The organism is Thalassotalea marina (assembly GCF_014656435.1).
GTDB lineage: Bacteria > Pseudomonadota > Gammaproteobacteria > Enterobacterales > Alteromonadaceae > Thalassotalea_C > Thalassotalea_C marina.
Genome location: NZ_BNCK01000005.1, coordinates 57,672 through 115,342, shown reverse-complemented (window position 1 = coordinate 115,342; position 57,671 = coordinate 57,672). Strand labels below are relative to the sequence as shown.

Below are 57,671 nucleotides of genomic sequence, written 5' to 3'. Positions count from 1 at the left end.
GTGTCGAAGTTGCTGTGTCATAACATAAAGTAAAAGCTGGGTTTTCAAAAAGTCGTTTTCCACTTAAGTCATAACAACTTACCATCGCTGACGTATAGCGCACAGCTTCGGCAAATAACAAATTTTCAGGTTGTACATTATGGTCTAGTTGCTCGCTGATGAAGGCAATAATGCCGCGATGTTTTTCTTCGCCTAAGAGTACAGCGACATGACGCATGAACATTAACTTGGGTTTGCCATTTGGGTAGGTCGTCCATGGGTCTTGTGTTTGCCCCTCAACGACCGCTTTTACAAACGTTTGTTCCGTGCGCTTGCGAGCCCCTTCAGTATCATCTGACAAGTCTTTATTGATCAGTTGTTCAACATTTTCGAGCCCCCAAAATTCAAGCGCTCGCTGGTTTCCCCACCAAAAACCATGACGGTCCAAATCAAATATCCAAATAATATCTGGAGCGTAATTAAATCCGGTCACTTCTACTGTTGTTGAGATCACCGGTAAATGATCAACATTAATATTTTGATACAAGGTGGTTACTACTTTACATACTACACTGCATTTAAACTATTATATCGTCAAAACACTGACAAACCAGATAAAAACAGTGAATCAATGAATCAATGCGGTCAGAGTCGTTGATTATACAGATAGCTTTCAAACGGCGGTGGTTAACTGAGCACACACGATTAAATAGAACCAGTGTTTAGACAAAGCCAACGATTAAAATCAACATTACCATTCATCATGGCTATAATTAAGTTAGTTTTTCTATGGGCTTTAATACGTGGTGCTACGTTCTATATTTTTTTTAATCATTGTTGTTTGTTTTCCAGCTGTTGGCAACGAATCCGTTGCAGCAAGGCTAAAAGAAGCGCAGGACTATTTAACGGTTAAACCAAGTCACAGCTTTGATTTGCTGCAAGCAATAAAGTCTGAGTTGGTATTAACCGAACAACAATTAATTGAATGGCATATTCTACATATGCGTGCGTCGCTGCCACTTTCTAAACTAGATAATTTGATAGATTCGCTAGACGAGCTATTTAAGTATCAAAAACATGCTTATTTTCAGCAGAATATTACCAGTATCACAAGCGCGTTGGGTATTTGGCTGCGTTTAAATGGGTATATTGAAGACGCAAGATACAGCCTTAATTGTGCTTATCAACATGCACCGAACGACAAACGCAAGTTACTTGTCATTAATAGCCAAGCTTTACTTGCTCGCCAAGCAAATGATTTAGATAAAGCAAAGTCATTGTACGCATCTGTCATTGAGAAAGCGCGCTCGCTCAATGATAAAAATATGTTGGCGAATGCACATCACAATTCGGGCTTGATTGCGTTGCAAGAGAAAAACATTCCGCTGGCTGAGCAATATTTTAAAGGGGCACTTAAACTTTACCAGTCAATCAATAAACGAGTAGGTAAAGTGCGCTCAGGGACTATACTGTTACTTATTTTTGTCTTACAAAAAGATGAGCTTAGTTATACAAGGTTGTATCCAACGACCAAAAGGTTGGCGAGCTCACTCTCGAGTGAAGCATATATGGCATTACTTCAGTGGATAGATGCTGGATATCAGGACTTATTGGGTAATCCCCCCACAATTAATCAAAAACAAATGCTTCTAGCGTTACTAAAACATTTTAATGATGGGGATAGAAGCCTTGTGGTTAAGTATTTAGCCAAACCGTTACAAATATCGGAAGAGCTACCTATACCGAAAGTTAACAATACTAGGTTTAATAGGACTTGGTTTGATGCGGTGAAACAGTGCAAGTTTTAATGATTTTATCAGCGAAATAAGCGTTTTAAACAAAAGGTGAAACGCTAATTTTCAAATGAGGAAATTAAGCGCTACGGTTTTCTTCAAAATGGTTACATTTAAAACTCTTTATCGGTAACTAAGTCTCTGAAAATTATGCTATGTTTAGCGCTGCCCGCTTCAGCAGTTTATTTAATTGATAAACTATTTATGACTCTGCCTAATTAAGTTAACTCATGAAGATGTGGCGGTTGGCATTGTGTAGGAGTCATTATGTATAGCTATTTAACGATATTTTTGAGCAAGGATTACTAAATTTATTTATGAAAAGAGTATTAATGTGTTTATCAATCATGATCCCAAGTGTTGGCTATTGTTGCCCATCATTAGATGGAACATGGACTTCTTCCAAAGAGAAATTTGAGTTGTTCAATAAACAATGGGCAAATATAGAAGACAAAGCTTGGTCTTTTATGATTCAAACGCAAGGAATTGAAGTCATCAAATTTAACGGCAAAAATGAGATGAGCGTTAATTCCCCTGAAATTGAGCTCAAGATGGGCAAGAAAACAATGAAACGCCCAGCTTCAGAAGAACGTATTGCTTTCAACGTGTTAGGATGTACAAGTAACAGTATCGCGATACAGTATGAAAGGTATGGTAAGAAAGAAATATCTCAACTGCACTTTGAAGGTGAAGATACCTATTGGGTATATATGGGGGCTGCTGGAGCAAGTGGTAATAGCCATATAAGAGAATATTACACAAGAAATAAATAAAAGGGGGGGGCCGATTTACCATGCACCACAATTAAAAGTAGTTGAAAGTACAAGGTATTTTCATCGTTCAGTGAATTATCAGGGTTTTATTTCTAAAAGAAAGTATATTGGCCTACATCAAAGTGCCAAACAAGGCTAAGGAAAATGGAATTGTAATTGTTGGCTAAGTTTATCTTCACACTGAAGCCAACAATTACTTGTTCATTACTGTTGATGTTACAAAATAAACGAGAGATTTTGTTATGTAATTCAATTATATGAATTTGGTTTAAGTAGTTAATAATTATAATTATTTAGTAAAGTAAACAAGAAGAAGTAAAGGGAACTATGTCTATCGCTAAACATTCGTTATCGCTGTCATTAGACAATAAAAAATGGTTTAAATATGCAAGTTTTAAGGAGCGCGACAGCCTGACTGAGCAATCTTGTGTTTCTTTAAAAACTTTATGGGGGCTTAGCACGCTATCGTTTGGCATGGAATTGCTGTTTGCCTTGCTTGTTCTTATGTTAGCGGCTTGGGCACTGTATTACCCGTATGAAGTAAAACCATTAATTGCGCTTTTTGGGTTGTTATCTTGTTTTTCAATTATATTTTTTACTAAACGTTTTCTAATATTTGCCAAATATGGCCGCCGAAAATCCAATGAAATTGTCATTTCAAAAGATAGTATAACGATAGCTGGAACTGGGCTTAGGAAAACACAAAAAGGCTCAGTAACGATAATTCGAAACGATATCAAAGAAGTTATTGTTAGTTACACCTACCGAGATAAACGCCATCGACATACGCGTGATCTGATTCATATTAGTAGAAATGGCGCACGGCTCATGTGTATGGAAGTAGTCACTGCCGATGGGCAACACTATGTGTTAGACGGTATGCGCATTGCCTACTATAACCTGCTTTATTTATTGATATTCTTTGACTATCCGCTGCAGTATATTCGCAGTGCTTCTGGTGGTATGCAGGTTATCTTTGTTTTACTTATTCGTGGATTTTCGTTAGCGGCGTTTGGTAACGCTATCATATTTACTTTGTCTAAAATGCCTAACCCGTTTCAATAGTTTGTTTAGTTTTTCATGCTTTATGTATTGAAAACATTGTTTGCTTATGAACCGTTCTTTTTTATTAATAAAGGAGCTTTTTACGGAAAGCTTTCGACGAAATCATAAAATTGACAGCTGCGCTTTGTTCACTTATCGTGGTCAACTGTTGTTCATAATTTATACCGTTTCTCAATAACTAAATGGATTTAAAATGATGACTAAAAAAGAAGCGTTTTGGTCGGTGTGGTTGGCTCTTACCGTTGGAATAGTTTGTTTTTTCTATAACATTGGTGAACTACGACAAGTGGACTTTGTTAAGGCTATTATTCTGACTTTTATTCCATTGCTATGTGCATACCCAATTTATCGATGGGTAAAAAATAATGATGAGTTTAGTCCGTAACCATCGTTTTATTAGGCGTTTTTTGTAAATTCATCTCGTATTTATGGTGATAAGCTGATTCCTTTATAAGGAAATTTCATTATGGATAATGTTCAATCAAATCACTCTTTCTTAAAGTTTTTTGTACCATTTATCGTCGCATACTTTGGATCAAAAGCTATTTTTTATTACTTCTCTTTTGAGTATTCTCTTTTTTCAGATGGCTTTCACATTGAAAAGCTATTGGTCGATTTAGGTGTTTTTGGGGGGCTATTTTATTTGGGTACAATAATGCTTAAATTTACTTTAGCCAGCAAAACAAAGCCCAATAGCGCGAAAATCTAGTCATATTCAATCGTAATTATTTAGAAGCTAGTAGATTAAAACTTACTATTCACGTCATCCTATACAGCGCTTGCTATCGAGTGTATTGTTAAACTTTACATACTGTAACAAATACAAAATTCTATGTTTGCAATGGTGTCATTATGATGAAGCATAATATTCCACAGTTAAATAAAGCTATGACAAAACTCACTTTTTCATTTTTTGCAGTTGCTAGTTTATTTTTAAGTAATTTAGCAATGGCGGAAAAACACGACGGATACAAAGGTTTTGATATTAAAGTCAGTGACCTTGGACAGGGAATTTATGAACTTAGAACAGATCGTTCTGGTAACGTTGCCGTGTTAATTGGTGACGACGGCGTGTTTATGGTTGACACTCAAATGGAACACTTAGTTGATCTGATTGATAGTGCACAAAAAAAACTATCCAATAATAGGGAAGTCAACCTAGTATTAAATACGCATTTGCACCGCGATCACGTTATGGGAAATGCTTACTTTAAAAGTAAAGGCGCAACAATTATGGCGCACCCAAACGTTAGGAAATACCTAGTTTCACCACGCGCTATAAAAGCGCTAGGCCGAGAAGCGCCTTCGGTATCCAAAGAATATCTTCCTACCGTTAATATTACCGATGAAACAACAATAACCATGAATAATCAAAATATTCAGCTGTTTCATACGCCACGTGCGCATACCGATGGTGATCTTTTTGTCTATTTTAAAGACGCAAACGTAATACACGCTGGCGATTTACTGTTTGCCGGGCGTTTCCCGTTTATTGATATCGACAATGGCGGCACAGTTGCAGGCTTTATTGCCGGTGTAGAAAAAATATTGGCAGTGGCTGATGAAAAAACCAAAATCATTGCTGGCCATGGCCCGACATCGACAATTAGTGACTTACAAGCGTCGATTAAAATGCTCAATGAAACGCATGAGATTATTAATAAATTAGTTCAGCAAAACTTATCACTTGCTGAAATTACCCAAATGCAGCCGTTGGCAAAATATCATGATAAATGGAATTGGGCATTTATAACGACCGACAGAATGGTGCAAACACATTACTACGATATTACTGGAAAGTTAGAATAGTGTTTTAAGCATGCCAAAATAACTAAGCCAGTCGGCGGTTAATTACCGTCTGGCTTAGCTTTATTTCCCGAATAAATGTTGTACTAAAACGAGTGTGCTCGCATTCGTATTCCCCGCATTAAACCTCCAACGTATTTGATTTATTGTCATAAATCTTAATTGTTGCTTGCAGATATCTAATAAGTTAGCCAAAATACTGTATATATAAACATGTTTTTAAGTTCGTTCGTGAAGTTATATATTGCAGAGAAACCCAGTTTAGGCCGTGCTATTGCACAGGTGCTTCCCAAACCACATAAAAATGAGCAAGGCTATATTCAGCTTGCTAATGGTGATTGTGTGACTTGGTGTGTCGGGCATTTGCTTGAGCAAGCTGCACCCGATGACTACGACACCAAATACAAAAAATGGCAATTTGAGCATTTACCCATCGTGCCTAAACAATGGCAGTTAAAAGCTAAACCTAAAACTCGCAGTCAATTAACCGTAATTAAAAAACTGGTGAAAAAAGCCAGTGAAATTATTAATGCTGGCGACCCTGATCGAGAAGGGCAAATTCTAGTTGATGAAGTGATCAATCATGCTAAACCGAGTGCCAGCAAAATTAAACATGCCAAGCGTTTGTTAATTAACGACTTAAACCCGCAAGCCGTAAGCAAAGCGCTAGCGAACTTAAAATCCAATAGTGAATTTATTCCGCTTGCTACCTCAGCGTTAGCACGCGCCAGAGCTGACTGGCTTTATGGCATGAATATGACCAGAGCTTATACCTTACAAGGGCAAAAGGCAGGGTATAAAGGTGTTTTATCGGTTGGCCGAGTGCAAACACCTTTATTAGGCTTAGTGGTTGAACGTGACAACACCATTAAAGACTTTATCAGTAAACCTTTTTACCAAGTGTTTGCTAAATTGATGACGGCAAAAAACGAGCACTTTAAAGCTAAGTGGCTACCTAGTGAAGCATGCCAAGATTACCTTGACGAAGACGGGCGACTATTAAACAAAGCATTGGCTGAAAACATTGTTAATCGCATCAGTGGCAAAGCGGCCAAAGTAGAAACGATCGACAACAAACTTAAAAAGCAAAATGCGCCGCTGCCTTTTAACCTGTCGCAACTACAAATGACAGCAAATAAAGCCTTTGGTATTAATGCCAAAGCATGTTTGGATACCTGCCAAGCGTTGTACGAAAAGCATAAGTTAATTACTTATCCACGGTCAGATTGCCAATACCTTCCTGTGGATCATTTTTATCAGGCGAAAGATGTTATTGCCGCTATTGCCAGTACTAATCAAGAGCTTTCAACGTTTTGCCAAAGTGCAGATACCAGCATAAAAAGTAAAGCGTGGAACAATGCAAAAGTAGAAGCCCACCATGCGATTATTCCTACCGTTAAAAAAGCGGATATCAGCAAACTGACGGCATATGAGGCGAAAGTATATAACCTAATTGCCAAACAGTATTTGGCGCAGTTTTATCCTGCACACGAATTTGAAGATATCAAAGCTGAAATTCGAATAGAAACCGGTCTTTTTAGTGCATCGAGCAAACAAACTAAAGCATTGGGCTGGAAGAAGGTTTTGGGCAAGGCAGATCAACAATCCACGCATACTTTACCGCCGTTAAAAGTAGGGCAAGAGCTCACTTGTCTTCAGGGGATTTTGGAAGAGAAACAAACTGAGCCACCTAAACATTTTACCGATGCCAGCTTATTGAGCGCTATGACCGGTATTGCTCGTTATGTAAAAGACCAAGCAATTAAAAAAATACTCAAAGAAACCGACGGATTAGGTACAGAAGCAACACGTGCTGGCATGATAGAGCTGTTAATTAAACGTGGTTTTATTACTCGGCAAAACAAGAATATTTTGGCAACACCAGCTGGCACGCAGTTAATTGCCAGTTTACCTAGCCAGGCAACCACACCAGATATGACAGCATTATGGGAAGCTAATTTGGGGCAAATTAGTCAAAAAGCCATGAGCTACCAAACGTTTATGGCGCCAATGTTAGAAAACTTAAAAGGGCTATTAACAACAGCCGAACAAACACAAATGCCCAACATGGCAAATATGGCTAGCCCTAAAAGCGCCTATTCAAACAAGAGAAAATCGTCAAAACGAAAGTTTTATAAAACTAAAAAGGTAGGGGAATTTAACAGTAAATGATCAGGTTAGGCCTTAGCGGCAATTTGATAGTTCAAATATCAATCTAACGCATGATTTCTAAATAAAAGGGTGATCATTTATATGTTTAGATAGTTGTATCTTTCATTCACTATACATATCGCTGATTTGTTATATTCTTGTTAAATAAAAGTAGACATGAAATACTGCTTTCTTTTTTAATAATAAAAAACAACAACAATTGGCTAAATTTTATGAGCATAGTGAATAAGCAAGGTATCTTTTCTGTATCACTTTTAAGTATCTTTTTATTAGGGTGCGGTGGCGGAGGTGGTGGTAGTACTAAGTCACCAAGTGTTTCTCCCGAGCCAGCAAAGTTTTCGACAACAATTAAGGTTTCAGGCAGTGGAACAGTAACTGCAAATCAACAGAGTTACCTTAATGGTGAGACTGCTACTTTTACCGTTACACCAAATGAAGGGCATATATTGACATCATTAACTGGGTGTGGGGTTACGCTTGATTATGACCATGAATTTTCACCATCAAGCTTTACAATTGATTCATCTCCTTTCGAAAAAAGCTGCGAGTTGTCTGCAACATTTACTGAACGCGTGAAATTGGCGGATATCTTTGTCAGTAACGAACTTAGAGCGTGTGCAATCAACAACAATTTTACTGAGGGTGAAAATGACAAAGTGTATGCCGATGAAGTGGTTATTGTTAGTTGTTACGACAAAGATATTGCTGACACCTCTGGCATTGAGCATTTAGTTAAACTTGAAGTACTAAGGTTGGATCGCACAGGCATCTTACAGCTCAATGTTACTAACAATAAGCGATTATTAAATTTGAGTGTAAGGGAAAACCAGTTAACTCAGTTAGATGTATCGAAAAACCCATGGTTAACAAAGATTGATGCAGACTTTAATGATATTGGTGAGTTAGATATTTCAAACAACCAACATCTTAATTATTTATATTTATACTCTAATCAGTTGAGTTCGATCGACTTAAGTCAAAACTCCAAGTTAATTCAGCTAAATATCGGCGCAAATAGAGAAATTAAAGCCATTGATTTAAGCCAGCAAAGCGATTTAGAAAGTTTGAATGTCAGTGTCATGTTGCTTACTGAACTGGATTTATCTCATAACCCCTTGCTAGAAGATTTAAATGCTGAGTTTAACCAATTAAGCCGTATAGATTTGTCTAATAATTTAGCAATTGATACCTTAACTATCGGTGGGAACCCTGCAATGACTGATCTTGATGTGTCAATGTTAACTCATTTGGAGCAGTTGATGATCAGTTCTAACATAACTAATATAGGAAATATTAGCCATTTAGATTTAAGCCAAAATCTAAAATTATGGCGTATATGGGCGGAACATCAGTCCATCCAGCAACTTGATTTATCTCACAATACCGAGTTGCGGGAATTAGATATGAGAAATAATCAATTAAGTTCGATAGATTTGACCTTCCTACCAAAACTTCGATGGCTAGATTTGCGTATTAACTCGCTAACTACTCTTGATTTAACGGCAAATACTCAGTTAACTGATGTATGGTATGACAATGATGTTGTTTGTGTTGGCAGTAAATGTTGAAATTAGTGAATACATTTATCTTTGATTAAAGGAGTCTTTGACTCCTTTATTGTTTAGCAGGTTATCATAAACCTTAAGCTGCCTATTTGTTTAACTAACCTCAGTTTTGCATAAGAAACAGTGTTAAATCAAAGAAAACAATAAGTTAGCAGTCTCTTATTTTTCTAGTTCGATATTTTTGTCTGAATTCAAGGCATTTTGCAGTAGGAATAGCTAGCTATTTCGCTTCAAAATAACGCAAAAGTCCGTAAAAATAGTACCTAGAAACGCATTGCTTATGCGAAGCTGAGGCTAACTACTAAAGTTTGTGTTAATTACGTCTAAATATCGATTACTTGCTGGTCTTTTTACAACGCCTCGTATTTAACCCATGGTTTAAATGCTAATTTTTGTAGTCGGTAGAGTATCTGTTGGTAATATTATTTATATCAAAATTTAAACTTTAATTTGTTGATATAAATAGATAAAGTGAGTTTGTGTGCAATGTTTACGGAAATGTTTTACCGCAACATTGTAATGTTTATCTGCGCTATTTTCTCGAATGGGGCACTTAAGGCTTTTGTTTTATAAGCTGCTTTTACTATTTTTCTAAAATGGATATATTCGGCAATGTTAAAAAAGCTAAAACGCAAAACAGATAAGCTAGTTAATTCTAAGCATATGCTGAGTGGTGTTACGGTAGCGTCATTTTTAGAATCTACCATTGTGCCCATCCCACTTGAAGCTGTGTTGGTGCCTATGATGCAAGCGCGTCGAGATAAGTTATGGCTTATTGCTTTAATGGCGACACTTGGATGCATGCTAGGTGCACTGGTAGGTTATGCATTGGGCTATTACTTATTTGATGCTGTTGGAGATTGGATGATAACTACATTTTTCAGTCAAGAGCAGTTTGATACTGTTAAACAACAAATGCAAGACCAAGGTTTTTGGTTTGTTCTTACGTTAGGCATAGTGCCTATACCTTTTCAAATTGCAATGCTTGCTGCCGGTGCAACTCAATATTCAATATTGATGTTTATTTTAGCGACTGCTATTGCACGCTCCATTCGATATTTTGGTCTAGCCGTTGTTGTGTACTATGCGGGTAACAAAGCAGAACGCGTTATTAAAAAGCATAAAACCAAAAGTATTATAGTGCTAACAGGTTTTGTCTTGTTGTTGTGGGGAATAACAACACTGTAAGTTTGACGCAATTAGTCCGCAAGAAAGGGGCATAGCCCCTTTTTTCAATACAAGATTATTTAAAACTCAAAGTTTCCCCTTCGTTTAACAACAGTAGTTGAATCGGTTGCGCTTTACTTGCTTGTTGGAGCTTAGTGATAGGTTCAAGGTAAAGTTTGAAGGTACTGTGATGAATAGGCAGTACTTTTTCTATTTTAAGTGTTTTTGCAAGCTTTATAACATCATCTGCACCCATGCTAATTTGCCCTAAAGGACCTGTTGTTCCAACGGCTCCCATATTAGGAATTAACACATCCATTTGACCAAGTTGTTTTACCGCATTAATAACGCGATCCGTTGGCATGCTGTCGCCTGTCCAATACATTGACTGTTGCCAGTTACCTAAGGTAAAGGTTAAAACGTAACCCAATCCTTCACCTAAAAGTGGCGTCAGCGACATATTAGTTGAGTGATCGGCTGGAATCGCCGTAATAAGTATTTTGCCTTTACCCGCTTTAAGTTCAAGCGATTGCCCAGCTTGTAATGGCGTAAGTTGCTGAAAACCTAGTTGACTTACTTTCTCTTTGTCAGCAATTGGTAGAATAGTTTTTAAGTTTTTATCTAATATTTGTTGTGCTTTTTGATCAAAATGATCCTCATGCGCATGGCTTAACAAAACATAATGTGTGTGATTTAAATCATATTTAGGTAACGGCGTTATTCTCGCATGATGTTTTATGTTTGGGCCTTTGTTTAAGTCAAAAACTTCATTTGGATCCCCCATAATAAACGCTTGCTCTCCTTCGCCAAACATAGGATCGGTGATTAAAGTTGTGCCATTAAATGTAATTTGCATTGTAGGGCCGCCAAGCCATTTAATATGCACTGCTGGTGCTGCAGCCGCTATTTTGGTTAATGAAAAGGTGACTATTAAAATGAGTAATTTTTGAATTTGCATTAGGTTTACCTCTAAAAAAAACTTAGTGTAGAGGCTTAATTTCGGCTAATCTAGATCGCCAATATTGCATAGATTGAACGATAAAGTTGTACAATGAGTGACTTGGTACAGATTCAAACCTTTATAGAAGTGGTTAATGGGGGCAGTTTTGCTGAGGCTAGCAGGCGATTATCTTTGCCTCGCTCAACAGTAAGTGCGCGAGTAAAAGGCTTGGAAAAGCGCTTAAATACTCGATTGTTTAATCGCAACACACGTAATGTTAGTTTAACAAGTGAAGGGCAAACGTATTTAAACACCTGCCAACAAGCACTCGCGTTATTAAGCCATGCTGAAGATGAATTGATAAGCCATGATATGTTATCGGGTAAAATTAGGTTGTCTGTACCCGTCGCCACGTCTAAACATGTGTTAGCCCAGATCATTGCTGACTTTAGACTGCTGCATCCCAATATTGAGATTGAAGTAGTGGTGTCAGACGAAAAGCTCAATCTAGTAGCCAATAACATTGATTTAGCGATTAGAGGTAGAGACGCTGGCGATTTAGATTTAATAGCTCGCGAATTTTACCAAACGGAACTTGCTTATTTTGCCTCTCCAAAAGTTGTCAAGGCGCTTGGTCACACAGCTAGTTTAGCCACGTTGGAGCAGCATTTAATTTTTGCCCCGGTAAACGGTGCTAGTCGTTATAAGTTTCTTACCCAAGATTTTGAAATGGCCTTTGAAATGGCTTGTTTTGATCAAGGTGTGGTCTGTTTACCTGTTCCGTTTTGTAAGGATGCTGTGCAGCAAGGTCGTTTAATTAAGTTGCAGATCAAACCTTTAGAAGCAAGCCTTTCGGTTTATTTGGTCTATGCAAATCGCCAATTTATGGCAAAGAGAATTAGGTATTTTATTGATTTCTTAATCAATAATAAAACACGCTACGCTTTAATTTAACGGCAAAGTACATCACTAAAAAGAAGATAACTGCAACCTAATCTATAAAAACCAAGCAAGTGAAAAGAAAACAGGGAACATCAGTATATAAACTAAAGGCCATCTAGCTAGACGATATTGAATAGTAACGCCTCTAGCTTGTAAAAAGGTGATAAGTGAGCCGACGTTGTCCATATTAATGACATGAAGCCCGTTTGAATTATTTTGCTGATCGGTTATACAAATGTGGGTTTTAATTTTAGGGCCGAACTTGAACAGTGGGGTTAACGGTAAATAATAAACTGTTATTTGTTTTAGGTTTTCATAAGCTACAAAGGCGTCTTTTTCAGCTGTTAGATCAGGAAAACTGACGCCTTTACGCGTGATAAAAACATCGGAATTATAACGTACACTGCGTTGAAAGAATGATTGTAATAATACTAGCGGTATAAATACAAATGGTGTGGCAGCTAAGATGACTGCTGTTTGAGAGTCGTGTGTGGTGTAGCGAGGTGCAGTATCAATAAAAAATGCAATAATGAGGGCACTAAGGGTCATGGCAATAAACGCCTTTAAACTGGTGTAAGGTATGCGTCGCACATGTGCCAAACATACTTGGTGTTGAGATTCGAGTAACTGTTTAATATTCATAGTTAAACGCTTATTCCTTTAGTGTCAGTTTAAATGGGTAATAATGATCAATGCTGTCTTTGTATCCACCGACAAGTACCTTGCCATTAGATGAAATATTGTTGACTCTAATTTGTTTTATCGCTTGATTGGGAATATGTTTTTTCACAATGTCATCAAGAAAGTAAATTTGTTCTTGATACCATAATATCGGACGGTAGCTGTAAGTGTAGTTTTCACCTTTATACTTGGCGGTACCAAATAGCTTTTTTCCATCACCTGACATACCTTTTACTATGGCACTGGCGGCACCTTGTGGAATTGGCAAAGTCGTAAAGCCATTACTTTCGTGCCAGATTATAGGCGTATCAACACTGCAGCGCCCACCAATGGTTTTACCATCATGTGATACATCTTCAGGAATAAAGTAGCACCCACTTGGCGAAGTGATGGATGAAATAACATTATTATTCCATCGGTATACATGTTTTTGCGCACTACCAACGATAACGCTGGCATCTGCTGAAACATGGGTTGCATTACGCCATTTTACTTTGTTTAAGCCTGTACCAATTTCTGTAGGTTTGGCGCCAATTTCCCAGCGAAAGGCACTAACATCTGATTGCCACCCTGTGTACCCAACCACGGTTTTACCGTCTGCAGAAATTGAAATAGCAGTAGTAAGGTAGTGACTTTTAAGTTTAGGCACAGTGCGCATTTTATCTTGCTTTGTCCAAATAAAGCTATCTCCTCCGTTATGGCCAACAATAACTTTGCCATCATCAGAAATGTCCATTGGTAACAGGGTGTTGCGGTTATTTAATAATCCAAGGTGAGAGTGTCCATCACGTTCATTCCAGTGAAACACCATGGGTATTTTGTTATTTTTGTTATCTTTATTTACACCATATAAGACAAGGTGCGAGCCGTCTGCGTCGACTAAAATTGCTCTTGTACCTTTGTGAGCCTGATACGGATTAGGGATAATATCCAGTTGAAAATTGAGTGTTGCTAAAACGGGTGATGACAATAAAAGTATTGATAATAAAACGAGCGTTGCAAAAGCTTTATACATTACAAATTTATCCCTAAATTAACGTGTAACTCTCTTTGAAGTGATCCATTGAAAGATAAGTGATTAATAATAAACCGTAATTTTATCAGATGAAATAGCTAGTTTGTTCATTATGTCTTTAATGAGTAACTAAAGTTAATCATTTTTAGTTATGTCTGGTGAGCCTTGCGAAAATCGCTCGGTGTTTGACCTGTCACCTGTTTAAATGCTTTGTAAAATGAAGAGCGGGCATTAAAACCAACGTCTAACGCGATATCAAGTATTGTGGCTTCATTGGCTAAAATTTTGGGCTTGGCCGCTTCAATGCGCCATTGGTTAACAAAGTCAAAAAAGTTAGTCGTCAGGGTTTGGTTTAACGTTTGTGAAATATAGTTTGGCGATATGTCCAAGTGTTGGGCGAGTTTGTGTAACGAAAGACTCGCGTCTAAATAAAGATGTTCACTTTGCATAACGGTATTTATTTTGTCAGCAATACGCTTTGATTGTTCTTTACTGAGGGCTGAGCGTTGATACTTTTTAGTCGGCAATGCTGTTTTGCTAGCTTTGCTTTGCTCGTTTTTATTGTTGTCTAAGGTTTCAATTAGCTCATTTTTAACCTTTGGACTAATTTCATCAGTTACCAGGGCAGGTTGTTGTTGCATGCCAAAGTGAATAAGGCTCCAAATTAGTATCAATGAAAATAACGCTTCTGTAGTGCCATTAAATAAAAACTGGTCAAGTAAGCTTGATGAAAACACCGTAATTAAAGAAATGATCCAGGTACAAACGGCAATAAACAAAAGCCAGTTTATCCATTTCAGCTCTTTGTTTTCATTATTTGAAAACAGATCTTTTAACCTTTTTCTGTAGTGGCTTAATCTGCGAACGATTTTAATTAATGTATATACACATTGGGAAAGCCAAAGCAGCATCATTATTAACATGCTGACGAGTATTAAAGAAACAAACCAACCTGAAACTTCAGTATCATCAATAAATATCGCGGTATGTGTTTCTTTTGGTAGCATTAATATCATGACAGAAATGATAAGAGCCGGTGCAACTAAGATAAAATGCCAAGCTTGTTTTTTCTGCAATTGCCACTTTGTATCAGCTGTTAAACCTTCAACATAAAACCATAACGACGGGCAAAGCATAAATAGGGCGGGAAAAGCTAAAGCGGTATAAAGTGCATACCAATTTGGGGCCATAGATGCAATAATTGGATTTAATGCTAATGCACCAATCGCGACTAAAAAAATGGCCAGAGGCAAATTCAAAGCGCTTTTGTTCGCCTTAGCAAAAAGGATAGGTACACTGACCGCGATTTGCCCCACAATTAACATGGTCACGATCATTACAATTGGGTCTATCAAGTGTCCTTCCTTTTTGACGTTATTTGCTTCATGCGTATAAAAATAGGTGTCCGCGCTTTTAGTCTCGGACGACTTAACTCTTTATAAATTATATTGTTTATCTCCGTCAACCTCTTGCCAAAAAACAGGCTAATTTATCAATTAATGGAGTTTAAATGAGTCTAACTAAACAATTACCCAGTCAATTTATCGAGTTTCAAATTAATGTGAAGCTAAAGCTATCAGCGCTTTGGGCCGCAGTCATGTGTTGTTATATCTATGGCGATTATATTCAAATTTATGTGCCCGAGGTGTTGGCAAAAGCGATGACGGTAACGTCAGCGAAAGAGGGCATTCAAGCGGAGTTTTTTGCCGTGGCATTTTTAATGTCTATTCCTAGTGTAATGATATTTTTTTCTTTAGTGTTAAAGCCAACACTTAATCGATGGTTAAACATCATCATACCTGCGCTATTTATTGTTATGTTGGTTTTGCTGAACTTAAAAACCACCTGGATTTATTATCTTTACTTAACGGCGTTAGAAATTTTACTTTCATTAGCGACTATCTGGTACGCATGGAATTGGCCTAAAAACTATTTGATAGAAAAAGAGCATAGCTAACACGCTAAAAGTGAGCTGCTAAATTGATAAACAAGCCTGACGTAAATTATCAGGCTTTACTTTTAAACCGCCCATTTTTCTGGCTCGTCACCTTTTCATCACCTTTTTTCCTTAAATTATCATTCTTTGTTTTTAAATAAAGGCCACCATGCTGGCCATAGCCAATGATTGTTAAAGATGAAAATAGGATCAACAAACAATGTTAAAACAATTATCTACGTTATTAGTGCTTTTAATAACAATGTCAGTCAATGCCGTGGTGATCAGGCATGATGTTAATGCCGATTTATATCAAGTAAATCAAGTGCCCGAGTTTTATGTTGATATGCCTTTTCAAGGCGGCTCAGTGTTAATTGATGAGCACTGGTTGTTAGCTCCCGCACACGTTATCTATACCTTTATGTATGATTACCAAGATAAACCCATCATGATACATGGTGTAGAAAACAAAATTGCACAGGTGATTATTCACGATGGATTTAAACGGGTAGAAGGTGATTGGAGCCAAGGTGACCCCAAACCGTTAATGCAACAAATGAATCGCTCAAAAGATATCGCATTGATACGTTTAAGCAACCCCGTTACTCATATCAAACCCATAGCACTATATCAGGGCAATGACGAACAGGGACAAGTTATTACTGGTTATGGCCGTGGCGCTATTGGCAATGGTAAAACAGGCGAAATTGAAGATTCACAAGGGCCAAGTTTAATCACCTATGGTTGGTATCAAGTGACAAAATATTTTACCGATTGGGTATTTACCCAAGATAATTATCCCATGCGCAGCTATAACAATGTGATCAGTGAAGCAAATGAGCAATGGCTTAGATTTACCTTTGAGCAAGGCGCTAGTGCTTTACCGTTAGAGGGCATGTTTGGCTCTGGCGACAGTGGAGGCGCAGTCATTATGTATCAAAATGATGTGCCTATATTAGTAGGTTTTGCTGCTTGGACAGAAATACATGGTCCATTAGAGCAACATGTACCGGGCAAATATGGCACAACTGGGGTATTAACGCGAGTATCGTATTTTAATCAATGGATAACACAACACGTGAATAAATAAGTCAGATAACAACACACATTGTCAATCACCATTAAGTAATTGAAATATAGTTATTTAAAGCTACTTAGTGGTGATTTTTAACTTCAAATTATTAACAACATAACTTTGATATTTCCATGATTTTGGAAATGTAATTTAAAAGGTTGTAGTGATGTCGTTTAGTCAAGACGACTCAGGGGATTATTTTAAACAGTTACTTGCTAAAAATGAGCAAACCTCTTAACTGAAATACGACGATAAGCCATACGACATTTCCTGTGGGAGTACCTGTGGTACATCAACTTGTAACGCTGGACAAACTGCCACTAGTTACGTCGCTGAAGTATTTGGTGTAACTTCGCTGTTAATGGAAGCATCGTTTAAGCAGTTAAAAAACAAGCCTACAAATGAGAGTTGGACACATGAGTCTTGCGTCAAATTAGGTTATGGTATCGCCAATAGCTTAAATGAATTTTTTTAAATCAAGATGGAAAACAAAGACATTAAGTAAAAAAATTTCAGCTATTTGTTGATGATTTGCCATGTTTTAAGGTGCATCAAATACAAACCAAAGGTTTAAATAATAAAAAGGACAAGTTATGAAACTAAACCAAATAACATTGCCAGTTAAACATATGCAAGTCGCCGTAGAGTTTTATCAAACGTTAGGTATGACATTAATAGTTGATACACCTCATTACGCGCGCTTTTCATGCCCAGATGGTGATTCCACGTTTTCATTAAGTTTAACCGAGGAAAGTTTTACCAATGGAGCAACTATTTATTTTGAACACGAAGACCTTGATGGCTGGGTTGAGCAGTTAAAATTAAAGGGGATTGAATTTAAACAGGACCCGCAAGATCAGAGATATTTATGGAGAGAAGCGATTTTACTTGATCCGTCAGGTAACAAAATCAAATTATTTTGGGCTGGCGACAATAGATTAAATCCACCATGGAGAGTTAATTAAGTTGATAAAAGCTAAATCCTATTCTGTTGAGGGGCAGCATTTACATCGTTTTATTAATGTTTTAGCATAAGCCGTGATGAACTATGGGAATGTTATGTGTAAATCGCCTGCACAAGTGATGTTAATAACACTGATGCTAATTGCTTTTATCGGGCAAACATTGGCGTTTTCAGCTATGTCTTGTGAAATGTCGATGAAGATGTCGCCAATAGAACAACTAGCACAAACAGATCATATACCCGTTAAACATTATTCCAGTAGCCTTGCAATTGATACCTCAAAGGCTGTGAATAAACATACACAAGATTGTTGTGATAATGATTGTGTATGTCCTACTAATGCTTGTACGACAACAACAGCGTTATTTTCGTCGGTATTAACGACTGCTATTTATTTCGAAAGTGAAACTCCAATATCGTTGCCGACCGAGCAACCCAATACCATTTACTCTTCTTTATTTAGACCACCGATTTTTGCCTAACCTAGGATCAGTGTGCGCAAAATAGCGCAGATTTTTAGTTTTCTTGAATTTGGCGTTTGACGCCAAGCATTAAACCAGCATTGTCTGGAGGCAAAAATGAATAAACAATTTTTAATACTAGCAGTTATGTTGCTGCTAATTCCCGTATTTGTTCAAGCAAATAAAAATGAACCGCAAGCTAAACCGTTAGAGCTTATGGTATTTAAAACGCCAACCTGTGGTTGCTGCAAGGACTGGATAAACCATATCGAAGAGCAAGGTATTATTGCTCATTCAAAAGACTTGTCGAATATTGGTGGTATTAAAGCGAAAATAGGTATTAAACCCAATTACCGCTCTTGTCATACTGCGGTTACCAAAAACGGTTTTGCATTTGAAGGCCATGTGCCTGCTAAATATATTCTGCAGTTTTTATCAGAGCAACACCCAAATGCCATTGGTCTTTCAGTGCCTGCGATGCCAATTGGTTCACCGGGGATGGAAGTAGAAGACCGATTTATGCCTTACAAGGTGTTATTGCTTTTTAAAGATGGCACTAACAAGGTTTATGCAACGGTAACTAGCTACGACCAACAATTTTAGTTACGCCAGCGTTTTGTAACTTTACTGGTTAACAACATTATTTGCTTGACCTGTGTCTTGCTCACAGGTTTATGCTTAATGTAATCAACGAATTGTTAATTATGTTATGGGCGTTATGTCTAGGTTTGGAATAGTAAAAACCTAACTGACCCACATAAGTTATTTCAGGCCATGTTAGCGTTTCGTAACAATATGATGAGTGCATTAGCACAGTGGGAATCTAAAGAAGACAAAGCATTGACATCACTACGCTTTGTCACCTTATCGATAGCATTAAGGCTATCAATATTGAGGAGCAGTTAAGTGACAAGTAAATCATCAACCCAACAACTGATCATCGAAGGCGCTGGCTGTGCTAGTTGTGTGGGAAAAATTGAGTCAGCATTAAAATCGACTCATGGGGTTAGTTCAGCGGAAATGAATTTTGCTGATAGAACCGTCATGGTATCTGGCACTGCGCTAGCTGATGAGCTAATAAAAGCAGTTGAATCAATCGGCTACAATGCCAAGGTGTTAGACAATCAACAAGCCGATGACATCATGGATGAAAAAGAGGCGGCAGACAGGCTTTATTACAAAAAGCTTATTCGAGATACCGTTATTGCCTTAGGATTAGGTGTGCCATTAATGGTTTATGGGCTTTTTATCGGTGAAATGACGGTTGAGACAACCACTGAACGTATTTCTTGGTTAGTGGTTGGTATTTTAACCTTTGGCGTTATGTATTTTTCGGGTAAACATTTTTATGCTGGCGCATGGAAAAGTTTTAAAAATCATTCGGCAAATATGGATACCCTCATCGCTCTAGGTACAGGAACTGCGTGGCTTTATTCGATGGTGGTTGTTTTTGCTCCTGATGTAGTACCGAGCATGGCACGCCATGTTTACTTTGAAGCAACGGCGATGATCATAGGTTTGATTAATTTAGGTTTAGCGTTAGAGCTTAAAGCGCGTGGTAAAACGTCTGAAGCGATTAAACGACTGATTGGTTTACAGGCCAAAACAGCTATCGTAATTAGAGATGAAAAAGAAGTGGAAATTGCCATTGAGCAAGTTTTGAAAAATGATGTCGTTAAAGTAAAACCTGGGCAAAACATCCCTGTAGATGGCATTGTTGTCGAAGGGCGCACTACCATTGATGAGTCAATGTTAACAGGTGAACCTATGCCAGTTGAAAAGGGTGAAAACGATGAAGTGGTTGCCGGTACGTTAAACAAATCGGGCATGTTTTTATTTAAAGCTACCAAAGTTGGCAAAGATACGGCGCTCGCTCACATTATTAATATGGTAAAGCGTGCGCAAAATTCAAAACCGCCAATTGGTCGTTTGGCGGATGTCATTTCTGCTTATTTTGTCCCGGTTATTATGATAATCGCCATTATTAGTGCACTGGCGTGGCTTAACTTTGGTCCACAGCCTGCGCTGGCGCTAGCCATTGTTTCTGCTACCACTGTTCTTATCATAGCCTGTCCATGTGCGCTCGGTTTGGCCACGCCAATGTCAGTGATGGTTGGTGTAGGAAAAGCCGCAGAAGCTGGGGTACTTATTAGAAATGGCGAAGCACTACAAACAGCCTCTAAAATTACCGCTATGATCTTAGATAAAACTGGCACTATTACCGAAGGTGCGCCAAAAGTGACCGATATTATATTAGCGGGCGCTACTAACGAAGCCGAGGTGTTACAACTAGCAGCCAGTTTAGAAAGTGGCTCAGAACATCCTTTAGCAGAAGCTATTGTTGAAAGTGCCAAAGAAAAACAACTCGAACTGCTAAAGATTTCCGCCTTTGAAGCCATCACAGGTTTTGGTGTCCAAGCACAATGTCAGGGTAAAACACTGTTATTTGGTAACGTAAAGCTCATGCAAGATAAAGGCATTGAGGTGACAGGTTTTACTGACCAAGCTCAGGCATTAGCAAAACAAGCTAAAACACCTATGTATTTTGCCGTTGATGGTGAACTCGCGGCGATTATCGCGGTAGCAGATCCGATCAAAGCCGATTCCATCTCAGCAATTAAAAGGTTACAAGCCAACGATATTCGCGTGATTATGTTAACTGGCGACAATAAAGAAACAGCCGCTGCCGTTGCCTTACAAGCGGGTATTTCTGAGTTTTTCGCTGAAGTGCTTCCAGAAGATAAAGCTAATAAGGTAAAGGATCTACAAAACCATGGTGAAATTGTTGGTATGACGGGGGATGGCATTAATGATGCTCCGGCACTTGCTTTAGCCAATGTTGGCTTTGCCATTGGTACAGGTACCGATGTTGCTATAGAAAGTGCAGATATTACGCTAATGCGTGGCTCGCTTCATGGCCTTGCTGATGCCATTGCCATCAGTAAAGCGACATTGCGTAATATCAAACAAAACTTGTTTGGTGCCTTTATATACAATGTTGCCGGTGTGCCAGTGGCTGCAGGGGTGCTTTATCCTATATTTGGCATTTTACTTAGTCCTGTCATTGCCGGTGCTGCTATGGCATTTTCGTCACTGACTGTGGTATCTAATGCCAACAGATTGCGTTTGTTCAAAGCACAAGAGCATTAGGAGTAGATATGTTAATCGCTAATTTATTGGGTTTAGTCGCTATTGGATTAATTATTTGGTGGTTTTGGCTTTACCATCCTAGTGCTAGCGCTGCTTTTGAAAATGAGGTGGTAATTGAAGTAGAAGATGGCGTGTACACACCTTCGGTGATCCAAACATCTGCCAACAAAGCCATTAAACTGACTTTTGTTCGCAAAGACCCGTCACCTTGTGCAGAAATGCTGGTTATTCCAACGCTAGATATTAGCGAACAATTGTTATTAAACACACAAACAACGATAACGTTACCTGCGTTAAAAGCCGGGGAATATGCATTTCACTGTCAAATGAAAATGTACCAGGGCATGCTGAAAGTTGTGTAACTGAATAGTCACCAGCAGGCCAATTTTGCACCTTTGTTGGTAGTTTTGTTTTATAAATGAAGCGAGCTAAGTAGCTCGCTTTTTCTTTATTTTTTCAATTGCTATTGCTATCAGCAGTACAAAATCATTAAAAAGTCATACACACGTCAGGTATTTTTTAACGCGAATACATAGTGTAGAAGCTGGTTTATTTAAAATAAGATAGATTTTATGAAAACGAACTTAACGATTTTTTTATGCGCTATGTTAGCGATTTGCTCAGCAAGTGTTGCTAATGAAAATACTGCTGTTAACGCAGAAATTTATTTAGGGCAAAAACCGCCAGGACTGATACCTGAGCGTTTTGCACACGATATGATTGATAGAGGTTTTAGAGCGGCGAGTACTTCTTTTAGCCCTGATCTAAAAGAGTTTTACTTTAGGCGAAGAGGTGGTGAGTTTGAAAAAAACACATTGTTTGTAATTCAATTCAAAGAGGGTAAGTGGCGAGAGTCTGCCTTACCGCCAAGAGCAGGGCAGCCATTTGTGTCTCCCGATGGCAATATTTTACATTTAGGCAATAAATACAGAGAACGAACACCAATTGGCTGGTCTGAAGTGAAAAGTTTAGCAGCACCGATTGGCGATATGCCCATTATGCGTTTAACTGCATCTGCTAAAGGTACATATGTTTTTGATGAACCAACTGAACGTGGTCATATTCGCTATTCTCAACTTGTTGACGGTAAGCGCCAAGCACCCCAGTCAGTGAGTGAACCGATAAATTCAGGCATGTGGACTGCTCACCCTTTTATTGCTGCAGACGAATCGTACATTATTTGGGATAGTGAAAGAGATGATGGCTATGGTGATAGTGACTTATATGTTTCTTTTAAACAGTCAGACGGTTCATGGGGTAAAGCCATTAATTTAGGCGATAAAATCAATTCAAAATTTTCTGATCAATTTGGCAGTGTGACACCCGATGGAAAGTATTTTTTCTTTCATCGCACTTATACTACTGATGGAAATAAGGCAGAGATTTTTTGGGTCGATGCAAAAGTGATTGAAAACTTGAGACCACAAACGTAATCATCATGCGATACGAATTGGTATCATTGCACGTTATATTTAACGTGCAATGTATCGAAACAATTAATCAGCTAGTGTAATTTCTACTTCAATGTTGCCGCGAGTTGCATTTGAATAAGGACATACCATGTGGGCTTTATCAACCAAGCTTTGTGCGACAGCTTTATCTAAACTTCCTAATGAAACGATTAGTTTGACCGCTATAGCAAAGCCTACCTCAATAGGGCCAATTGCCACTTCAGCAGTAATACTAATGTCATTACCAAGTTTTACTTTTTCTGCCGCCGCAACATGTTTTAGTGCACCGATAAAACACGCTGAATAACCCGCTGCAAATAGCTGTTCTGGGTTTGTGCCTTCACCACCAGTACCGCCGAGCTCTTTCGGTGTAGAAAGCGTTAATTTTAATTTACCATCATTAGATGTCGCTGTACCTTCTCTTCCACCTGTTGATGTGGCAATACCTGTGTAAATAGTTTGCTGTAAAGTGTGCATAGATTCTCTCCTTAACAATGTAGTTTGCATGCAAAGTATATTTAATCGGAAGTTGCCTTGTCAAATACTTTGTGTGCAAAGTAAAGTTATTATGCAGTTGATGGATTAATAATTTGCATGCAAAATAGTGGTTAAATTCTTTGTTAATTGTCTATATGTCTGATTCACTAAAGCTTGAGAACCAGCTGTGTCATCGTTTTTATTTGTTATCTAATGCATTTACTAGAGCATATCGTCCGTTATTGGATGAGCTCGATATTACATATCCACAATATCTTGTGCTTATGGCGCTATGGGAAGTTGGAGAAACAACAATAGCATCGGTAACAGATAAAACAGGCATTGATGCGGGAGCGATGACACAAATTTTAAAAAAGCTTGTGTCCAAAGGTATCGTTGGTATTCGTAAAGATGAACAAGATAAACGTGTTAAAAATGTGTATTTAACGGCTGATGGGCAAGGGTTAAAAAAATCGGCAACCTCTATACCCAGTCAAATGTTATGTAAATTTAATGGATTAGATCCAAGCGAGTTAAAACAACTAGTCAGTTTACTAGATCGACTTAATACCTGTTTTAAAAACGTAGATGACAATAAAAGTTAGTTGTTATGCCTGGCAGCTTTATAAGGTAATGTGCACTGCCAAGCATAATTAGTTTAAGTCGCTTATGACTCTTTTTTATATTTTCCACCAATTAATGCTTGTGGGCGAGTAGGGGGAATTGTTTGATTAGTGCAATCTTTTTCGACAACAGGTGCTAAAAATTGACTTTCGATTGGCATCACACCCGCCCAAACTGGCCAGTTAAGATCTTCTTCATCGTCATTAACGCCTGCATTACGCATTTTTACGGAAAACTCATCAATCGCTATCCAAGCAACCGAAGTTATCATCAACTCTTTATCGTGAATAGGGCGTAAAGTTTCCCAGCGATGTGGGCTGACTTTATCGATAAACTTTTTAAGTTGTATTAACTTTTCTTCGGGGTCTGTCACTAGTTGCACTTTACCAAACAGGGTGACTGAGCGGTAGTTAACCGAGTGATGAAATGCACTGCGTGCCAACACTAAACCATCGAGTTGGCTAATGTTGATACACACTTCTTGCTCATCACTGCCGACAACGTTTCTGGCTTTGATATGGCCATGCCAATACAGGCGATCGCCATCACGCCAATGACAGGTTGGCGTGACTATGGTTTGTCCATTAAGGTGTTGGCCAATGTGGCATAACAAACTATCGTCGATTATGGCTTTGGCAAGTTCAATGTCGTAACTCGCGCGTTTTCTACCCCGTTTAATTTGAGTCTTGTCTGTGGCGTGTTCTGTGGTCATATCGCGTTAAATTCCTTGTTAAATTTGATTGCATGATAGATATCACTGGATACAATGAAAATAACCACAAATGAAAATAAAATAGATACCAGATAATGTCGTCAGCTTCACTTTCTTTAACCATTGATCATCAAAGTCGTGTCCCTATTTATCAGCAATTACAGCAACAAATAGAAAATTTAGTGTCGCAACATCGTTTAAAATCAGGTGACAAGTTGCCGTCTTCGCGTGAATTGGCAATTGCATTGGGCATTTCACGCACCAGCAGTTTAAAAGCCATAGACAATTTAATTGCAGAAGGTGTGTTGATCAGTAGGGTAAAACAGGGCGTGTTTGTTAGTAACACGCCACCAAATTTTGATAAACCAATGCCGGTATCAAAGCAAACAAAAACAAAAGCGCGGGAGTTTGTTACAGGGTTTAACTCTGGTGCTGATACCGCTAAATTCCCACATCGTTTGTGGGCGCAAAGTATGCGAAATGCTTGGTTAAATCCTGATGACGCTGTATTGCAAGGTCGATTTGCTGATGGACTGCCGGCATTGAAACAACAAATTGTTGACTACGTAAAACAGTTACGAGGCTTACAGTGTTGCGCCGAGCAAATTATCGTCACGGCTGGTAATCGTGATGCATTAACAATTTTAAGCCATGCGTTATTACAACAAAAGAGCGACCGAGTTTGGCTTGAAAATCCTTGTTATCCGCAAGTACCGTCACTGTTTCGTTGGTTAGGAAAAGATATTAAGCCACTGGCGTTAGACGAGGAAGGCGCTATTCCTCCCAAACGTGCAACTGGCCTTGCACTGTTAACACCATGTCGACAATACCCACTGGGCTTGGCTATGAGTTCAGAACGTCGTCAACTGTGGTTAAATTTATTAAAACAATCGACAGATGCTGAGCAAAAACTTTGGCTAATTGAAGATGATTACGACAATGAGTTTGTTTATCAAGGGCGTAGTCCTGTGCCATTAATGCAACAAGACAGCACACAATCAACATTTTTTGTTGGTAGTTTTTCTAAGGTAATGTTTCGTGGATTACGGCTGGGTTTTATTGTTAGCCCATTGTCACAAGTTACCCAGTTAATTGATAGCCAGCAACAACTTGGCTTTGCCGGCGCATTGGCTGTTCAACCCGCGTTAGCTGATTTTATGCAGTCAGGAAAATTTGCCACCCATATTCGAAAAATGCGGCGTAATTACCTACAAAAACGCGACGTTATGGCAGAACAGTTGGCAAAACTAAGCCAATTTCTTGATTGGCAACTTCCTCATGGTGGTATGCATTTAGTGGCTTACTTAAAGCTACCATATGAAAAGCTTGAGCACCTTATTTGCACAAAGTTACATGAGCAAGGGGTAAGTATTAATAGTTTGTCGAGCCACTACATCACATCCGATAAGCGTTATGGCTTTATCTTGGGGTTTTCTCAACCAAATGAAACAGAACTAACACGTGCAATTAACATACTGCATCAAGTGTTACGGCAATGTTAGATGCAATGTTATCGCGACATAAACGCAAAGTAACTCTGAAAACCCAACTTGGTAATGCCAATTGTGCTAACAAATAAATCAGGTAAAAATCACTTCCACGTCAGGTATTTCTAAATTTTACCTTGTAATGTCGCCTTACATGTTGAGGCTATCTACGATAAAGGAAAACGATGAAAAGTGTATATGTCGCGTTAACAATACTTAGTGCCAGTGTTGTCATCATTGGTGAAAGTTATGCAAACAGTATTCATGGCAATAATCCACAACGCTATTTTGGTGAGCAACCTCCAGGGTTGAACCCAAAACTTTTTAGCCCCAAAATTTTGTCACCTGACGGGCGCTTTGAAGGTGGCAATTTTAACCCTGATATGAGCGAGTACTACTTCACACGTAAAAATGGTAAATACAAGCAGCGTACTTTTTTTGTTATTCGCTATGAAGATGGTCGTTGGGGAGAAGAGCAAGAAACCAACATAAGATGGCCAATGTTTTCAGTAGATGGAAACACTATGTTTTTAGGCAAACAGTACAGAGAAAAAACCAGCACAGGTTGGTCTGCTATAAAAAACCTCGGTGAGTTTATAGATGAGCAGGCTCATGGTTTGTCAGTAGCTGCTAATGGCACCTTATATTTTCCGTTTTTTAAAAAAGAAGACAACGGACATGGCAACTTAGGTTTTTCTCGCCTAGTGAATGGAAAGTATGAACAACCGGTAAAACTTAATGCCGATATTAACATGGGTCAATACATAGCACATCCTTATATTGCGCCTGACGAGTCTTATTTGATGTGGGATGTCGAGCGAGAGGACGGCTTTGGCCAAGCAGATATTTATCTAAGTTTTAAATTGAAAAATGGTGTTTGGTCGAGTCCTATTAATATGGGCAATAACATAAATACAGCGGCGCAAGAAAGTTCGCCATGGGTCTCATACGACGGAAAATATCTATTTTTTACCCGAGGAAATTGGGAAGTGAATGATGATGGAACAAAAAATTATGTCGGTAAAAGGTATTGGGTCGATGCTAAGGTCATTGAGAGTTTAAGGCCTAGCGAATAAACTATCGGCAATGAAAAACAAGTGCGTACTATGAGGCGCACTTGCTATTTTGAATATGCCCTTAATAACCACAGCTTCGTATAAGTAATGCGTTTCTAGGTGTTATTTTTACTGACTTCTGCGTTATTTTGAAGCGAAATAGCTAGCTATTCATGCTGCAAAATGCCTTGAATTCAGACAAACATATCGACCTAGAAGTTTAAGAGACTGCTAATTTATTGTTTTCTTTGATTTAGCACTATTTCTTTTACAAACATGAGGTTAAATAAGGTTCGTTGTAACAAAAGGCTAAATACGTGGTAGATACCTTAAATAACAAAAATGCAAAAATAATTAGCCAAGTAGCGCAGTACATTTATGAGCACAGCGACAAAGCGATCACATTAGATGAATTAGCACAATATACTGGTTTTTCTAAATTCCACTTTAATCGGTTGTTTTTTGCTGCAACAGGTTATCAGTTGGGGGAGTTTATCCAGCGGCATAAACTTGATAAAGCCATGCACCTTATTAAAGAAGGCAATCATAATATTATCGAAGTGGGGCTAAGTGTTGGCTACGATTCGCCTTCGTCTTTTACACGAGCGTTTAAAAAAAACTTTTCTGTCACGCCAAGTGACGTTGTTCAAGGAAAGTTGCCAATTAATGAGCGAGCGGGCTCGTTAAAACCTAAAAAGCTGCTGAGCGAACATACATTAAACCCGACCTGGCATGTATTACCCGATCAAACTTTGTATGGATTATATGGTGAAGGTTTTAGTGAACAATCTTTTAGTGTTAAGGCGGGACAATTGTTTACACGTCTTAGCGAAATGGCGGAACCTTTAACCTATCAAGCATTGCAGCCTATAGGTGTTTCAGTTGATAACCCATGGGCGCAAGCGCAAGAACAAAGCCGTTTTTTTGCAAGTTTTCTTCATGGCTTGCAAGCCCATCACTCAAAACTAGATACTTTTGTATGGCAAGGTGGGCAATGGGTAAGCTTTACCCACTTTGGCTCACATGATTGTATGTGGCAAACCATAGCATTGGTGTATTCACAATGGGTTCTGCCCAATAACATTAAACTTAAAGATCAACAAATTGTGCAGTTGTACTTAAATAGCCCATTTTCTGCAAAGCCTGAAGAGTTAAAAACAGAATTGTATTTTGCTGTTGAGCAGGGGGAACACTAGGTACAGTATTTGGTTAATAAAACTAGGATAAGATCGCACTTTCTGCACAGCAAATAATGATGAAAGCGATTAAATTAATTAACAGGTTTTATCATCCACAGAATTATCAATTAATTTCAATGGAGATCAGTTAATTGAAAGAGCACATTATGAAGTCAAAATTTGTACTACTTTGCACTATGTTATTTACCTCTTGTACGCTTTTTGCCAATGAGCCAGCTGCGCTTCAAAGTAAAGAAGTAGATTTTTTTAATCAGCAAAATAATCGACCTGTTAAAATTAAATTTTGGTACCAAGGTGATACAAAACCTTGCGATGCAAAAATTTGTTTGTCTGCTAGCCAAAGCCCTAAACGTGTTGCAGTAATTTCTCATGGTGCTTTTGGTTCACCGCGAGAAATGAACTGGTTGGGTTATGCGTTAGCAGCACAAGGATGGGTTGTTGCGGGTGTGGCACACTATGGTGAATCGTGGGTTTATGGCGCAGAAAAAATAGACCCAAGTTCAGTCATGCGTTTTTGGCAGCGACCTCAAGATATTAGCTTTGCCATTAGCAGTTTATCTAGTGAAGGGCTTTTTAATATTGAACTTGAAAACAAGCAAGTATTGATGTTGGGGCACTCTTCGGGTGGTTTTACCTCATTGGCCATGGCTGGAGCAACCTTAGATTTAGCACAATCTAAAAACTATTGTTTATCGGACAAAGCCAAACATGATAAAGGCTGTGATTACGGAAAACAGGCACAAAAACCAACGTATAGTAAAAAAATGCTTCACAACATCGACAATTTACAAAGGCAAATGCATGACGAGCGAATTGCCGCTGTTGTTGCGCTTGATCCGGCTTTGGGCCATGCAGCAAAGCAAAAGAGTTTAGCAGAGGTAAAGATACCAACCTTAATTGTAGGCTCCGTAGAAAATGATTTTTTACCTTACGAATTCCATGCAAAATATTATGCAGAACACATCGAAAGAGCGACACTAGTAGGCATAGAGCAAGGAGCAGGGCACTTTATCTACCTTGATGAATGTAAACGCGCGACAAAAGTAAAAGGCGTCGCATTGTGTATCGATAGGCCAGGTGTTGAACGAAAGGTTATACAGCAACAAATCCTCAAACAAATTTTTACCTTTATCAATCGTCAATCTTTGAGTTAGGTAATCATATGGTTGTAAATCAGGCCAGCTCAAACGCTGGCCTTTTCGTTATTAGAGCACTCAAAACCTTTGCTCTATTGCTTCGCTTACCGAATAACAAAGTGGCAAAAACGCAGATAATGAACTAGTTTGCTTGTTAAACTTATGTAAAAATTTTGTGAGAAAAATTTATATTAATAAGGAATGATTTAGCGATGGAAATGATTAAACTTGTATTGTTTTTGGTATTTGCGATAGCAACTATTGTTGGCTACAAGAAAAATAACCGTGGCTTGATGTTATTGGGTGCAGTTGCCGTAACTATTGGTTTTATCGGCTTAGATTTTATATATGGCTTTGTCGCAGAATTAGAATGTGCCTAGCTGTTGGCGGTAATTTGGTAAATAAGATTTTACTTATCACTAGTAATCAAATTGCTGAAGTTAAAAAACGTAACATTTTAAAATTGCATTAAAGCCATGCCTGTTTTATAACCAGAATGGGCAATACGTTTTTACATAAAGGATGAAGGATGAAAAGTGTATATCGATGGCTGATTTTAATAGCGCTGATTTGTGCAGCAATAAGCTGTTACAGCTATGGCAGCGCGTCAGGTTTTTTTGTGTTTATTGTATTAGGTTTAGTATTTGAAGGTGCATTTTGGTTTAAGTTATTTGAATCAAAACCCAAATCAAACTGATTAACCCCATCTTTAGATGATCAAAATAACTTCGCCAAATAAACACGTCTAAGCCCGTGTATTTAATTTATTACGTGTATTTAATTTATCAAGAAACCGCTAACAACGCTTATGTAGCTCCAATTAATCCAATTAATGTAACTACTGGGGGGTCATGTGCATTTGCAATTCAACCACCTCTTTTTTACCTGAGGCGTGAATAGTAAACAGTAGTTGTTGATCGTCGATATCACTAAGTTGAACAAGTGTTTTAGGTAGTTCCGCCAAAATGTTAAATGACTGGTTGCTTAAATTAAACGACCATAATTGAAATTGTTTGTTTACCCCATAAATTACATTGTCTTTTATCAGAAAGCCTTGGTTGTCGCCACCTTGCTCAACAAGGGCTTCGATTAATTGGGCTTCAATTACATCTTGTTGCCAAAAACGATCTAATTGATCGGTAAAAATTAACTGGCCATTGTCGCTGTACTTAGCCCATTTTACTTGTTGCTCACTAATGATGTGACTGCTTGCTTTGGCTAAATCAAATTCAACCAACTTATTTATACCTTTTATACGTGATAACAACAGCGCTTTGTTTTGAGTACTGTCCCATTGCAGTAGCTCTGTAATAGGGTTATTGGTTGTTATGAGGTGACTTTTACCATTGAGCTCTATTTGATACAGCTCATCATTAGCACTGAACAACAAACTTTCGCCACTTGACGACCACTGCATACCTGCTATGTATGAATCAATAGGCAACTGGCTAAGCTGTCGGGCTTTTTGACCATCGGTCAACCAAATTTGCTCTTCACCTGAACGTTCGGAAACAAAAGCAATTAAATTGCCATTGGGCTGGATAACAGCGTTGTCGTCAGCAACCGTTGAACGCTCAAGCACGCTAGCATTTGCGGTAACGGCCATTTGGCTGTCGCTCTCGTTAAAATCGGTAACAGCTATCGACAATATATCACTGTCATAATTTCCCTTAATCACTAGGGCACGAGTATCTTTAGGATGAAAATTTGGTGAACCCACTGGTTGGTCAAGCACAATACCTAGCGGGCTAACTGAACCATCAAAGTGCAACGTATAAAGCTGTCTGCCGGTACTAAAAATAAGCTGATCATCTATTGGAGAAAAATTAGCGGCAATATACCTAAAGCGAACGATGTCGTCAGGCAGCCTTATTTGTTTTTTTGATATAACCGCACCTTGTGGTGTTAGTATTTCAATATAGTAATTGTTATCACCTTGTATGCTGGTTACGGCAATTAGGTTTCTTTTGGCTGAATAATCATAATAGATAATGTTACCATCTTTGACTTCGTGCAATAACTCGCTGGAATCGTCATGACTTGAATAGCTGATCAACTGCCAACGTTCTGTCTGTTTTTGCAGTAGGGTAATACGCTGATTAGTTAGCCAGTGAGGTCGGCGAATTTCTGAATTTTTGCACTCTAACATTAACTTGGTTGGCTGTGGCGCATGAAGCGCTTTATCAAAGTCTAAACTAAGTAATTGATAACATTGTTTTTGCGTAATAGGTGTTTCGCAATTGAGGGTTCGAATAAATACTAACTGTTTACCATCAGGTGAAAAACTGTGCCTGCCATAAGCATCAATTTTTTCGGTTAGTTTGTGCTCTTCTTGTGTCGCAAGGTTTTTAGCCCAAATATCATTCACACATTCTTTTTCGGAAAAACGATGAAAAATAACGTACTTTCCATCGGGTGAATAAATACTAGCAAGCTCTTTACCATCGGTTGCTGTTAATGCACGAATATTACCAAGGGTTAAGTTATCTGAGTGAGTGTCATTCAAATAAAACTTAGCGGCAACAGTTAACAGCACAACAATAAAAAATGAAATTACTATTGTTATGAAGTGCTTTTTACTTTGAGGTTTTACTTGCTCTTCTTTGGGTGAGGCGTGAGCCTCATTGGTTATAACGTCTGATACGGGGGCGTTATTTTCTGCTATTTCAATGGTACGGTTGGTACTTGCAATATTGTCATTGCTCCATGTGACCTGACATTCAAGGCTGTATCCTTGTTTTGCATGCGTTTTAATAAAATCTTGTGTTTTACCATCATCACCTAGAGCTTTGCGCAATTGGGCAATGCTACGTTGCAAGGTATTGGGTGACACTACGATATTGGGCCAGACAGCATCTAACAATTGTTGTTGACTAACCACTTTCCCTTGATTTTTAGCCAAAAACGTTAACACGGCTAACGCCTTAGGCGCTATCACTTGTGGTTGTTGATTTTGGGTGATTTGATTTCTTGTTAAGTCGACAAAAAAATCACCAATCCAATATTGCTGTGCCATAAAACTCTAAAATAAATGTGTCGCATTAACAATAAATATGCGCTTGAAGTTTGCTAAGCATACCGTTGCAATCGGTTAAATTCAAATAAGTAAGTTGATGAAAATAAGCGTTTTTTAATCATCAGCAAAACGTCATTGTTAAATCATGTTAACGTCAGAAGATTAGCATCGGGAAGGGCATTTTGTTGGTAAATTGTAAGCATTTTTGTTGGTAAATTGTAAGCGTTATTGTTGTTGAGTTGACTTATTAACCACTTTGTAATCCACTAATCAAGGTTAGGAGTTTCCTCCATTGATTAAAAATACGATAAAGGTTTTTACCATGAAAAAGATTATAGCCTTAGGTATCGCGTTGATTGTGTTGTCTGCTTGTTCAAGCAAAAGTTTGTATGAAACCGGGCAAAACTATCAAAAAAATGAGTGCATGAAAAATGCCGCCACGGCTGAGCAACACCAGGCTTGTCTTAATGAAAAACGTCAGTCGTACCGAGATTACCAACGAGAACGAGAAGAGATTATTGAAAAACAATAACTCATACTTTCAAAAGGAATTATTTTGCAAAAGGAAGTAAACATCAATTTAATAAGGCGCTTAATTGTTTTGCTGATAGTAGTATCAATTAGTGCCTGTACAAGTAAACCTCATGTTCGTTTATTTACGGATAATTTGTCTGACGCTGACCTTTTAAAAATTGAAACAAAGCTAAGCCAGTCGAACATCAAGTATTCGCGTTCTGTGGCGCGATTTCCAACGGCAATTACCAACAACTCCATTTTGTATACGCCTACTGTTAATGGTAATAAAGATATCTATCACATTATTGAAGTACTAAAAATTTCAGGCTTTGATATTTCATGGACAACCATATTTAAAGTCGAAAATCATAGTTTTACTGCTAATAACATTGGCGTTTATTTATTTTCAGATGAATTTAAAGCACAACAACAAACAAGCACATTAGCGCAATTAAACGACTTCGGTAGTGTTGAGTGTGGTAGCCAATTAACCTTGAATGCAGATGCGAGCTTTCAAGTGTTATTTGATATTTGGGATGAACAGATAAGTGATTATCGTGAAGAGGTCGTTAAAGGAACTTGGCACGAAAGTGCCAAAAATCAAGTCACCTTAAGCTCAAATAGTTGGTCTACTTCGCTAGATTTCATTAAAAAAATCAGCATAGAAACTCAAGCCAATGAACGTATTGAAACCATGACGTTAGCACCAGTTAATGACCTAAAACGAGGTGCTTTTTATTTGCTGAACAAAAACAGCGAGCCCAATATCAATTGCCTTTATCGGGCGCATGTTGTTAGCTAACTTAAGGTATTGTATTTATTTTGTCAGCTTCAATACTCAATAGCACGGGGCAAAAGAAGCGATGAAAGGTTTTTGCCAAACAATAGAAAAATGTTCTCTTGGCTTGTATCAAGAACCTTATTTTTACTGCGATATTCGAATCTACGTATATAAGCTTTTTGTGCTTAGCGATGCAATGTAACCGCGATTAAAAGCTTGTTTGAACAGATAAACCTATCTCCCAGCTGCTAACTTCGGCAAACTGCCCTATAGGCTTAGTTAAATTAATATGAATGACATTTTCATTGCTCGATTTTGCCGAATATAGCCGCGTACCTAATCCAATACTGCCCAACATCTTGTTGGAGATGTTCGCTTGTAGCGTATCACCAAAGGTTTTTCCCACATCAATAAAGCCAACAAAACCTACATCAAACACTTGGTAGATATTAATGTTAGGGTACATTCTTAGTTCCATGGTGGAGCGAATTAAAGATGTACCGTGTTGATAGCTTTGAGGAAAGCCGCGAATGCCTTCTTCACCACCTAGCGCTAAAACATGGTCAGAAAATTCAGCATTTTGCCAGCGACCATGTAAATTGCCATATAAGCGATAAAAATCACTTAAGCGATAATTGATCTTTCCATCTAATGCTAGCGTTGTTCTGTCTTCTAACTCTGTTCCGGTAATACTGTTTGCACTTGCTTTAAAGCGATAGAGTAAGTTGTCATTAGGCAGCCAAGCTTTTTCAACGTTTAGTTCACTGATAACGCCAGTACCGCTTTCTGAGTTGGCGGTATCTACCCCAAGTTTCGCCGAAATATCCCATCCTAAATTAATGTCTTCATTGTGGTTAATTAGATCGACATTTTGGAGCACTTTAAATTTATCTTCAATGTAATGCACACCAACCCAAGGGCTAGTGATGGTGTAATCCATTAAACTAGGTCTGATAATGTTAGTTTGTTCATCGTAAACAACTTTTGTGTGGTTTACTCCTGCCAGCCACCTTAATGTGTAGTCACTGGTTTGTTGCCATAATTTGCCATAGGCTAATTGAGCAATATCACGTTTAGAGCGATAGGAAGTTTCTGTTTTACCATTGTGGTAGATATAGTCAGTTTGTTCCTGTGACTTAACAAAAAAGCGATATAGGTGTTGGCTATTGTACTGATAAAAAGGCAAATAATAGTCGAAGGCTAAAACCTGTCCGTCATCGTAATCATCGGCTTGCATGGTGAGTAGTGCATGAGGTTGCCATGGCGCGGGCATTTGTACTACGGTATGGTAGCCGGAGCGTTCATGATCCGACTTGTATTTCACCGAAGCTCGTACCCCGTAACCTAATAAATTTTCTTCTTTAAAGCCTAAACTAAATTCGTTATTTCCACTGCTTCGCCCAGCATTAACGCTGGGGATCAAACTCCAAGTATCCCAAGTAGCAACCTTGATTGTTTGTGGTTTATCGGGATCGCAGTTTTTGTCATAGGTAATTTGGGCGTCGCGAAGGTACTTTTTACTGCGTAAAATTCGCTCGGCTTCTAGAATGTCATGTTCACTGACTTTATCACCTTTTTTAAACGGAAGTTGTGAGATGATAACACCATCACGAGTTTCAACATGTAACCAGTTGGCAAAATCATGGACGGCGGTGAAGTCTGGCTGAGCAGGATCAAAAATGGTATTTGCTTCAATAGCAATATCTTCTATGGTGATGTTTTTCTCCAAACTACCAGTATTTTCCTGTTGCTCTGCGTTTTTACTTTTTTTTGCTTGGCATAACTTATCAATAGATAAGCTTTGTTGAGCCATCAAAGGAAAGCTCAAGGAAAGCAGCATAAAGGTAATTAATGTACTACACCGCATGTTTCCTCCTACATTGAGCAATATCATTGGTTAAAGGCTTTTGTGTTTGAATATCAATAGAAAGCAAACCTAATAAACTACCAAACAATGCATCGTGTGAAGTTGGCAAGCTCGCTATTTTAGTTAAGCAGTTAACATTAAAATTTGCATCTTTTTGATATGATTTGGAAAACCATAAAAACATCGGTACGTGTGTTTGTGCAGATGGTGCAAAAGCGTACGGCAAGCCATGTAAAAACACGCCGTTTTCACCGAGAGATTCACCGTGATCGGCAACGTAAAGTACACCGGCATTAACCTCTTTTTGCTGCTCTACCTGCTTTATCAATTGAGCAACTAGAGCATCTGTTTCCACCAAACTGTTGTCATAGGCGTTTACTATTTCCTGTGCTGAGCAGCTGGCGAAGGTTTCATCCTGACATTCAGGTAAAAATGATTTGTGCTCGGGTTGGCTGCGTCGGAAATATGCTGGTCCGTGACTGCCTTGTTGATGCAAAACAATCAGCCTGTTTTGGGTGGTATTGGTCAGCTCCTTCATAGAAGAAAACAGCAGTTTATCTGGGCAGCCATCAATACAGTGTGCTTGTTCGGCAACATTTACCGTTTTTACTCTGTTGCACACGCCTTTACAGCCACCATCATTTTCAAGCCAAACAACTTCAAAGCCAGCTCTAGCAATAATATCAATGACATTTTCACTATGTTTTGCTTGGAATTCGTCATAATTGTTATGATTCATCCAAGAAAACATACAAGGTACAGAGTGGGCTGTTGCAGTGCCACATGAAGTAACTTGATTAAAATTGATTAATGCTAGTTGAGTTAACTGCGGATTAGTTTGCCGAGAATAACCGTTTAAGGAGAAATGATCTGCTCTGACCGTTTCACCAAGCACCAAGATAAACACAGTTGGTTTATTTGAAAATGGTTGAAATTCAACTCGATCTGCAATTTGGACAAAAGGGCTTTGCTCGTTATGCAACTGAGATTTTATATAGCTTTTTAGTGAAGATATTGAGTTGATTGGCGTGACATAGTAGCGCAACTCTTTGTGCATTCGATAATAACCAGACAAAGACTGGTATTGCGTTAACGCATAACCAACAAGCATAGTAATTGATAGCAACAAAGTGATGACGTAAGTTGCTGCTCGTTTTACCAGTGGAGATATTGTTTTCGGTTTTGTCATTAACAATAAAAAACACGGTAAAAAGGCAAAAACCATTAAGTGTTTGAAGAAGGCCAAAGTGATTAAATCGCTAGCTTCATCAATGTTGGTTTCAAACATATTTTGCAACATGCTGCTATCGATCATAATGCCAAACTGTTGGCTAAAATAGTTTGTCGAAGCACTAACAAGTAACAGTAATACAATCATCGGCTTAAATAAAAAACCTGCTGTTAAAACCATAACAACGACAAGGTTAAGCATCAGTAACAAAATAGCACTAGGTATTTGGGCAAAGTTATCTAAGTGAGAAAAAAATACCGTATTTGCAGTAAAAGTTAGCCAAATGGCTGTTAATACTCGAATGATTGTTTTATTGGATAGGATGTTTAGCCACGTTAACTTGGATTCTTTATTGAAAATAATATTTGTACGAGAAAAAGCTTGCTGCATATGAATAAATCTTTTGCCGTTTTTTTCAATCTAGAAGAGCAACCTTAAATTAAGCTTAAATTTATTAATTAACGGAAATTTTTTAATTTGATATCGCTTTATAATCCTAAGTAACACATAGTTTGGTCAGGTTGTTTAGCGTTTATCGGTATGAATTTGTTATTAAAACATGTAAATAAAAGTAATTACTCTAGAAATTACCTTACGTTAATCAGTATACTCTGATAGATAATCAGCGATTATTTCTAAACGCTTTCGATCATTTCTTAACATTGGTGTTTTATGCCAGATTTTTTACTTTCCCAAATTTTGGTTACGTTTACATTAGCAATTGAATGTTATGCGATGCAGCTCAAAGATAAAAACCGTCTATTGGCGTTGTTATCTTTGAGTTGTTTGTTTAATGGAGCGCATTATTTACTGCTTGGTCAGCAAACTGCGGGGTTTATATTTTTATTTTCTAGCATTCGCTTTTTAATTTCGATCAAATGGAAACGTCAATGGATGGCAGCGGCAGCACTTTGTGTAAGTTTGATTATCACTTATTACACATACAATGGCCTGTTGAGTATTTTAGGGTTTATGGCTACTGTGTTAATCACTACAGGGTCGTTTAGCAAAAATGATAAATTCTTGCGTTTGATGATGGTGTTTGGTGGTTTGTTGTGGTTAATACACAATGTTTTGTTGGGAACACCCGTTGGCGTATTGGTCGAGTTGGTTTTTGTTGGCAGTAGTGCCATTGGATATTATCGCTATTACATCGCAGGCCGTATGAAAAACATAAACTTTTAGTGCTTTTTATGTGCAACAATCCAAACACCACAAAATTAATAATAAGGACATAGGATGAATGTGTTTAAGCTCGTCATTGCTAGCCTATGGGCACTATTCGCGATTACGCCAAAAGTAGAAGCGTCAACGGCGAATCTCTATCAAGTGAAATCGTTAAAAATTACTACTTTATCAACTATGTTGGCCAATCGTGGAATTGGTGAATGGGGTTATTCCGCACTAGTTGAAGTAGATGGTAGAAAGATCCTGTTTGATACGGGAAATCGTCCTCAAACCGTTCTTCAAAATGTTAACGATTTAAAAATAGATTTATCCGATGTTTACGACGTAATCCTAAGTCATAATCATGGTGATCACACCGGTGGTTTAGTGACACTTAGAGAGCACTTTGCGCAACTAAACCCAAAGGCGTTATCCAATATTCACGTCGGTAAAGGAATTTTTGAAAAGCGCGCAGGGCGTGAAAACAGTATGTTAGCGATGAAAAAGTCGCTGGAACAGCAAGGTGTGACATTTTCTGAATATAGCAAGGTAACTGAGATATTTCCGGGTGTTTGGTTAACAGGCAATGTAAAGCGCATCCATTCAGAGAGAAACTGGAGTGGAAACGGCAAAATTGTCACAGATCACGGCCATATTGAAGATAATATTCCCGAAGATATGTCGTTGGTCATCAACACTGAAGATGGTTTTGTTCTGATAGCTGGTTGTGGGCATGCGGGCATTATTAATACGATGGAGCATATCGTTAACAACATTCACTCAAATGTTATTTCAACAGCAATCGGTGGATTTCATTTAATGAATGCAGATGACAGCCATTTAGCATGGACTGCTGACAAATTGAAACAGTTTGGTCTTAAAAATATGATGGGTGCTCATTGCACTGGCATTAATTCACTTTACACGTTACGCAGTTTGTTAAAGTCAGATCGACAACACATGGTGGTTGGCGCTGTTGGTGATAGCTTTACTTTAAAGGATGGAGTTAAAGCTGCTGCTATTGCCCGTTAAGCACCTCTAATTATTACAAGTTTCAATGCTGCCGATATTTTTACTTGCTTTGAAACTTGTAATTTATCGATAAAAACGCACCAAAACCTTCGCGAGCTGGCAGGGTATTTAAAGGATAAAATACCGGCGTATCATTTGGTTGATATACTTCTTCATCCAATAAGTTTTTTAATTCAAGTGATACAGTAAGCCTGTCATTTCCATTAATTTCAAACTTTCTGCTGGCTTTAAATGTTAGCCAATCGTAACCATTAGCTGCAGGGTTTACTAACTCTCTATTTGGGTCGAATAAAATATTGTCGTGATACTTAGAGTAACTGAGCCAATAGAGCCCAAGTTGCCAATTAAGGTTGTCATATGCCAAACCAACCTTAACGGTATTATTAGGTGCAAGGTTGGTATTATGCGTACCTTGTTTATCTTCATTGTGTTGGTGCGCAAGAGACGCCTCGCCATACCAGTATTTATTAAATTGTTGTTTGTATTCCAACTCAACGCCATAAGATGAAATTTCACCGCTATTTTTGTTTTCTAAAGCAAAATTGGGATCACTTGAAGGTGTTAACAAAATTAAATCACTTTCTTTATTGTTGTAGAGGATTAGTGAAAACAATTGATCCGTTTTTTGGTATAAAAGCTGCGCTTCAGTTGTTTTAATAGTTTCAGCGTTTAAGTTTGGGGTGCCTTTTTGGATACCCGGCGTTTCTATCGTCCGTTCACCAGAAGTGGGGTGGCGGTAAGCTTTAGCATGACGAAGTTTAACTACCCAGTCAGATGTTAAATCGTAACTAATTCCCAATCTTGGAATAAAATCAGATTGATTTTTAATGTTGTTGATTAAATCAATTGACGTAACGTATTGCCCCCCAAATTCCAACGAAAATTTCGGACTAAAGTAGTGTTTAATTTGTCCATAGGCGCTGGCATATTGTTCTTTTGTATCGGGAATAGTGGTGGCTTGATATACCCGCCTTGATTCATGATTAAGCCCAACTAACAAGCTAGTTTGATCATTTAGTTTGCCTGTTAGGTTGAACTCCAAGAGCCTAATGTTAAGAGGTGATTTGATACGAACAAAACTGTCAGCGATACCATTACTGCTCCATTCCATCACTTTTTTAATGTTGGTAAAGTGGCTATCTAATTGCCAATTGTCATTGAAGTTGTGCTGATAACTTAAATTAGTTTGACTTGACGGATGTTGTTTTGACCAGGGGATATAGTTAGCCTCCGGCCCGTCCCAAAAGTTAGCAAATCGTTGTTGCACACTTCGGTAATGTGACAATGAAACATTTTGGTATGCTAGTTCAATGTGTAATGTTTTATCTTGCTGAAATGCTTTTCTACTGAACTTGTTATTGGATAGCGGATCATTTGTTTTAGCATCCCACCCTCCAACATCGGTATAAAGCATGTGGAGTTTGGCGATAAAGTTTTCTTGTTTAAACAAATAACTGCCATCTAAGGTTTTAGTATCAAAGCTACCAAGGGTGAGCGATTGATTAACATCCCAGCCATTGGCGCTAGCCTGACGAGTGATGACATTAAAAACCCCTTGATAAGCATTGGTGCCATATAAAACAGAGCCAGGTCCTCGAATGTACTCAATGCGTTCAATAGATGATAGCGGTATTGAAGTATATAAATTATGCGCCCCCGATAAGTTGCCAAAAGGGCGGCCATTAATTAATCCTAAATGCTGTAACAATCCGGTCCAAGGTTTACTACCGCGGGTTGATATTGCAGTTAAAACACCATAATTGCTATTAACTGAAACAATTCGTTCAAGTATTTCAAACAGGTTTTGCCCACCAAATAATTCTATTTGTTGGCGGGTGATTACTGTGATACTGGCATTGGTATCACGAAAGGATTCTTTTTGTTTAGTCGCCGTGGTCACAGGGATTTTTAAAAGGTCTTCTAGCGACATATCAATGAGTGCCATGTCACCGCCATCGGCGTTTACAGTGCATGATACAAAGGAAATTGAAAGCCAGAAACTCAGTATGTTTTTGCGTAGCGCCATAGAATGAAGATAAAAAAGAATCTCTTAAAAAAGATAGCAGCACAATAGCTTAGCTTCAACTGTGTACTATAGTGTTTTTAAATCTATACAGTTGTTAGAGTCAAAAGAATTGTTTATTTATTAAACTATCGCAACCTGTGATAAATACCTGTATGATAGCGCGCTTTCATGAGCCTGACGTTACTTTAAAGGAGTTTATTACTGCTATGCGCGTACTGTTTTGCCTGCTTTTATTGGCTTATTCTGTCAATTTGTTTGCTTTTGAACGTGACTATATTGTGCGTTTAGGTTCAGAAGTTGAATGGGCTCCCTATCATGTAAGTACTGCAAAAGGGGCTGATGGTATGTCGGTTCGTGCAGTTGCCTGCATTATGGCGCGTATAAATCAGCCGTACACTATTGATAAACTACCTTGGAAACGTGCACAAGTAATGACTAAAGTTGGTCAATTAGATGGCTTTTTCTCAGCTTCTAAAAGTGATGACAGAGATATATTTGCCGTGCAAAGTAAAGTATTTTTGCCACAAAAGCGCAGTTTCTTCTTGTTAAAAAGTCGCTTAACAAAACCGTTGGAAACTTATACACCTGAATACATAAAACAACACCTGTTAACTGCTGGTCGACAAGGCTCTAACGCTTTACATAGCCTTGAAAACCATGGCTACAATATAGCAGTGAAAACTAGGGATACAGCTTCGTTAATCGAAGTGTTAAAACACCATCGCGCTGACGCTATTTTAGATAACGAATTGGTTTTGCTAAATGACATTAAAGGCACCACGTTCAAACCAAGTGATTTTTTAATAGTTGCTCTAGAAGAGCATCCTATGGGGGTTTATTTTGCTAAAGAGTTTTTGCAAAAGCGCCCGCAATTCTTAGCAGATTTCAATCGTGAAGTTGACGCTTGTACATTAATTTCGTCAAGTGACGCATAATTAAACACCGATTAATTAAACGATATTTAAATCGTTTAAACTAAACCCCAAAAGCCAATAATTCCTAACGGTGTTATTGGCTTTTTTGTGTTTTAAGGGGATTGTTTTAAACCATAAAGTCACTTTGAGTTACTAACTCTGCTAAGCCAAATGGTATGCTCTACTGAGCATGGTCACATGATTAGGTAACTTTGGGAGTTGTTGTGAAAAGGGTGATCTTGTTTATTTTATTGTCATTGCTGAACTCAGTAATGGCTCACGCTTCATTTAATGAATTTCAACTGCAGTTGGTGGCAAATCACTATCAACTCAATTATGAGTTGGACGTTTCAGGGCAGTCGTTACTAGCCTCAGGGGTTATCCGAGTAAAAAATATCTCTAATGAACCAGCTGATCATATACCACTGCGTTTATATCGTTTACTTACCGTAACTGCTATTACAGATTTGAATGGCGTAGGTTTGCCATTTGATCAACAAATACTGAACAATGACGATTGGCCGCTATTGCAAACCAACTACATTGAAATTGCATTGCAACGGCCATTAAAACCAAATGAAAGCTTCTCTTTTAACATTGAATATAGTGGCTACTTAAAAGGGTATACCGAAACGGGAATGGAATATGTTAAAGACGGCATTACTGACAATTTTTCCATCATAAGAATGGACGCTTTTGCGTATCCAATTGTCACTTACCCCAATGATACAGTAAATCGCCAAGCTAAGTTTTGGTTACACCGCTATGATTATGACGTTACGGTACAAGTACCTATAGGTTATGTTGTCGCAAACGGAGGGCAACTTATAACATCTGACATACAGAGCGACAAACAAGCTTTTCGTTACACCAATAAGCTTCCCGCTTGGCGAATGGACTTTGCAATTGCTAAATATCAACAGTATAGCAATGGTAACTATCAGGTTTTTAGTTGGGAATCAGAGCAAAAATCTAACGCTTTATTAGCGCAGATTAGCAAAACGTTTGCTCTGTACCAAAGTTGGTTTGGACCGTTGCAGCAAAATCTAGGTTATACCTTTATTGAAGTGCCTAAAAACTATGGTGCACAAGCTGATGTAACGGCAGTTATCCAAGATGCTAGCGGTTTTAACGAGTTAAATCGCGTTTACCATGAAATTAGCCATCAGTGGAATGTAAAATCCCTTGATGTATTCTCTCCGCGATGGGACGAAGGCTTAGCGACATTTTTAGAATACCTAACTTTGGATCAAATGGCTGGCGAGGGGCAGCTTGCAGGTAAAACAAAGCAAGTTTTGCAGCAAATTCGTCAATTACCGGAAAAACAGCCACTATATGGTGAAACGTCGTTTATTGATTATGGCAAAGCCGGGTTAAATTCCTATTCGGTGGGTATGGTTTTTTATCAACTTTTGTATGATTTAATGGGGCAAAATACTTTTAATAAAATTATTGGTGGCTTTTATCAAACCCATTACCAAACAGGGGCAACAACCCAAACATTTATTCATTACGTAAAACTAAATGCGGGTATAGATTTAACTCACTTCTTCGATGAATGGGCTTACTCAGCGCTATTTATGAAAAGAATTGAGCAACATCATTCATATCAACAACTTCTAAACTTTTACCGACAAAAAAATAAATGAAGTTAACGTATTTTGTTTACACATATCGTGTTTAAAACCCTAAACATTAAGGTAGTGATGTCGATAACCATAAGTAGTTAAGATATATAATAAAAGGACTTTGATCATGAAGATAGCGAATACACCTGCCGCTACATTGATAAATACCCTAAATAGTCATTCTGATAGTGCTAAAATTGAGAGTAAACAAGGTATCGAAGATGCTGTTAAAGCAGTTGCTGCGCAACATAACACTAAATCTGATGATTCACTAAGCAACAATCAAAACATCCGTGAGATTAACGATATCGTGGTAACGGTTTATGAGCCACAAAGATTTCAGAAGGTATCACAAACTCTTTATTTCGGTGAGTTGCCCAGTTTGTTTCGGCAAATGCAGTCTCATTATCAAGACTTCAACACTCAGCTAAACAATACAGATCCGCAGTTAACCAATAAGAATTGGGGATTTTCTATCGATGAAAAAGGTAGTTTTGTTGTCAATGGTGATATAACAGAAGATGAAAAATCTTATCTAGAGCACAAATTAAATAGTAATCTCGAACTGTTAGGTTTAGCTCAACAAATTCCTGATGTTTTGATAAAAGGATTATCATACGATCGAGGAACAGATGGTAAAGCTGAAGCTTGGGGTAAATATGACGTTAACATTGATAACTTCCAAGATATTATTGATATAAAAGAAGTATTAGATGTAACGTACACCGAGCGAAATGATTCAGGTATTTTCGCAGAGTACTTTGATATGTTTAAATTTCCTGAAAATATCGCATCACAGTTGCGACGAAACGCTCAGGTAAAGTTTAATTACTAGTTAGTAATAGTTGATAGCAATTTTTGTGCTCAAAAAAACATCGCTACTTGGTTGGGTTTCATCATTTTATTACTAAAGCTGCGACATAATGTCGCAGTTTTTCACTTAGTCATTGTTGTTAATAACAACCCCTGATATTTTTCGCGCAGTTGACATTAAGCTGTTAAAAATATTAGTAAAATCAAGGTTGTTGTATGACACGTTTACCTAAGCTTTCCCCTTTGGTGGTTGCACTTGGATTATGCGCAACACCGCTTTTCATCTTACCAGTAGCGCATGGCGCTGAGCCTGTTGAACGGATAGAAATTACTGGCAGTCGCATTGCTCGTGAAGAAGTGGTGTCGTATGCGCCAATTACCGTATTTGACGAACAAGCAATTGCCCAGTTGGGTATTACCTCTGTAGATACGTTGTTGCAGCGAATTTCGGCCTCAGCCGGCTTTGCTGGTAATCAAACAAGCGCCTATTGGACTTCTGGCGGTTATGGCAGCACACAGGTTAATTTACGTGGTTTAGGTATCAATCGCACGTTAGTGTTACTCAATGGTAGACGCATGTTAAACAGTGGTACGGGGGCTAACGCATCTGTCGATTTAAATACTATTCCAGTTAGCATTATTAAAAAAATTGAAGTATTAAAAGATGGCGCCTCTGCTATTTATGGTGCCGATGCGGTGGCGGGTGTGGTTAATATTATTACTCATCAGCAACTAGACGGTATTCAATTGTCTGCGAGAGTCGGGCAAACCGAACAAGGTGATGGTGAGCAATACACCATGAGTGTTACTGCTGGTCAGGTTTGGTCTGATGCTAGTGCATATTTAGCATTAAGTTATGACAAAACCCAACGTGTGCCAATGACGTCTCGTGCAAAATGCCCAATTAAGGTGGTTAACAACGAAAAAACATGTGGCGGCAGCACCAGTATTACTCAAGGTCGAGGCCAGTTTATCAATGAACAAGGTCAGCCGTTTGGTGATACCTTAATGTTAGTGCCAGGTGGAACGATTGGTTACACCAGCGCTGATGCACTTAATTATTTTAAGTATTTTAATGCGGTTCAACCAGTTGAGCGTTTTAATGCTTTTTCTGCGCTTGAATATGATGTTACGCCAGAGATAAAACTGTTTGCTGAAGCCATGTTTACCACTCGCACCTCTCATTTACCAGCCACGCCTCAAACCATCAGTAAAGTAACCATTCCTGCACAACATGCCTTTAACCCAACCAATCAAGACTTTTACCTAGAAAGCAGGCGTATTGGTGAAGCGCCGCGTGATTTTGAAGTGAACAGCGAGACTTGGCGAATTGTCACAGGCGTTCAAGGCTCATTGTTTGATGATTGGTATGTCGACTTTTCCTTAAATCATGGCCGAAATACCGGTGACTTTTTAGTGACCAATGTTATCGATAAACCGCGTTTAGCACAGGCAACAGATTATGTGCATTGTGATGCCAACCCTGATATTAAGTGTGCAAACCTTTGGGGCGAAAACTCACTGACCGATGACATGTTAAAAACGTTTTTGATTGATACCTTTGATAAAGGTGGCAACGAACAATTTAGCGTAACCGCCAATCTCTCGGGTGAACTTTTGAGTTTACCAGCAGGTGCATTGGCTATGGCTGCAGGCTTTGAATATCGCAAAGAAAAAGGTTGGTATAACCCAGATGCGAGAAAAGTTAGCGGTCAAGCCATGACAAATCAACAAGACCCCATTAAAGGGCAATATTCAGCCAAAGAGGCTTATCTAGAAGTGGTTGTGCCTGTTTTTGCCGAGCAAGATTTTGCTAAAAAATTAGAATTGACTGGTGCATTACGTTACTCAGATTTTGATACCTTTGGTGACGATGTAAACTATAAATTGGGTTTGCAGTGGCAAGTTAACAGCAATTGGATGATAAGAGCGACACGTTCAAGTGCTTTTCGTGTGCCCAATGTGCCAGAGCTTTTTGGTGGCATCAGACAAGGCTCGATGAACACCACAGATCCCTGTTCAAATTGGACAGCACTTGATGTTAACACTAACCGCTACAAAAATTGTCAGGCATCAGGTATTCCAGAAAGCTATGTGTTAGAAGGTACAGTGTTAACTGACCGAGGTGGTAATCCCGCACTTGAGCCTGAGCAGGCACAAACTTTGGCAGCTGGTCTTGTTTGGCAATTAGATAGTATTGCCGGTTTAAGTTTTACTTTGGATTATTATGATATTGAAATAGACAACGCGATTAATTCTGTTAATGGCTCTAATAAACTCGCCGCTTGTTATGACAGTGTTGATTTAAGCCATCCATTTTGCCGTCCAAGTGAATTTAAGCGTGATAGCAACACAGGTAAAATTACTTATTTACAAACTCAACTGGGCAACGCGTCAGCAGAAAAACTGTCAGGGTTTGATTTTGGTGCGTTTTACCAAGCATCGTTCAATGGTCTTGAAACGACGAGTCAGTTAGAGTTAAGTTATTTAAATGAATACAGTATTCAAACCTTTAAAGATGCGCCGATTAGCGATAAAGAGGGCACGATTGGTTATGATGGCAGTTATAGCCAATGGCGCGCAAACCTCTATTTTAGTGCCGGTAAGAATAACTGGCAGTTGAGTTACAATGCTCAGTATATTGGCAAGGCTGATGATGAATTTGCAACAGTTGGCACTTTAGGTGACGCCGTTGGATCAGTGATTTATCACAATATGCAATATCGTTATGGTTTAACTACTGATATTTCGCTGTTTGCTGGTGTTGATAATTTGTTTGATAAACCAGCGCCGTATCATCAAAGTTATACCGATGGTAACACCAATACCATGACGTATGATTTGCAGGGTCGTCGCTTTTATGTCGGCGTAAACATCACTTTATAATAATAAAGGCCAAGCACAATAAATGCTTGGCCACGTTCAACAGGAAACAAAGTGACATCAACATTTCTCAAAGGGTGGCGCAGGCAAACACTTCATCACCGATTAATGCTGGTTTTGGCCTTGCCAATGACCTTGTGGATCGTCAGTGGCTGTTATTTTGTCTGGTTAGATCTAGGCTATATTCGCGGTGATCATTACCAACAGCCGACAACTTACATAACCGTTAATGAGCAACATGTATCATTTGCTGAGTTGGCATCGCGTTATCCCGATGCACAAAAGCTCGACTTAACCATGATCGCACAACAGCCGTATTATCGTGTTTACCTAAAAAAAGGCACAGTGTTGGTTGATGCCAATACTGGCGCAGAAACTCAAACAATAACTCAGCAACAAGCCACTGATATCGCAACATCCGTTATGCCAAACGATATGCCATTTACCGTTAAAAAATTGCTAGATAACGCACCTAGTGAATTATCAGCAAGGCATTTACCCGTTTGGCAAGTTAGCTTTAACGATAGGGTCAATACCAGTATTTATGTCTCTGCTTCAAGCGGTGACATTGTTGCCAGACGCCATGATTTTTGGCGTACCTTTGATATATTCTGGCGCATTCACATTATGGATTATGACGACGGGGCCAATGTAGGCAACTGGTTGTTATTTGTAGCAACCATTCTCGCTTTAGTGGCTGTGATATCGGGCATATTGTGGCAGTCAAAGTGGTGGCGACGAGGTCGACTATAATGACAAAACAAGATACCAAACAACAGGTAAAAAAAAATCTTGCCCGCTGGCGACAATGGCACCGCATATTAGGCTCTATAGTGGGGCTGCAATTATTTATCTGGTTGATCACCGGGCTTTATTTTAACCTTGTGCCGTCCGAATATTTAAAAGGCACTAGCTACCTAACAAGAGTAAAAGCGCCGTTAACCGATGTTGTGGATATTAAGCCTTTTGATAGCGCTAAGTTATTAACACGCTTTCCTAATACTGAAAAAATTGAACTGGTGATGTTGGCCAATCAAGCCTTTGTGCTGTTAACTCATCAGCAGATGCGCTATTCACACCAATGCCAGCAGCAATCACTTATTAAACTAGGCTCTAGTGATAAAACGGATGTAAATATCGAGCTAGCAAAAGCTATTGCAATGCAAAGTTACTCCGGAGCTGGTGAAATAATAGCAGCAACAAAAATGTTAGCCGCGCACTGGGAATGGGGTAAAGAATGCAACGATTTATGGCGCGTTGATTTTAATGATAAGTTAAATACTCGGGTGTACATTCAAGCTAATAGCGGCTTGGTGATCGGGCATAAAAACCGATACACCAGTATCAGCGATTGGGTGTTTAGACTGCATTTTATGGATTACTTAAATCGAGGCAGTTTCAACAATATTTTTTCATGGAGCTTTGCTGCACTGGCACTGTTATTAGTTGTAACGGGAATACACGCCATTTATCAAAATTGGCGGTTAGGGCGATATAAAAAACATCACTCTAACACATAACGATACCAATCTTGTTGAAATGCTAAACTGCCCCAAAGTGCATGAGCCAGTGCAACGTTGGCTTCCTCATCTTCCAATGTTTTTGGCGTAAGTGACTTAGATATAGGATCATAACCAAAGGCTAATGCTGATTTATTCGGGCGTAAAATGGTGGCACCATTATCGGTTAAATAAGCGAAGTTTTCCGCGTATTGCATTAAAGCACGACCCTTCATAGTCGACTGCGTTAAATCTCTACCAAGCATAGGTGAATCATTTTCAACACCAATTAATGATAACAATGTTGGTGCTAAGTCAATTTGCGAGCTAATGTTGTTATCTTTTTGTCTGGCATGTGAGCTATTTAGAATGACGGCTGGAATATGAAAGTTATTAATTGGCACCAAGTTTTTTCCCAAGGCTCTGGCATCATGATCGGCAACAATTAAAAAGACGGTATCTTGCCAATAAGCTTGGGTTTTAGCTTGTTTGATAAACTTACCTAATGCGTAGTCGGCATATTGTATGGCTTGATGACGTTTTAACTCTGACCCCTCAAATTGTTTTAGCTGTTGCTCACTGTATTGAATAGGGGTGATCTTATTATCAGGAATTTCAAACGGGTCGTGATTACTTGAGGTAAATATAAAACTAAAAAACGGTTGGTTTTGCGCACTCAGTTTATTTAATTCTCGATTAGCTTGATTAAACAAGTCTTCGTCACTTGCGCCCCAAGTGGCAACAAAATCTGGCTGCTTAATATCATCAAAGTCAATAATTTCATTAAATCCATTACCCAAGAAAAAGCTTTTCATGTTGTCAAAGTGACTTTCACCACCATAGATAAACTGGGTGTGATAGCCTTGATTTTTTAATAATCCAGCAATGGTAAAGAAGTTTTTTTGAGACTTATCAAGCTTAACTACAGCGCGAGCAGGGGTTGGTGTAAACCCAGTAATTACCGCTTCTATGCCGCGTACCGAGCGAGTACCTGTTGCATAGAGTTGTTTAAATCCCCAGCCTTCATCGTATAGTTGGTCAATGTTTGGTGTTAACGGCAACCCTCCCAAAGCTGAAACATATTGCGCACCTAAACTTTCTTGCAAAATTATCACCAAATTTTTAGGTTTGCCTTGGTAACTCGGTTTGCGCTGTGAAAAACTCGGGCGCGTAGAGTCAGTGAAAGTTGTGGTAGGTAATCCCGTTTCTTTTTTTACCAATCGAATAATATCTTCATTCGCCAAGTTGCCATAAATTTTTGCCGCGTCTTGTTCGTTCTGCATTTCTTTGTAAGCATGCGCGACACTGTAAGCTGAATTTAGTGTTAATGAATTAATTAGTGGGTCGGTAGAAAAGTAAACAAAAGCAGGATTGATTGGCCGATGACCAAGTGTTCCTCGTGCGGCTAAAGCACACAATATGACTAATAGTAAAGTTGTGCAACTTATGGTTTTGTATGAATAAACAATTTGATCATTGATTGGCTGTACTAGCTTTTTACTAAGAGGTAAGCATACTGCCTTAATCACTAATGCAAGCACCAAAAGCGTTACGATAATGGCAAGCAAGTGACCGTTGAGTAGCATATTAAACACTTCTGTTGGATAAATAAGATACTCAATAAAAAGCCTATTTGGTCGTAAGCCATATTCCTGAATAAAGGGTGGCGTTGAAAGCTCTAGTAACAACACACTAGTGATCACTAGTGTGAAATAGACGCAAAAAAACAACCGACAGAACAAATGAGTTTGACGTCTGCCAAATAATATAGGGTGCAACAATGCCGGAATTAATAACAAATACCCAATACTGCTTAAATCAATTCTTAAGCCATTTAACATTATTTGGTAAAGATCATTTATTTGATTGATGTGTTGACCTTGCCAAAGAATAAAACCTAGTCGAAAGCCAGTAAAAATAAACAATAATAAAATCGCAAACACAATAAGCGGTTGCATTAAATCAATAAATGAACGACGCATTACACTCTAACAGTAAATAACCTTTAGGATGAGTGTAAAAATAAAACCTTAAAATAAACTTAAGGTGTTAATTGATTGAGAAACTAATACATGTTTTATGGTGTGAAGCTCTTTGCTTTTATAACATAACGCCAAGGTGTGTTTGGGTTAATCGCGTTAAATGGATAACAAGTGATCAGAGTTAACTCATCAAAGCCGTTGTTCTCTATCACAGATAAATCTTGTTGATGCACAACATCGATAGAGTAAACACTATAGTGATATTTTCCTGTTTGCGTCTCAATGGCGATCTCATCTTGCAAGCTTAAGTCTTGTAACACACTAAAATGTGTATCACGATGGCCAGTGATCACTGTATTACCTAAGTGGCCGGGCAAGGCTGTACTACTCATATGGCCAGGACCAAATGCTAAGGTGCGGCCAGTAGCGCCTGCTAGTACATAATAGCGTTTGTCTGTTATCGATAATTTGGCCACGGGAAAAGTATCAGCCCATGACCAAGGTTTTGAGTGCTTGCCAGTTTGTAATGTTTGGTGCCAAGCGTTGGCAATTAAATGCTGAGCTAATTTTGCTTTGGCATAAATATAACCGCTGGAAAGCACCAAGTAGCTACTGGCCAAAAGACAGGCCAGTATGAGAGCGTTTTGCCAGTTATCCCGGCTAAAACTTAACGTTGTTTTCTTAATAGCTTGATACACAGCGCAAAACTCAATAACAAGATAGCAAATAACATCTGTAACTTAGCCGGCGTCGCCGTTTGCGGTAGATTGCCGCTTAACTGCCCCTTGGGCCTTAAGTTGTGAACCTTACTTTCGAGGCTTTTTTGTTTGGCCGTTGGCGTCACATCAATTGCTACTAAGCTGGTCATTGAACTAACAATATGGTGTTGTATCGCAATGGATAAAATAAGCTGATCAATATTTTCATTTAATTGTTCTGCACCTTCAGCCAAACGTCCTAGATTTTTATCTCGTTCTAATTGCGCTATTTTTCTTCTTGCCCATAAGGTCGCAAGCCCTGATTGTGCTGCACTTGATGTTAGCTTTAAAGGCTGCTGCCAAAAGTGTGTGTTAAGTTCACCTGTCGCTTGCAGTTCTGTTAATGGTTCATCTGAAAAATAGCTGATTAGTAACGGCTCACCTTGATATAAATCGGGCAGGTTACGAGGATAAATATCAGCACTTTGTGGCAGGTTAATTTTTAGGTTGGCTAATACAGGCGAGTTTAATTTGCTAAACAGCTGCTGCATTTTATTTTGTACCGTTTGCAGGCTATTAACGTAGGTGTAGGTGCCTTTACCCATCAAAGCCGCTTCCGTCATAAAATAGCTATTGGGTGCTGCACCTATGCCAACGGTAAACAATCGGCTTTGCTTGAGGTTTTTATCGATAAAATCAAATAACTGTAATTCATTGCCCACGGCGCCATCAGTGATAAAAATAACCTGTCGAAGTTTACTAAGATCTGCACTTGGTGTGGCAAGCGCTAACTTGAGCGCGGCTAACATTTCCGTACCACCATCGGCTTCAAGCTGCTCAATATAACGTGCCGCCATTTGTTTGTTGTTCACCGTTGCCATTAAAGGCATCAGTGACATTTTTGTAGCGCTAGAATCAAACTGCACAATGTTAAAGCTATCGTTTTCACTTAGGTCGTTAATGGCTAACTGTAATGCCTGTTTCGCTTGTTCCATTGAGCCACCCGCCATTGAGCCTGAGGTGTCGATGACAAAAATAACTTCTCTTGGCAAGGTATTGTTAGCCATATCCTGTGTTGGTGGCATTAACATGATTAAGCCATAATGCCCGTGTTCAGTTACTTCGCTAAAGTGTGCAGCACTGGGGGCACTGCTTGGTGCAGCTTGCAAAGTTAGTACAAAATCTTGATTGGCAATCATCGACTCGGTTAAACGCACTAGGTATTGATTTTTAGCGTGTTCTGATTGTGTGATCGGGTGTACGTCACTACTGATCTGTTGCAATTTAAACCCTGGGTTTAAGCTGATGTTAAGTGCCACTTTATGTTTAGGCGCTGTTATTTCTTCTTTGGCGGACTCGGGCTGTTGATTATTGTTAGTTTGGCTATAGCTAGGTTGACTAACAGCCCAGCCGCTGTCATTTAATTCAATGTGTTGCTCGGGTAGAGGTTTAAGCGGTAAATAACGTTCGGTAATGGTTGTTGGAAATCTAAGCGTAAATTTATCTTGTTCAAAGTGCACGAGCTGTTGGTATTCAATGGTTACTTTAATTGTTTCATTGGGGCCAATATTAGCCACTTCATTAGTGAATAGGTTAGGGCGACTTTGTTGCAATAAGCTCGCTTTTTTACCAGCCAGTTTTGCTTGTTGAAACATTTTTTTGGCTTTTTGCTTTGGCTCAATGGTCGCTTTAATAACTCGTTCGCCAATGTGCATGGTTAATTGATCAACGGCAGCATTTTCTGGCAAGGGAAAAACATAGGTGCCGTTTAACCATTGGTCGGTTGGGTTAGTGAAAGTTTGTGTTACTTTTGCCCTTGCGATTAGGCCAGTTACTTTGATATCGACTGCGGTATCAAGTAATGGTGACATCACAAAATCAGCAGAGGGATCTTCTTGAAGGAAAAAGCTGCCTTGTTCAACTTGTCCATAACTGGCAACGCGTGTTGGTGTTTGTTTGCTTGATACTGACTGATAAGACATATCAAAAGTAAAACTCGAAGTATCAGTCGTTTGTGATGAATTTAATAACGGGGCTATGCCAAGTGTACCGCCGATGGCACAGATGGCGACGATAGCCCACAATAAGTGTTTGTTCATGAAGTTTCTCCGCATAATATGGCGTTATTAAACGCTATTTATGTGGCTAACTTTTGGTGCAAACATGGCAATATGACGAGCAATTGTGGCAAAAATATGGAAGGCAAAATATTTCTACCACATGATTGGCGTTTACATTTTATTGAGTAAATTAACCATAGCTAATGCGACGTCTTTTGATGATTGATAGTTAGTACCAGTGACCACGCGACCATCAACTTGCACAAATGACTGATTACGTTCGCCATAAGAGAAACTGCCACCGCGCTTTTTAATGGTTTGTTCGATATCAAATGGAAATTGCTGATAATAAGCGGCATCTGTTTTTTCAAACGCTGTTGGATAGCCACTAATTTTTCGACCTGCCACTAAATATTCTCCATTACTGAGTTTTAAATTAACGATACCAGCTGTACCGTGGCAAACAGAGGAAACAATGCCATTATTTTGTTCATAAACCTGCATTGAAATGGCTTGCAGCGTTTTGTTTTCGGCCACTTGATACATGGCATTACCACCTCCAACATAATGTACAGCTAGATATTGGCTAGCATCTACTTGCTCAGGCGATAAGGTATTTGCCAGTAGGTACATAAAGTTTTGGTTATAAAGGTAGTGCTTGTGTTTGTTATCTGAGGTATTGATATAAGCGAGTGGCAATTTTCCGCCTTGGGTACTGACCACATCCACTTGATAGCCTGCATTAATAAATACCTCATATGCTTCAACAAGTTCAGAAAAACTGGTACCTGTTGCCAGTGTTGAATCACCGTGATGATCTGCACTTGACGTGATAAATAACACGCGTTTATTCATCGCATTAGCTAACTGCTCAGGTTTTGCTTGGCTATCTAGTTGCGTTGCTGTTTTACTGACAATTTGCCAACCTTTGGCAAAACGCTTTAGTAAAAACTGGTCAGTGTATTGGTTAACAGGTTTTGCCGTGGTTATTAATGCTCGTGCTGACGCAATATCACCATCAAGCGTTACCGATAATATAAATCCAGAACGGCTAGATTTTGGTGATTTAAACCAGCTAGCATATTCTTTTGCACTCACTTGCCAAAAAGGTTTTTTAGGGTGGCTAAGCATCAATGATGCTTGTGGGTGAAATGCATCTTCAATTAAGTTGGGCTTACCGTTACTGGTACCATCAATATACTGTTGAATGACCGCTTTAACCGCAAGTTGCTCTTGAGCATCGTCGTATGCAATTGCAGAAAATTGTACCATCAAGATCAACAGTACAAAGGTGTTGTGTAGTATTTTCATTTTATTGAACTCCTTAAATGTTGTTGGAGTTCAATTTAAATTAATTTCAATAAAAACAGATAGCTAAGTTATATTACAGGAGTCCGAAATTATAATTTCGCAGTGCGAAAACGGTTGGGTGTAACACCAGTTTGCTGCTTAAATGCACTGTAAAATGTAGAGGACGCGCTAAAACCACTTTGTTCAGCTATGTGATCAATACTGGCATTAGGTTGTTCCACTAAAAGCTTTTGTGCCAGTAACACGCGTTGACTATTGATGTATTGTTTAAAATTCATTTGATAATGATCATTAAGCAGCTGTGATAATGTTGTGTGAGACATACCTAATCGTTTGGCTAGTCGAGGTAACGACAGCTGTGGATCAATAAAGAGCTGTTCGTTAGCCATCAGTAGATTCAAGGTTGCAGAATATTGCTCGGTTTGTGAATCAGTTAGTTTATTATTTGCGTATTTATCAGCTTCGACTCGTGGCGCAGCTAATGGCTCTACTTGATGTTTTGATAATGGCTTTAACAATATCAAAACAGATAAATAAAGGATCAGCGTAAAACTCAACGCCCCCATAATGTAAGAGGTGTAACTCGCTGTAAAATAGGCGAGCCAAATTAACGAACTACCAATAATGGTAATAAAGGCTTTGTCAGTTAATAGTTTGTGCCATTGGCCAGATAAACTTTGTATTCTTTCGCGGTACAAATAGCAACCCGTAAACAAACACAAGAGCCATAGTAAACTTGAACCACGAAAAACCCAGTTCTGCCATAAATCTAAGTAGGTGTTGTAGGGGAATACAATACCTAAAATAACAATAGCGACAGTTAAACCGATAAAAAACCACTTTACTGCGTGTTCAAGTGAGCTGATTTTTTCTTTGTAAACAAGGTATGTTATCAAACATGGCCCGATTAGAACACAAGCGGTCAAGCCTAGTTGTAAAATGTTCTTGCTTAAATCAGGTGTAAAATAAAAAGCGACGGATTTGCCAATTCTGATGCTTATTAGTAACAAAAGTACTGCTAACCAGTTATCTCCAGGCTGTTTATTTGAGCGCGTGAGTATCCATGAGGCTAATATGAAGCCGTTAAATACACCAAGAGAGGAAAAGAAAAACAATAAATAAGCTGTGGCACTCATCAAACTATCAAGCTAAAAATTTTTGCTAACTATCCCAAATATAAGTGATATAGGCAAACTTAAGGGGCTTTCTTTTTGTTTTTCTAAAACATAAGCAAATTATTATGTTTCTTGAGTAGGAACAATTTCAAATATCACCTTAGTCAGCGCTAGTCCAAAAATAATCGCGCCACCGAGCATCAAACCTTGTGCTGTAATATGTTGCTGTTCTGGGGAACTAAAAAACATGCTTCTTGCGATGAAAACTAAAATTAAACTATATGAAGCGATGCCAAAGCTCTTTATCGCCTGCATAAAACGATCAAATATGTGCGTTGAATGGGCCATTTTTACTCCTTTATATCTAGCTATTATGATAAAAATAATAAGTGTTGTTTTCTAATGAACACTACTTTTTACCATTCATTTGCTCAACTCTAGCCAAAGACTCTTTTATCGTTCGAACGCCCATTTCAACTCGTTGTTTATCCGTTTTTACCGTTTGATCAAACGGCTCTAATGTCCAAGGCGCATCTTTATTTTGTTTTTTGTATTGTGTTCCCCAGATCTGAGGTTTTCCGATACTTTGCAAATATCTATCTTCAGCAGCACAAGCAAGCCATTTTGCAGTTTTATTTGAAGGATTAAGCTCAGCCGCCTTTAGCGAAAGTTCATTGGCCAGTTTGTAGTCTTTAGAAGAGCCACCATGTTGCATAACCATCGCCGCGTGGAAAAAATCATCACCATGGCTAAGTTTGTTGGCGCTGAGCAGTTCATGCACTCGTGCTTGCCTCATTTCATCTCTTTTACCCACAATATTCCAATCAATTGTTTCAGACTGTCTATCTGATTGATCAGCTTGATAAAGCTCGTACAACTCAACATTAATTTTTGAAAGATAAAGCGTTTCAGCATCAGTAGCTTGTTGTACCAGCTCAGCCCAACGACTGTCTTGATGAAGAGAGGTGAGATCGCTATCCTTTATCATCCATTGGTGATCTTTAAAACCTTTTTCAATGGACAATTCTAGGTATGAAAAAGCGTTTTCTATGTCGCCTTTTAATGCTGCGCAACAAGCCATGTTATAAGCGGAGTTTGGACTCGCATTGTCTTTGTTGAATCTATCAGCTAATTGTTGACACGTTTGCTCGTTAGCATAGGCTGAAAATGAAATTAAACTTGCTAACACTATAGCGAAAAAATACTTTGAACAACTCATGAAAACTCCTTGTCGTAAATTAAAATAATATTTGTTTTCTACTAATTACCGTAACTTTTAGTAAATGTCTGAAAATATTAACTAAAAGAGGGGGTAGTTTATGTTGTTTAGAAGTGTATTAAAACTGTAAATAATAATATATCGAGCTAAGTCGCTTTAAACCCAAACATCTTTTTCTGCGGTGAGTTCACCGCTGGCATCCCCCGTATTTGTCACTCCACGAGTTTCAACAAACATAACTTTGCATTCATTTTCTGCAAATGGTTTATGTTCAACACCTTTAGGCAC

The 57,671-nt window shown here is 38.6% G+C and carries 52 protein-coding genes (2 of these 52 cut by a window edge); 33 read left to right on the top strand and 19 right to left on the bottom strand.

Annotated elements, in window-relative coordinates:
* On the bottom strand, window positions 1-526 hold the beginning of the coding sequence (locus IE199_RS12145) for a sensor domain-containing diguanylate cyclase (protein WP_189770825.1). 764 nt of this gene lie to the left of the window's left edge; the window shows 526 of its 1,290 coding nt (coding positions 1-526); its start codon is at window positions 524-526; its stop codon lies off the left edge, out of view.
* Between the two features lie 256 nt (window positions 527-782).
* Between IE199_RS12145 and IE199_RS12140 the strand changes: the two genes are divergently transcribed.
* From IE199_RS12140 to IE199_RS12105, 8 genes are all read left to right on the top strand, one after another.
* Window positions 783-1,787, top strand: a complete 1,005-nt coding sequence (locus tag IE199_RS12140) for a tetratricopeptide repeat protein (RefSeq protein WP_189770823.1) — start codon at window positions 783-785, stop codon at window positions 1,785-1,787.
* Window positions 1,788-2,089: 302 nt separating this feature from the next.
* Window positions 2,090-2,545: a hypothetical protein gene (locus IE199_RS12135; RefSeq protein WP_189770821.1), complete on the top strand. Its 456-nt coding sequence runs from the start codon at window positions 2,090-2,092 to the stop codon at window positions 2,543-2,545.
* Between the two features lie 327 nt (window positions 2,546-2,872).
* On the top strand, window positions 2,873-3,610 hold the full coding sequence (locus tag IE199_RS12130; protein WP_189770819.1) for a hypothetical protein: 738 nt from the start codon (window positions 2,873-2,875) through the stop codon (window positions 3,608-3,610).
* 466 nt (window positions 3,611-4,076) lie between these two features.
* Window positions 4,077-4,319, top strand: a complete 243-nt coding sequence (locus IE199_RS12125) for a hypothetical protein (protein ID WP_189770817.1) — start codon at window positions 4,077-4,079, stop codon at window positions 4,317-4,319.
* A 143-nt stretch (window positions 4,320-4,462) separates the two neighbouring features.
* A complete protein-coding gene (locus tag IE199_RS12120; RefSeq protein ID WP_189770815.1) occupies window positions 4,463-5,419 on the top strand; it encodes an MBL fold metallo-hydrolase in 957 nt (318 codons plus the stop codon).
* A gap of 228 nt (window positions 5,420-5,647) precedes the next feature.
* The gene (locus IE199_RS12115; protein ID WP_189770813.1) at window positions 5,648-7,588 is read left to right on the top strand and encodes a DNA topoisomerase III; all 1,941 of its coding nucleotides are present in this window, start codon (window positions 5,648-5,650) and stop codon (window positions 7,586-7,588) included.
* Window positions 7,589-7,800: 212 nt separating this feature from the next.
* On the top strand, window positions 7,801-9,156 hold the full coding sequence (locus IE199_RS12110) for a leucine-rich repeat domain-containing protein (protein WP_189770811.1): 1,356 nt from the start codon (window positions 7,801-7,803) through the stop codon (window positions 9,154-9,156).
* Window positions 9,157-9,765: 609 nt separating this feature from the next.
* Window positions 9,766-10,341, top strand: coding sequence for a YqaA family protein (locus IE199_RS12105; protein ID WP_189770810.1), 576 nt, complete (start codon window positions 9,766-9,768; stop codon window positions 10,339-10,341).
* Window positions 10,342-10,396: 55 nt separating this feature from the next.
* Here the strand turns inward: IE199_RS12105 and IE199_RS12100 are convergent, their stop codons facing one another.
* Window positions 10,397-11,278, bottom strand: coding sequence for an MBL fold metallo-hydrolase (locus tag IE199_RS12100; protein ID WP_189770808.1), 882 nt, complete (start codon window positions 11,276-11,278; stop codon window positions 10,397-10,399).
* A 93-nt stretch (window positions 11,279-11,371) separates the two neighbouring features.
* On the opposite strand from IE199_RS12100, the gene IE199_RS12095 reads away from it, so the two are divergent.
* A complete protein-coding gene (locus IE199_RS12095; protein WP_189770806.1) occupies window positions 11,372-12,214 on the top strand; it encodes a LysR family transcriptional regulator in 843 nt (280 codons plus the stop codon).
* 42 nt (window positions 12,215-12,256) lie between these two features.
* On the opposite strand, the gene IE199_RS12090 is transcribed toward IE199_RS12095, so the two are convergent.
* From IE199_RS12090 to IE199_RS12080, 3 genes are all read right to left on the bottom strand, one after another.
* Complete coding sequence (locus IE199_RS12090) at window positions 12,257-12,844, bottom strand: hypothetical protein (protein ID WP_189770804.1); 588 nt, start codon at window positions 12,842-12,844, stop codon at window positions 12,257-12,259.
* A gap of 10 nt (window positions 12,845-12,854) precedes the next feature.
* Window positions 12,855-13,898 carry a hypothetical protein gene (locus tag IE199_RS12085; RefSeq protein ID WP_189770802.1) on the bottom strand — a complete coding sequence of 348 codons (1,044 nt, stop codon included), beginning with the start codon at window positions 13,896-13,898 and terminating at the stop codon, window positions 12,855-12,857.
* A gap of 149 nt (window positions 13,899-14,047) precedes the next feature.
* Entirely contained in the window at window positions 14,048-15,253 is a 1,206-nt protein-coding gene (locus tag IE199_RS12080; protein WP_189770800.1) for a helix-turn-helix domain-containing protein, read from the bottom strand.
* Window positions 15,254-15,408: 155 nt separating this feature from the next.
* Here IE199_RS12080 and IE199_RS12075 point away from each other — a divergent pair, with 155 nt between their 5' ends.
* From IE199_RS12075 to IE199_RS12040, 8 genes are all read left to right on the top strand, one after another.
* Entirely contained in the window at window positions 15,409-15,855 is a 447-nt protein-coding gene (locus tag IE199_RS12075) for a DUF6326 family protein (protein WP_189770798.1), read from the top strand.
* Between the two features lie 199 nt (window positions 15,856-16,054).
* A complete protein-coding gene (locus IE199_RS12070) occupies window positions 16,055-16,924 on the top strand; it encodes a trypsin-like serine protease (protein WP_229854689.1) in 870 nt (289 codons plus the stop codon).
* Between the two features lie 578 nt (window positions 16,925-17,502).
* Window positions 17,503-17,874 (top strand): VOC family protein, encoded by a 372-nt coding sequence (locus IE199_RS12065; RefSeq protein ID WP_189770796.1) that lies wholly within the window; start codon window positions 17,503-17,505, stop codon window positions 17,872-17,874.
* Window positions 17,875-17,968: 94 nt separating this feature from the next.
* On the top strand, window positions 17,969-18,355 hold the full coding sequence (locus IE199_RS12060; protein ID WP_189770794.1) for a hypothetical protein: 387 nt from the start codon (window positions 17,969-17,971) through the stop codon (window positions 18,353-18,355).
* Between the two features lie 96 nt (window positions 18,356-18,451).
* Complete coding sequence (locus tag IE199_RS12055; RefSeq protein WP_189770792.1) at window positions 18,452-18,937, top strand: DUF411 domain-containing protein; 486 nt, start codon at window positions 18,452-18,454, stop codon at window positions 18,935-18,937.
* A gap of 303 nt (window positions 18,938-19,240) precedes the next feature.
* Window positions 19,241-21,484, top strand: coding sequence for a heavy metal translocating P-type ATPase (locus IE199_RS12050; protein WP_189770790.1), 2,244 nt, complete (start codon window positions 19,241-19,243; stop codon window positions 21,482-21,484).
* 8 nt (window positions 21,485-21,492) lie between these two features.
* A complete protein-coding gene (locus IE199_RS12045) occupies window positions 21,493-21,846 on the top strand; it encodes a cupredoxin domain-containing protein (protein WP_189770788.1) in 354 nt (117 codons plus the stop codon).
* A 210-nt stretch (window positions 21,847-22,056) separates the two neighbouring features.
* Window positions 22,057-22,917 carry a TolB-like translocation protein gene (locus IE199_RS12040; protein WP_189770786.1) on the top strand — a complete coding sequence of 287 codons (861 nt, stop codon included), beginning with the start codon at window positions 22,057-22,059 and terminating at the stop codon, window positions 22,915-22,917.
* 63 nt (window positions 22,918-22,980) lie between these two features.
* Here IE199_RS12040 and IE199_RS12035 read toward each other — a convergent pair whose 3' ends face one another.
* Window positions 22,981-23,412 (bottom strand): organic hydroperoxide resistance protein, encoded by a 432-nt coding sequence (locus IE199_RS12035; RefSeq protein ID WP_189770784.1) that lies wholly within the window; start codon window positions 23,410-23,412, stop codon window positions 22,981-22,983.
* 155 nt (window positions 23,413-23,567) lie between these two features.
* On the opposite strand from IE199_RS12035, the gene IE199_RS12030 reads away from it, so the two are divergent.
* Window positions 23,568-24,017 (top strand): MarR family winged helix-turn-helix transcriptional regulator, encoded by a 450-nt coding sequence (locus IE199_RS12030; RefSeq protein WP_189770782.1) that lies wholly within the window; start codon window positions 23,568-23,570, stop codon window positions 24,015-24,017.
* A 62-nt stretch (window positions 24,018-24,079) separates the two neighbouring features.
* On the opposite strand, the gene IE199_RS12025 is transcribed toward IE199_RS12030, so the two are convergent.
* Window positions 24,080-24,748, bottom strand: coding sequence for a pyridoxamine 5'-phosphate oxidase family protein (locus tag IE199_RS12025; RefSeq protein WP_189770780.1), 669 nt, complete (start codon window positions 24,746-24,748; stop codon window positions 24,080-24,082).
* A 95-nt stretch (window positions 24,749-24,843) separates the two neighbouring features.
* On the opposite strand from IE199_RS12025, the gene pdxR reads away from it, so the two are divergent.
* The 5 genes from pdxR (at window position 24,844) to IE199_RS12000 (ending at window position 30,005) form a co-directional block, all read left to right on the top strand.
* Entirely contained in the window at window positions 24,844-26,250 is a 1,407-nt protein-coding gene (gene pdxR, locus IE199_RS12020; protein WP_189770778.1) for a MocR-like pyridoxine biosynthesis transcription factor PdxR, read from the top strand.
* A 170-nt stretch (window positions 26,251-26,420) separates the two neighbouring features.
* Entirely contained in the window at window positions 26,421-27,311 is an 891-nt protein-coding gene (locus IE199_RS12015) for a hypothetical protein (RefSeq protein WP_189770776.1), read from the top strand.
* Window positions 27,312-27,607: 296 nt separating this feature from the next.
* Complete coding sequence (locus IE199_RS12010; protein WP_189770774.1) at window positions 27,608-28,486, top strand: helix-turn-helix domain-containing protein; 879 nt, start codon at window positions 27,608-27,610, stop codon at window positions 28,484-28,486.
* Window positions 28,487-28,635: 149 nt separating this feature from the next.
* Entirely contained in the window at window positions 28,636-29,643 is a 1,008-nt protein-coding gene (locus tag IE199_RS12005) for an alpha/beta hydrolase family protein (RefSeq protein ID WP_229854688.1), read from the top strand.
* A 194-nt stretch (window positions 29,644-29,837) separates the two neighbouring features.
* On the top strand, window positions 29,838-30,005 hold the full coding sequence (locus IE199_RS12000; RefSeq protein ID WP_189770772.1) for a hypothetical protein: 168 nt from the start codon (window positions 29,838-29,840) through the stop codon (window positions 30,003-30,005).
* A 458-nt stretch (window positions 30,006-30,463) separates the two neighbouring features.
* Here IE199_RS12000 and IE199_RS11995 read toward each other — a convergent pair whose 3' ends face one another.
* On the bottom strand, window positions 30,464-32,641 hold the full coding sequence (locus IE199_RS11995) for a winged helix-turn-helix domain-containing protein (RefSeq protein ID WP_189770770.1): 2,178 nt from the start codon (window positions 32,639-32,641) through the stop codon (window positions 30,464-30,466).
* 322 nt (window positions 32,642-32,963) lie between these two features.
* On the opposite strand from IE199_RS11995, the gene IE199_RS11990 reads away from it, so the two are divergent.
* Window positions 32,964-33,173 carry a hypothetical protein gene (locus IE199_RS11990; protein ID WP_189770762.1) on the top strand — a complete coding sequence of 70 codons (210 nt, stop codon included), beginning with the start codon at window positions 32,964-32,966 and terminating at the stop codon, window positions 33,171-33,173.
* Between the two features lie 24 nt (window positions 33,174-33,197).
* Complete coding sequence (locus IE199_RS11985; protein ID WP_189770761.1) at window positions 33,198-33,959, top strand: hypothetical protein; 762 nt, start codon at window positions 33,198-33,200, stop codon at window positions 33,957-33,959.
* Window positions 33,960-34,146: 187 nt separating this feature from the next.
* On the opposite strand, the gene IE199_RS11980 is transcribed toward IE199_RS11985, so the two are convergent.
* Together IE199_RS11980 and IE199_RS11975 are read right to left on the bottom strand one after the other, a co-directional pair.
* Complete coding sequence (locus tag IE199_RS11980; protein WP_189770759.1) at window positions 34,147-35,805, bottom strand: BamA/TamA family outer membrane protein; 1,659 nt, start codon at window positions 35,803-35,805, stop codon at window positions 34,147-34,149.
* The gene (locus IE199_RS11975; RefSeq protein ID WP_189770750.1) at window positions 35,795-37,426 is read right to left on the bottom strand and encodes a phosphoethanolamine transferase; all 1,632 of its coding nucleotides are present in this window, start codon (window positions 37,424-37,426) and stop codon (window positions 35,795-35,797) included. The genes IE199_RS11980 and IE199_RS11975 overlap by 11 nt, the downstream gene beginning before the upstream one ends.
* A 282-nt stretch (window positions 37,427-37,708) precedes the next feature.
* On the opposite strand from IE199_RS11975, the gene IE199_RS11970 reads away from it, so the two are divergent.
* Window positions 37,709-38,221, top strand: coding sequence for a YgjV family protein (locus IE199_RS11970; protein ID WP_189770748.1), 513 nt, complete (start codon window positions 37,709-37,711; stop codon window positions 38,219-38,221).
* 54 nt (window positions 38,222-38,275) lie between these two features.
* Window positions 38,276-39,235 (top strand): MBL fold metallo-hydrolase, encoded by a 960-nt coding sequence (locus IE199_RS11965; RefSeq protein ID WP_189770747.1) that lies wholly within the window; start codon window positions 38,276-38,278, stop codon window positions 39,233-39,235.
* Window positions 39,236-39,275: 40 nt separating this feature from the next.
* Here the strand turns inward: IE199_RS11965 and IE199_RS11960 are convergent, their stop codons facing one another.
* Window positions 39,276-41,180, bottom strand: a complete 1,905-nt coding sequence (locus tag IE199_RS11960) for a TonB-dependent receptor plug domain-containing protein (RefSeq protein WP_189770745.1) — start codon at window positions 41,178-41,180, stop codon at window positions 39,276-39,278.
* A gap of 287 nt (window positions 41,181-41,467) precedes the next feature.
* Here IE199_RS11960 and IE199_RS11955 point away from each other — a divergent pair, with 287 nt between their 5' ends.
* The 6 genes from IE199_RS11955 to IE199_RS11930 all read left to right on the top strand — a co-directional run bounded on the left by IE199_RS11955 (window position 41,468) and on the right by IE199_RS11930 (window position 49,019).
* On the top strand, window positions 41,468-42,196 hold the full coding sequence (locus IE199_RS11955; protein WP_189770743.1) for a transporter substrate-binding domain-containing protein: 729 nt from the start codon (window positions 41,468-41,470) through the stop codon (window positions 42,194-42,196).
* A 203-nt stretch (window positions 42,197-42,399) separates the two neighbouring features.
* Window positions 42,400-43,824, top strand: a complete 1,425-nt coding sequence (locus IE199_RS11950) for a M1 family aminopeptidase (protein ID WP_189770740.1) — start codon at window positions 42,400-42,402, stop codon at window positions 43,822-43,824.
* Window positions 43,825-43,930: 106 nt separating this feature from the next.
* The gene (locus tag IE199_RS11945) at window positions 43,931-44,638 is read left to right on the top strand and encodes a hypothetical protein (protein WP_189770738.1); all 708 of its coding nucleotides are present in this window, start codon (window positions 43,931-43,933) and stop codon (window positions 44,636-44,638) included.
* A gap of 194 nt (window positions 44,639-44,832) precedes the next feature.
* Window positions 44,833-47,502 (top strand): TonB-dependent receptor, encoded by a 2,670-nt coding sequence (locus IE199_RS11940; protein WP_189770736.1) that lies wholly within the window; start codon window positions 44,833-44,835, stop codon window positions 47,500-47,502.
* Between the two features lie 51 nt (window positions 47,503-47,553).
* Entirely contained in the window at window positions 47,554-48,252 is a 699-nt protein-coding gene (locus tag IE199_RS11935) for a PepSY domain-containing protein (RefSeq protein WP_189770734.1), read from the top strand.
* A complete protein-coding gene (locus tag IE199_RS11930; protein WP_189770732.1) occupies window positions 48,252-49,019 on the top strand; it encodes a PepSY-associated transmembrane domain-containing protein in 768 nt (255 codons plus the stop codon). Before IE199_RS11935 ends, IE199_RS11930 begins: the two co-directional genes overlap by 1 nt.
* Here the strand turns inward: IE199_RS11930 and IE199_RS11925 are convergent.
* From IE199_RS11925 to IE199_RS11890, 8 genes are all read right to left on the bottom strand, one after another.
* Window positions 49,004-50,980, bottom strand: coding sequence for an LTA synthase family protein (locus IE199_RS11925; RefSeq protein WP_189770729.1), 1,977 nt, complete (start codon window positions 50,978-50,980; stop codon window positions 49,004-49,006). The two genes, IE199_RS11930 and IE199_RS11925, sit on opposite strands and share 16 nt — an antisense overlap.
* Window positions 50,981-51,075: 95 nt before the next feature.
* Entirely contained in the window at window positions 51,076-51,678 is a 603-nt protein-coding gene (locus IE199_RS11920; RefSeq protein WP_229854687.1) for a class GN sortase, read from the bottom strand.
* Window positions 51,648-53,777 (bottom strand): marine proteobacterial sortase target protein, encoded by a 2,130-nt coding sequence (locus tag IE199_RS11915; protein WP_189770728.1) that lies wholly within the window; start codon window positions 53,775-53,777, stop codon window positions 51,648-51,650. Before IE199_RS11915 ends, IE199_RS11920 begins: the two co-directional genes overlap by 31 nt.
* Window positions 53,778-53,909: 132 nt before the next feature.
* Window positions 53,910-55,049 (bottom strand): nuclear transport factor 2 family protein, encoded by a 1,140-nt coding sequence (locus IE199_RS11910; protein WP_189770726.1) that lies wholly within the window; start codon window positions 55,047-55,049, stop codon window positions 53,910-53,912.
* 89 nt (window positions 55,050-55,138) lie between these two features.
* Window positions 55,139-56,185, bottom strand: coding sequence for an AraC family transcriptional regulator (locus IE199_RS11905; RefSeq protein WP_189770723.1), 1,047 nt, complete (start codon window positions 56,183-56,185; stop codon window positions 55,139-55,141).
* 102 nt (window positions 56,186-56,287) lie between these two features.
* On the bottom strand, window positions 56,288-56,512 hold the full coding sequence (locus IE199_RS11900) for a hypothetical protein (RefSeq protein ID WP_189770721.1): 225 nt from the start codon (window positions 56,510-56,512) through the stop codon (window positions 56,288-56,290).
* Between the two features lie 61 nt (window positions 56,513-56,573).
* A complete protein-coding gene (locus IE199_RS11895) occupies window positions 56,574-57,383 on the bottom strand; it encodes a TPR end-of-group domain-containing protein (RefSeq protein ID WP_189770719.1) in 810 nt (269 codons plus the stop codon).
* Between the two features lie 156 nt (window positions 57,384-57,539).
* Window positions 57,540-57,671, bottom strand: partial view of a cupin domain-containing protein gene (locus IE199_RS11890; RefSeq protein WP_189770717.1) — the end only. It continues 234 nt past the right edge of the window; 132 of the gene's 366 nt are visible here — the last part of the coding sequence; its start codon lies beyond the right edge, outside the window; it ends in the stop codon at window positions 57,540-57,542.

Coding starts and splice junctions, on each gene's coding strand:
- IE199_RS11995 (WP_189770770.1), bottom strand. CDS start 32,641: ATGGCACAGCAATATTGGATTGGTGATTTTTTTGTCGACTTAACAAGA.
- IE199_RS12065 (WP_189770796.1), top strand. CDS start 17,503: ATGAAACTAAACCAAATAACATTGCCAGTTAAACATATGCAAGTCGCC.
- IE199_RS11965 (WP_189770747.1), top strand. CDS start 38,276: ATGAATGTGTTTAAGCTCGTCATTGCTAGCCTATGGGCACTATTCGCG.
- IE199_RS12105 (WP_189770810.1), top strand. CDS start 9,766: ATGTTAAAAAAGCTAAAACGCAAAACAGATAAGCTAGTTAATTCTAAG.
- IE199_RS12000 (WP_189770772.1), top strand. CDS start 29,838: ATGGAAATGATTAAACTTGTATTGTTTTTGGTATTTGCGATAGCAACT.
- IE199_RS11975 (WP_189770750.1), bottom strand. CDS start 37,426: ATGCAGCAAGCTTTTTCTCGTACAAATATTATTTTCAATAAAGAATCC.
- IE199_RS11940 (WP_189770736.1), top strand. CDS start 44,833: ATGACACGTTTACCTAAGCTTTCCCCTTTGGTGGTTGCACTTGGATTA.
- IE199_RS12090 (WP_189770804.1), bottom strand. CDS start 12,844: ATGAATATTAAACAGTTACTCGAATCTCAACACCAAGTATGTTTGGCA.
- IE199_RS12045 (WP_189770788.1), top strand. CDS start 21,493: ATGTTAATCGCTAATTTATTGGGTTTAGTCGCTATTGGATTAATTATT.
- IE199_RS12095 (WP_189770806.1), top strand. CDS start 11,372: ATGAGTGACTTGGTACAGATTCAAACCTTTATAGAAGTGGTTAATGGG.
- IE199_RS11930 (WP_189770732.1), top strand. CDS start 48,252: ATGACAAAACAAGATACCAAACAACAGGTAAAAAAAAATCTTGCCCGC.
- IE199_RS11910 (WP_189770726.1), bottom strand. CDS start 55,049: ATGAAAATACTACACAACACCTTTGTACTGTTGATCTTGATGGTACAA.
- IE199_RS12035 (WP_189770784.1), bottom strand. CDS start 23,412: ATGCACACTTTACAGCAAACTATTTACACAGGTATTGCCACATCAACA.
- IE199_RS11895 (WP_189770719.1), bottom strand. CDS start 57,383: ATGAGTTGTTCAAAGTATTTTTTCGCTATAGTGTTAGCAAGTTTAATT.
- IE199_RS12015 (WP_189770776.1), top strand. CDS start 26,421: ATGAAAAGTGTATATGTCGCGTTAACAATACTTAGTGCCAGTGTTGTC.
- IE199_RS12125 (WP_189770817.1), top strand. CDS start 4,077: ATGGATAATGTTCAATCAAATCACTCTTTCTTAAAGTTTTTTGTACCA.
- IE199_RS12060 (WP_189770794.1), top strand. CDS start 17,969: ATGTGTAAATCGCCTGCACAAGTGATGTTAATAACACTGATGCTAATT.
- IE199_RS11990 (WP_189770762.1), top strand. CDS start 32,964: ATGAAAAAGATTATAGCCTTAGGTATCGCGTTGATTGTGTTGTCTGCT.
- IE199_RS11915 (WP_189770728.1), bottom strand. CDS start 53,777: ATGAACAAACACTTATTGTGGGCTATCGTCGCCATCTGTGCCATCGGC.
- IE199_RS12130 (WP_189770819.1), top strand. CDS start 2,873: ATGTCTATCGCTAAACATTCGTTATCGCTGTCATTAGACAATAAAAAA.
- pdxR (WP_189770778.1), top strand. CDS start 24,844: ATGTCGTCAGCTTCACTTTCTTTAACCATTGATCATCAAAGTCGTGTC.
- IE199_RS11905 (WP_189770723.1), bottom strand. CDS start 56,185: ATGAGTGCCACAGCTTATTTATTGTTTTTCTTTTCCTCTCTTGGTGTA.
- IE199_RS12055 (WP_189770792.1), top strand. CDS start 18,452: ATGAATAAACAATTTTTAATACTAGCAGTTATGTTGCTGCTAATTCCC.
- IE199_RS11980 (WP_189770759.1), bottom strand. CDS start 35,805: ATGCGGTGTAGTACATTAATTACCTTTATGCTGCTTTCCTTGAGCTTT.
- IE199_RS12110 (WP_189770811.1), top strand. CDS start 7,801: ATGAGCATAGTGAATAAGCAAGGTATCTTTTCTGTATCACTTTTAAGT.
- IE199_RS12085 (WP_189770802.1), bottom strand. CDS start 13,898: ATGTATAAAGCTTTTGCAACGCTCGTTTTATTATCAATACTTTTATTG.
- IE199_RS12135 (WP_189770821.1), top strand. CDS start 2,090: ATGAAAAGAGTATTAATGTGTTTATCAATCATGATCCCAAGTGTTGGC.
- IE199_RS12005 (WP_229854688.1), top strand. CDS start 28,636: ATGAAGTCAAAATTTGTACTACTTTGCACTATGTTATTTACCTCTTGT.
- IE199_RS11970 (WP_189770748.1), top strand. CDS start 37,709: ATGCCAGATTTTTTACTTTCCCAAATTTTGGTTACGTTTACATTAGCA.
- IE199_RS12100 (WP_189770808.1), bottom strand. CDS start 11,278: ATGCAAATTCAAAAATTACTCATTTTAATAGTCACCTTTTCATTAACC.
- IE199_RS11900 (WP_189770721.1), bottom strand. CDS start 56,512: ATGGCCCATTCAACGCACATATTTGATCGTTTTATGCAGGCGATAAAG.
- IE199_RS11945 (WP_189770738.1), top strand. CDS start 43,931: ATGAAGATAGCGAATACACCTGCCGCTACATTGATAAATACCCTAAAT.
- IE199_RS11960 (WP_189770745.1), bottom strand. CDS start 41,180: ATGGCACTCATTGATATGTCGCTAGAAGACCTTTTAAAAATCCCTGTG.
- IE199_RS12070 (WP_229854689.1), top strand. CDS start 16,055: ATGTTAAAACAATTATCTACGTTATTAGTGCTTTTAATAACAATGTCA.
- IE199_RS12120 (WP_189770815.1), top strand. CDS start 4,463: ATGATGAAGCATAATATTCCACAGTTAAATAAAGCTATGACAAAACTC.
- IE199_RS12075 (WP_189770798.1), top strand. CDS start 15,409: ATGAGTCTAACTAAACAATTACCCAGTCAATTTATCGAGTTTCAAATT.
- IE199_RS12040 (WP_189770786.1), top strand. CDS start 22,057: ATGAAAACGAACTTAACGATTTTTTTATGCGCTATGTTAGCGATTTGC.
- IE199_RS11955 (WP_189770743.1), top strand. CDS start 41,468: ATGCGCGTACTGTTTTGCCTGCTTTTATTGGCTTATTCTGTCAATTTG.
- IE199_RS11925 (WP_189770729.1), bottom strand. CDS start 50,980: ATGCGTCGTTCATTTATTGATTTAATGCAACCGCTTATTGTGTTTGCG.
- IE199_RS12030 (WP_189770782.1), top strand. CDS start 23,568: ATGTCTGATTCACTAAAGCTTGAGAACCAGCTGTGTCATCGTTTTTAT.
- IE199_RS12025 (WP_189770780.1), bottom strand. CDS start 24,748: ATGACCACAGAACACGCCACAGACAAGACTCAAATTAAACGGGGTAGA.